This window comes from Microcoleus sp. CAWBG27, assembly GCF_020883145.1.
Classification (GTDB): domain Bacteria; phylum Cyanobacteriota; class Cyanobacteriia; order Cyanobacteriales; family Microcoleaceae; genus Microcoleus.
This window is the reverse complement of the sequence record NZ_JAHREU010000011.1, coordinates 35,028-87,460: the sequence shown is the minus strand read 5'-3', so window position 1 is coordinate 87,460 and position 52,433 is coordinate 35,028. Positions and strand designations below refer to the sequence as shown.

Below are 52,433 nucleotides of genomic sequence, written 5' to 3'. Positions count from 1 at the left end.
TCACTACGAACCAAATTTGGATGCGGACTAAAGTCCTCACTACGAACCAAATTTGGATGCGGACTAAAGTCCTCACTACGAACCAAATTTGGATGCGGACTAAAGTCCTCACTACGAACCAAATTTGATGTTTCTCCCAAAATTATCAATGAGATTGCTGTTTTTCCACACTTCCCAAATTCAACTTAGCACGCAACTCATCTTTAATCCGATTTAAAATAGAATCCTCATCCAAAGAAGCCAAAATCTTGCTCACCACAGCCTTCGGCCCCTCATCTCCCCAAGAAGCACCATTAGCCAAATAAGCCTTAGTAACTTGGCCGATTCCGTAGCAAGAAACCCCAGCAATTGCAGCTTGAGTCACAGCCACAGAAACATAAGGCCCCAAAGCCAAACCCCCCGTCGCCGGCGTCGCCAAACCCAACAATCCTTTCAAAGAACTTAAACCAAAATTCGCCAGCAATTCTCCCGCAGTAATTCCCCCCATACTAATCGCAATCTTTTGCAGCAATTCCACCGCGCCTGCTTCCGTCATCGCAATGCCGTAAACTTTAGAAAGTGTTAATATCATTACCACATCAATGACCGCACCGCTGAGCAGATCGATGACAGTAAGAGGATTCAGGGCGATCGCCACAGCTTTAGTCATTACCCCATTCCAGATAATCCGGTTAGCAGCATCATCGCGAATCTCCATTTTTCGCTGCACCAACTGCTCGTTAATATCCCCCGCACAGAGCATCGTATTCAGCGCCACCAAAGATTTACCTTCCCGGTCTAAAATCTCCAAAATTTTTAACTTTAAATCCTCAACTTGTGGCAAACTGCGCGTCATTTTTACTCCCATACTTCCATCGGGACGGCGCACCGCCTGCGCTGTCAAAGGAGAAGCCGCCGCCATCACAATTTCATCGGGAGATAGCAATTCTCTCACGCGATCGTCCCGGATTTTATGATAAATTGCCAGCCTATCTGCATCGGGATACTGGTCAATTTTATTAAACACTAATAACATCGGTTTTCCGGCTTCCCGCAACTGCGAAAGTGCTGCATATTCCACCTTCGTAATATCGCCAGCCACCACAAACAAAATCAAATCTGCTTGTTGCGCGACGCGGCGGGCTAAAAGTTCGCGAGTTTCGCCGTCAACTTCATCAATTCCCGGAGTATCGATTAATTCTACTTGCGACAAACGGTAAACAACTGGCGAAAGTCGAGCGGGTAAATCATCATCCTCAACACCATCTCCGACATCCCACTGGCCAATAGTTGTGGTGCGAGTCACCCCGTGAGTCGGGCCCGTTTCAAACACATTTTGACCCAAAAGCGCGTTCAAAACCGAAGATTTTCCCCTTCCTACCATCCCAAACACAGCGATTTGCACGCAAGCGCGCTCTAGCTTGTCAAGCATGGTTTCCAAGCCACCAATTTCCGGCTCCAGTCCAGTTCGCTCTTGTGCTGTCAAATCGAGATTTTCTACTATATCTCGCAGAGCATCTTTGGCGCGGCGCAGGTTGAGTTCTGCTTGAATGTCTGCGAAGCTTAATATTGTGTCGTCTAATTCGCGATCGACATTTGAAAAATCCGATACTTCAGTCATAAAAAATATTCGGTAAGTGGGAAACGAGCGAGTCTTTAGACCTGAGAGGAAAGCTCCAAGAGCGGTTTCAACCGCCTTGAATCCCCTTTCGGGGTTAGAGGGGTATGGTTGCCCCTCTGTGGAGATATGGTTGTCTCCGAATCCCTTTCGGGTAATGTTCGCTTTGCCAATGTTATAAGGGCTTGTTAGGCTAGCAGCACTGTTTCAGTGACTTTAAAACTGTTTAACCACTAGCGACAGAGCGGAAAACTAGCGTCGCATTCTCCGGTGTCGTGACCCAAATAACGTAGTCAGTTAAGACTTAGGCTGGTCAGTATAGCTTGCAATTTCTTACAAGCTCAGTCTCTTTAGATCTGAGTTACTGACTGTTACCTGATGTTATAGCTTTGCTTAAAGTTTCTACCGATATGATGCTATTCTAGCTTTTTCTGTGGGCTTTGTACATTGGGGACGGGATAATGCTCGCGACTGTCAAATTAAATCTGACGAGCTTTGTATCTCTCGTTTATAGCCGAGTCTCGATCCCCCTAAATCCCCCTTAAGAAGGGGGACTTTGAATGTTTCCGGTTCCCCCCGATCTAAGGGGGAGTAGGGGGCAAGAATGCGGGGGGATCGGGCCTCGGCGGCAAACAGAATTCTCTGAATAAGTTTGACCTTAACTTGACACCAATGAGCAATGCTGTGTCGCTACAAATGTCAGGTAAAATCCATTTAATTTACAACAATGATTAACCCGATAAAAATTGCCAGTTATCCATTTCCCTTACGTGTAATAATTTTCCTATTAATCTTGGCAGCAGTCTGGCTACCGCTAGCCGCACCAATTTATCTCTTAGTTAAAGATAGCAACCTAGCAACCATTCTGACAATGGGATTGTTGTTTACCGAGTTTTTGTTTCTACTTCCGCGCTGGGGAAAACAGGTTTACGGACAAACGCAATTGCTCAAAAGTTACGGTTTAGTGAATACGCGACAAAATGGTTTTGAGCTTTTGACTGGATTGGCGATCGGCATTTCGATTACTTTCACCCTATTTTTGGTGCAAGGACTGTTTGGCTTTGTCGCATGGCAAAATTCTCATAATTTGCCGAGAATCATCGCAGAAGGGCTATTAAGCGCCCTGGGAGTGGGTTTTGCGGAGGAGTTGGTATTCCGGGGTTGGTTGTTCGACGAGTTGCAGCGGGATTACAGTTATCCGATGTCTGTGCGGGCGAACAGTCTGGTGTTTGCCCTATCTCATTTTATCAAATCCGTGGAGGGAATGCTGCGGACTTGGCCTCAGTTTCCGGGGCTGTTGTTGCTGGGTTTGATACTGGTTTTGGCAAAGCGAAGCCGTCAAAATCGATTGGGTTTGTCGATCGGGCTTCATGCAGGTTTAGTCTGGGGATACTATATAATTAACGTCGGAGAGTTAGTGCGATATTCTGGTTCTGTCCCGGATTGGGTGACTGGAATTAACGGCAATCCGTTGGCTGGTGCGATCGGGCTATTGTTTTTGAGCGTGTTGGCTGTGGGAATGCGACAGATGTCGGAACAGTCCAAAGGTGTGTAATATATCGATCGGGTGCGTCGCTATCAGATTGTTGGGATTAAGTTAGGAATTTTTTATGGCGACACACCCTACAACTACTTAGGCTTATGTCTCAGAATTTTCAGATAATTAGCATCTCTGGTGAAATCATGGGCGGAACACCTGTTTTTATTGGCACTAGGGTTCCTGTCCAAACACTTTTTGACTATTTAGAAGCTGGAGAATCAATTGATGATTTTTTAGATGGATTTCCCACTGTAACTAGGGAGCAAGTAATTGCTCTGTTGGAAGTTCTTAGAAAACAATTGATTGCGATGGTGGCGGGAAAAAAGCAAAAAAGCAAAAGAGTAAAGGGCTAAGAATTTCAAGTTGCAGCACACGCAACCCGAAAACCGTCGAAATTGCCGTGGAAATCTGGCGTATAGACGCCGCGAAAAGCAGAACGGCACTCGCCCGAAATGCCACTCCAAAAACCCCCGCGCAACAGCCGCTTTTTACCCTGTCCACCACTTTCCCAAGCACTACCATCAGTCGGCGCACCATCATAATTATCGTGCCAAATATCTTGACACCATTCCCAGACATTCCCGTGCATATCGTACAGTCCAAAACTATTAGGTGGAAAACTACCCACAGCAGTTGTTTTTTGACGGTAGATTCCTTTGGGTGCGCGAGCGTAAGGAGAATTCCCATTATAATTAACTAAATCCGGGGTAATAGTATCTCCAAAATAAAAAGGTGTCGTCGTTCCCGCACGACAAGCATATTCCCATTGGGCCTCACTAGGCAATTTGTAATTGCGTCCAGTAAGTTGAGATAACCTCGCACAAAACTCTGTAGCATCATGCCAGGATACTTGCTCGACAGGCAAATTAGCGCCTTTAAAATAAGAAGGATAAACCTTGAGGTCAATTTTGACTTTCGGTAAATTTGCCACAGCACGCCATTGAAGCTGAGTCACCTGATATCTGCCCATAAAAAAAGGGGCGATATTAACAGTACGCTGCGGCTCTTCATCGTTACTTCTTCCTGCTTCCAAATTTGGGGAACCCATGACAAAACTACCCTCAGGAATTGCCACCATTTCTAAAATAATAGCAGGGGCAAGCGTTTCGGAAAATACCTGTACTTGACATTGAGTGCGCTTGACAATTCGCCCCCTTGAATTCACTGTCACAGTTTCAAATTCAACTGTTTTTAGGGGAGTTGATGATACTTTTTTCGGTATTTTTTCTGGTGGCGCTGCCAATTCTGCCCCCACACAATCCGCACGCGAAGCTTTTAAAAGATCTATTCTTGTCGGATTAGTTGAAATTAAAGTAGCAGCATCAGGTGGGAATAAAGCTGGTAACGGTGCAGGCTGCGACAAAGATAAAATTGCTTGTAATGCTTCCCCTGCATTTTGATAGCGCTGACTGAAATGGTCGCGCACCATTTTATCTAAAATATTAGCTAAATAATTGCTAACACTAGCTCGCTCGCGCCAAATAATCTCTCCTGTATTCAGATCTTCTGGTAATTTAAAAGGAGGTTGGCCGGTCAATGCTTGAATCCCAATCATCCCTACTGCATGAATATCACTGGCAAGTTTAGGTCTGCGGTTCGCTTGTTCGCTTGGCATATAACCAGAAGAACCAATTGCAATAGTTGAGCTACTTTGCCCATCAACATTAACAACTATTGTGCTAACTTGCTTAACAGCACCAAAGTCAATCAGGACAATTTTACCATCGTGGCGGCGCATTATATTAGCAGGTTTAATATCGCGATGAATTACATTTTGCTGGTGAACGACAGCTAAAATTTCTAAAATATCGCACAATAATGTAATAGTATAAGATTCGCTGAATTTTTTACCCGGAGTCAGTTCTTTCGTCAGGTCTTGTCCTGCGATAAAATCTTGCACCAAATAAAATTCCCCATGTTCCTCAAAGTGGGCCCAAAGCCTCGGGATTTGGTCGTGCAGCTTACCCAGCTTGTACAGGGTTTCGGCTTCACTGTCGAACAAGCGTTTGGCAATTGGTAGAATGTCGGGATTGGAGTCTTTTGGTTTAAAATGTTTGACAACGCACTGAGGATGTCCGGGCAAGTCTAAATCTTTGGCTAGGTAAGTGTCGCCAAAAGCGCCTTGTCCCAAGAATTTGATAATTTGATAATGATTGCGGAGGGTACGACCTAGCATAGTTTTCAGGAAATGCAGTGGAAGTTAGGATATATTGTCGCACAAAAAGTAATGAGATGCTTAAACTCAGAATCGTTTCCACAATTATACTGCTAGTTAGTGCCAGTTGTTCATTTCCCGCACAGGCGCAAAATCCTGCACAAACAAAGCAAAATAATTCTTTAGTTCAAGTCCAGCCAACCCGCGAACAAATCCTCAATGCTTGCGTACAGAATCGCGCGGAAACTCTGCCAAATCCTTTTACCGATGTGCCGCGCAATCACTGGGCTTACAAAGCAGTTTTGACGATGTATTATTGCGGTGCTTACCGAGAAGCAACTGCGCCTGCTTTAATTCAAGAATTGCTGGAATCAACACAAACAAATTGACTATTCCGCATTTCATCAGGGGCCCGAAACCTGGTTTTTTAGGCACAGTCCAGGACGCAATTCTCATATTAAATCAAGGTATGTTGTTGCGCTTCAGCGCTCTTTCATAATATAAAGAGCGCTGAAGCGCAACAACATACCTAAAATATTAGAAAAAGCAGGTTTCTGACTCAATGCGTTTCAAGGCCAAAGAAACCGAGTTTTTGATAGTTTTAGGGTGTTGCACTGCTGTCTTTCGTAAAAAACCCGGTTTCTGACTATTAAAACTGAGCCCGAACCGTAAACGAATAATCGCCCCCTGGTTCAAGCTGATAATCCCATTTTTCTAGAAAACGGTGCAGCGGTTCCTGAATCAATGCCCTACCCTGAGAGGGTTCAAGAATTAGTGTTTTTTCTTCCCGAAAACGCCATTGAAAGTGCCACTCAAAACTGCCGGCAGTCACTTCACCTTCAATCGTGCCTTTTAGCCAAGATTGACCCGTAACTCGGACATGGGCTGTAGTTTCAGGCAAACGTCTCGAACTCACCTTTTTGTTTCCGCGTTTGTTTCTATAATGGTACGATTGTTGTAGAGACTCATGCTTTTTTCTACTCCTTGCTGTAGACTTAGCTCGATCGCCTCTACAACCAATTTCAGCATCTTCTCTACTAACTGACTTTCCTCTGAGGAAAATTTTCCTAATACGAAGGAAATCGTATCTTTATCATTTTTAGCAGGATCGCTTTGAGGTTTGCCAATCCCAATCCGCAATCGGGGAAATTTGTCTGTCCCCAAATGAGAAATTGTGGATTTCATGCCGTTGTGCCCGCCCGCTGAACCGGCTAGCCGCATTCTCATTTTCCCGATCGGCAAATCCATATCGTCGTACACTACTAACACCGCAGGCGCAGGTATTTTGTACCAATCCGCCGCCGCCCGAATCGATTGGCCCGACAGATTCATGTACGTCAGGGGTTTCAGCAACCGAATTTTCTGTCCCCGCGGCCGATTTCCCTCGCCGAAGATGCCTTGAAATTTGCGATTTTCCGACAGCGAAATCTGCCAAGCTTGAGCCAAAGCATCCACTGCATTAAAGCCGATATTGTGTCGCGTGCGATCGTACTTTGGTTCTGGATTCCCCAAACCTACAATTAGCTGGGGAATCACCAACTCCGCTGGAGTTTCCGACTTCTGAGTGTTGTTCATCTAACTGTCTGTGCTATCTTCCTTAGCAGCCGCGAGTTTTTCTGGTGCCGGCTTTTTGGTTGCTACTGCTTCTTCCAACTGCTTGGCTTCCCGCGTAAATTCCGACTCAAAATCCCGCGAAGCATCCTGAAAACCCCGCAGCGCTTTGCCGAAACTACGACCAATTTCTGGTAACTTTTTCGGGCCGAATACCAACAGGGCGATAGTGAAAATTACTGCCATTTCCGGCAAGCCAATGCCAAAAATATTCATTTTGTTTCTCCTGCAATTTGTTTAATTAGTTAGAATTTAATTCCGACGCACTAACGGGAAAGGGCAAGGGGAAATGGGAAAACTTAGCTTTTACCCTTTCTCCTCTACCCTCAGCTTTTACTGTTAGTCTTAAATTTCGCTGCTCAAAGTTTAGCGGCCGAGACTCGACCAATCAACGTCCACATTCTCTAGAATCAGAGAAGAGTTGTAGATTTGCAAAATAATCAACAAGAACACGAAAAACAGTCCAATGAAAACGCTCATCAATAGGGTGGTTCCCCAACCGGGGGCTACCTTGCCGTATTCTGAGTTAAGGGGTTTGAGTCTGTCTCCCAACCAAGTCCGTTGTGCCATAAGTCACCTGCAATGAATCTCTACAGAAAAGTTTGACATATTTCCACCGCTAATTGCGATCGCAATTTCTCAGATCCCCCACTCGGACACTCTCCCCCTCTCCCTGTCCCACTCAGAGGCTGCCATACCGTACCGCGCCTCAAATTACTAGACTTTTAGACGAATTGTTATTTTTTGTAATATTATAGAGGGGATAACTCATAATCGCTCCTCAATATGGAACCAGCAGCAGTTCTCGGCATTTCTCTCGGTATGTGTCTGGTGGCAATCACCGGTTTCTCGATCTACACGGCTTTCGGCCCTCCTGCTAAGGAATTGAGAGATCCTTTTGAAGAACACGAAGATTAAAGATGAAGGAAGAAGGAAGAGGGAAGAGGGAAGAAGGAAGAGGGAAGAGGGAAGAAGGAAGAAGGGAAGAAGGAAGAAGGAAGAAGGAAGAAGGAAGAAGGAAGAAGGAAGATTTTTCCAATTCTCCCCCTCTCCCCCTCTCCCACTCTCCCCCTCTCCCAATTCTCCCCCTCTCCCCCTCTCCCAATTCTCCCCCTCTCCCCTTCCCCACAGCGATCGAACTTCTGTGTTGCCCGAACCACCGTCTCCTGCTGCTCAATGCTATATTCTTTAAAATACGCTAAATCGATATTTGAGAAATCTATCTTCCGGTTAAAGTAAAAATTATCAAGTTTCAGGGAAAAGCAGCATGGGCAATAGCTTTGGGCATCTATTTCGGATATCGACATTTGGGGAATCTCACGGCGGCGGTGTGGGAGTGGTAATTGACGGTTGCCCGCCTCTGGTGTCGATCGACCCATCGGAAATTCAAGCGGAACTCGATCGACGCCGCCCCGGCCAAAGCAAAATTACCACGCCCCGCAAAGAAGCAGATACCTGCGAAATTCTGTCGGGTGTGTTTGAAGGCAAAACTCTGGGAACGCCGATCGCCATTTTAGTCCGCAATCAAGACACTCGCCCCCAAGATTACGGCGAAATGGCCACAACTTACCGTCCTTCCCACGCTGATGCTACCTACGATGCTAAGTACGGAATTCGCAACTGGCAAGGCGGAGGTCGATCGTCGGCGAGAGAAACAATTGGTAGAGTAGCAGCAGGGGCGATTGCCAAAAAAATTCTCCAACAAGCAGCAGGCGTAGAAATAGTCGGCTACGTCAAACGCATCAAAGACTTAGAATGCGTCGCCGACCCGGACACTGTTACCTTAGAACAAGTAGAAAGCAACATCGTTCGCTGTCCCGATGCCGAATGCGCCATCAAAATGATTGAACTGATCGAAAAAGTTCGCGACAGTGGAGATTCGATCGGCGGCGTAGTCGAATGCGTCGCCCGCAACGTACCCAAAGGCCTGGGAATGCCAGTATTCGACAAACTCGAAGCCGATTTGGCCAAAGCGATTATGTCATTACCCGCCAGCAAAGGCTTTGAAATTGGTTCGGGCTTTGCGGGGACTCTGCTTTTGGGCAGCGAACATAATGATGAATACTATACTGATGAACAAGGAGAAATTCGTACAGTCACGAATCGCTCCGGTGGAATTCAGGGTGGCATTGCTAACGGTGAAAATATCATTCTGCGCGCGGCTTTCAAGCCAACTGCAACAATTCGCCAGCAACAGCGCACAGTCACCCGAGAGGGGGAAGCAACGCTGCTGGCGGCAAAAGGAAGGCACGACCCTTGCGTTTTACCAAGAGCTGTGCCAATGGTGGAAGCAATGGTAGCTTTAGTGTTGTGCGACCATCTGCTGCGCCATCACGGACAATGTGGAACCTTAAAGTCTGAATTTTAAAATGGAAATCAGCTTGTCCTCTGTAGTGGCAAATCCCGTTGATTGCCCTCAACCCTCCGAAGCAATAAAAGGTATAGATGATTTTGTAGTACAGTTCTGGGGCGTGCGGGGCAGTGTTCCGACACCCGGATCGGAAACTGTTCGCTACGGTGGCAATACTTCTTGTTTGGAAATGCGAGTCGGTGGAAAACGCTTGATTTTTGACGGCGGAACTGGCTTGCGGATGCTGGGAGACCAGTTGCTGCAAGAAATGCCCGTGCAAGCTTATATGTTTTTTACTCACTATCACTGGGATCACATTCAAGGGTTCCCGATGTTCGCCCCAGCTTTCATTCGCGGCAATAGCTTTGATATTTATGGGGCAATTCCCCCCGATGGAGATTGCCTGAAACGGCACTTCGTCGAACGGGTTTTGCACTCCAATTCGCCGGTACCGCTGATGGGTTTGCCGGCAGATCTGACTTTTCACGAGATCGATCACAACCAGACGATGATGCTGGACGATATTGAGATTAGAACTGGTTCTCTGAATCACCCGAATACTGCTATGGGATATCGGGTGACTTGGCAGGGACGTTCTGTTGTTTACTGTTCGGATACAGAACATTTTCCCGATCGGCTAGATGAAAATGTGTACAATTTAGCCCTCGATGCTGACGTGCTGATCTACGATGCGATGTACACCGACGAGGAATATCACAACCCCAAGTCTCCGAAGGTGGGTTGGGGACACTCGACTTGGCAGGAAGCGGTGAGAATGGCTAAGGAGGCACGGGTGAAACGGGTGGTGATTTTTCACCACGATCCGGCTCATACTGACGATTTTCTCGATCGCATCGCCGAAGACGTGCAAATCGCTTTTCCCAAGGCTGTTATGGCCCGCGAGGGTCTTATTTTGCCGATCGGCTTCTGAAAATTCGTCGGTACGGTCGATCGTACCTTTGTCAAATCATCGTGATGATGATGATGATGTGGAGTAGGTCTCGCGGCCTGCTCCACAACTTTTTTATGTGTAGCAAACAGTCTTGGTACGTGGTATAATTCTGACTTGGTAACTTTTTAGGAAGAATATTTAACGTTTTTTTCATTGTTTGAGTAGCAAAGAAATGGAATAAATCGGAGTTTCCGGTTTACCCCAGGGATAAAAACCCTGCTACGCCAGAATAAGATCCTTGAGATCTACGCTACCTGAGGTCAAAACCCCAATAGGATTCGCTAGTTCTAAGCGGTTTGGCAAATAGAACATTGCCTAGTTTCTGAGGGTGAAACACTATTGCCAGTGACAAGTCTCAGGAGCATTTTCAAAGCAAACATCACCCGAAAGGCGAAGCAGAAATGCAACCAACCAAACAACAGAACTGGGTATTTCAAATCAACGGAGACAAGCAACCGTTAGATATGATTCACCCCGGCAGGTGCCGAGAATTACAAAATCGTGGGAAGCTTGCCAGTTTTCGCAGATTTCCTTATGTCGTAATCCAGCAAAAAAATATCGAAAGTCTCCAAACAAAGGAATACATCCTCAAAATTGACCCAGGTAGTCAGTGGACGGGGTTTGCCATTCAATGTGGTAATGATATCTTGTTTCGAGCAGAACTAAATCACCGAGGAGAATCAATCAAGTTAGATTTAGTTAAACGGGCAGGGTTTAGACGTGGAAGACGTTCGCGCAATTTACGCTATCGTAAGAAACGCTTTAATCGTGCCAAGCCAGAGGGTTGGTTAGCTCCATCAATTCGACACAGAGTGCTAACAGTTGAAACTTGGATTAAACGCTTTATGCGGTATTGTCCAATTGCCTGCATCGAAATTGAACAAGTTCGATTCGATCTGCAAAAATTACCTAATCCAGAAATAGATGGAGTTGAATACCAGCAAGGTGAGTTACAAGGATACGAAGTGCGTGAATACTTGTTGCAAAAGTGGGGTAGAAAATGCGCTTACTGTGGCACAGAAAACGTATCGCTAGAAGTTGAGCATATTCAACCTAAGTCGAAAGGAGGGAGCAACCGCATTGGAAATCTAACTCTAGCTTGTCATGCCTGTAACATCAAGAAAGGTAACTTGGACGTTCGCGATTTCTTGGCAAAATCGCCTGACATTTTGCAGCAAGTTTTAGAGAATGCCACGAAACCGTTAAAAGATGCGGCTGCGGTCAATTCAACCAGATCCGCAATTGTGAAAATGGCTAAATCTATTTGCGAGAACGTGAAATGCTACTGTGGTGCAAGAACGAAAATGAACCGATCGCGTCAAGGTCTTGAAAAAACTCACAGCCTTGATGCCGCTTGTGTTGGCGAGTCGGGGGCAAGCATTCGAGTTCTCACCGATCGACCTCTATTGATTACCTGCAAAGGTCATGGCAGCCGCCAATCCATTCGAGTTAATGCTTCTGGATTTCCGGCAGTGAAAAACGCTAAAACTGTTTTTACTCACATTGCAGCAGGTGATGTAGTCAGGTTTACTATCGGCAAAGACCGGAAAAAAGCCAAAGCTGGAACTTATACGGCAAGAGTCAAGACACCGACTCCAAAAGGGTTTGAGGTTTTGATCGATGGCGCAAGAATAACTCTCTCAACCATGAGCAATGTAGTTTTCATACATAGGAGTGACGGCTATGGCTATGAGCTTTAATTTGCTCCCGTTGACTCGGAATTACTCCAATAAAACGATTTCTAGCGATCGGACAGGAAAAAGTATCTAGTGCAAGCAAGGTCTCAGAATTTTGCGAAGTGCCGTGACAGAACTAACGTCGCCCCTAAACCAAAGTAAAAATTTATTGCGACGTTCTCTTATATGCGATCGAGTAACGACGCATCTGCCCGATCGCTTCCGCAAAACGCACAGCAAGAAGTAAAATAACTGGAGGATTGCCACAGGCGAAAAGGTCAAGGTTTTGAGTGCCAACAAACACGGCAAAGCTCGTGAGAGCAGACTCTCGCGATGAGCTGCTGGTGGCAGCAAACTTCCCAAATCCCGATCGCCCAGTAATTTTCTGAGAATTCCTAAAGATAAGACTGAGGTTAGATTTACGAAAAAACACACCATTGCGATGCTTTTTTCCGAACATGAATATTGGCAACTCTGAAAAGCCAATTTGAGAGCTTTTCGGTACAATCTGAGGAATTTTTCAGCAGTCAATTTCACTCACAAGAAAGAGACTATCGCTCTTTGGTTTGGGACTAGCTGCAAGCAAAGTGAAAGTTATGATTTGACTATCAAAATGGGAAATTTACGTTTTAGATCTTCAGCAAATCAGTACAGATGGATTGCCTTAGGCAGTTTCGCTGTAATTATGGGTATTTCAGGGGCCCTTGCCTACCGCCTAGCTCCGCCGCCCGGATTCATGGCCCAAGGCACTCTCACTTCTAACAATCCGCCGGTTAAATTTTCGAGCACCGGCACGACAATTCTCAAGCAGGGAGAACAACTAACTCCAGATGTTCTGCTGGCAGATAATGTTGTCAAAGCAGTGGCAGATGCAGTTAAACTGTCGCCACAGCAAGTTCGACAAAATGCTAGCGTCCAGATTTCTAAGCCGGAACAACCGCTAGAGATTGCTGTTGGGTATCGATCGCTCGATCAGCAGCAAGCAATCAAAACAGCGGATATGTTGATGAAGGGCATGGTTGAAAAAAGCCGGCTGATTAACAGATATCGCTGGCAATCAGTCAATCAGACGCTCAACCAACGCTTGGCACAAGTCACTCAAGACCTGAAACAAGCTCAGCAAAAACTCGACCAATACGAAAGAGAGCGCGCTCGCCTGTTGCAGCAAATGAAGCTTCAGCAAGACGTTTACAACAAAACTCAGCTTGCGATGGCGGATACGCAAGCCTCGGAAAAAGAAATGGTGAGCAGTTTGGCCGCCGCTACAGCGCCACAAATTGTGGCGACGCCCACGAGCGATCCAACTGTGCCTCTGATTGTGGGAGTTGGCCTGCTGTTAGCGATTTTGGTAAGTCGCGGTTTGATTCCTTCAGTGGCGGATTGGAGGAACAAAGCAGCTTTTCAGCGAGAAGAGAGCGAAAGGCTCCAAAGTGCTTTGTACCGACTGATCAAGGAAGGCAGCGGCGAAATCACTCTGGTACGGTTTGCGATGGAGACGCGGCTGTCGCCGGATGTCGCCCAGCGTTTTTTGAACCAACAAGCTGAAGTCTTTAATGCCAACTGTGAAATTAAAGACGACGGCAGCATTTTGTATCATTTCCACATTTAAAGGGCTGCGGGCGCGAGCCCTCCACAGAAGAGTTTAGCCGATCGAGCAGTGGCTCGATCGGCTTGCTTTTTTGGGGCGAGCAGATGTTGCAGGAACAACGCTTCTACCATTTTTTTAAAGTTATGACAGACTTTAGCAAACAGGGAAAGTGTATAAATTACAATGTCTTGTCATCCTCGAACTCTATCGGATCTTTAGAAAAATGGTATTATAAAACTTCATTCAGTTTGTAAGCAGGGATAAGCGATTGTGGTATCCTGTAATCAGGATGTTAAAAATAAAACTATCAAACTACGCTAAAACAATAATAAGTTACACAACCGCATGGGGAGGCGTCCAAGCCCTCTGGCATTTGCCACATCCGGCATGACAGACAGAAAGTGGTTTAATTATAGTTGACTACTCCCCACAATCGCCGAGCCCAAAGAAGGAGGTTCAGAATGCAGCTAACAGAACGTCACATCATCAAATCTACCGAACACCGTTTTGCTCAGATTGACGAACTAGCTTTCAAATCGAAGAATCTTTATAATGCTGCCAATTATGCGATCCGTCAAAGCTTTGTGTATGGATGGGGCTACATCAATTACAACGAAATGAATCGCCTCATGAAATCTCACGAAGCTTACAAAGCAATGCCCGCCAAAGTAAGCCAGCAAATCTTGATGTTGCTAGATAAAAACTGGAAATCATTTTTTGAAGCTCTCAAAGCTTACAAAAAAGATACCTCTAAATTTACGGGTCGTCCAAAACTACCTAAGTACAAAGATAAAGTAAAAGGTCGAAACATCCTCGTTTATACAAAGCAAGCGATTAGTAGCAGACAGTTGAAAAGTGGAATTATTAAACTTTCGGGTACTGAGATCTCAATCAAAACCAAAGTAAATCCCGAACAAATCTGTCAAGTTAGATTGGTTCCCAAATGCGATGCTTATGTAATTGAGGTAATTTACGATGAACCGGAGTCCACCGCTAGAATTAACAACTTCGTAGCTAGTATTGATTTGGGACTGGACAATTTAGTGGCGCTAACATCAAATCAACCGGGATTTATCCCTCTTTTGGTTAACGGGCGACCACTCAAATCGATTAACCAGTTCTACAACAAACGTAAAGCCCAATTGCAGTCTCAATTAAAAGGAAATAGCCAGACATCATCACGTCTTGGACGCTTGACCCGGTGTCGCCACCAAAAAGTAGATAATTACTTGCATCACACCAGCCGATTAATCGTCGATATTTTGACGGCGCATCAAATTGGGACGCTAGTAATTGGCAAAAATGCACAGTGGAAAACCAGAATTGACCTGTCCAAACGCACTAATCAAAACTTTGTCAATATTCCTCACGCTAGACTAATTGAGATGTTGGAATACAAAACTCGATTGGTGGGAATTAAAGTGATAGTTCAAGAAGAGTCTTACACCTCTAAGTCGAGCTTTTTGAACCTAGATCCAATTCCTGTTTACGGACATATTGATGCGTCGAATGTCATATTTAGTGGCAGGCGAATCAAAAGAGGATTGTACAGAACATCAATCGGTCAATTAATTAACTCTGATGTTAACGGTTCTTACAATATCCTCAGAAAAGCAATCCCAAATGCCTTTAGCAATGGGATAGAGAGCTGCGTAGTTGGGCCGAGGCGGGTCAATCCGCTCAAAGTAAAAGCGAAGGGGGAGGGACTCGAAGCCTCTCATGTCTATAAATGACTATACTTTTACCAGCTATTCAGTTAGATGACAATACGGTTTGCTTAAGATTGTCCTTCGAGAGGAACGAAGCAATCTCCGTATCTATTTTTCAGAGGATTTTACCTCCAGGGCGCTATACCAGTAAACGGTATTGAGTTAGATGACAATAGGGTTCAGGGCCTTAACTGAACTCATTGAGCGATACGATCAAAGGGAATATCAATAACAACGAGGGTTTCAGCTTGTTTTTGCCAGCGGTAGGTCTTAGCTGAACCTGATGGCGTTGTATGAGAAAAGGGAAAACCAACACTAGCAAGGCTTTCGGCAATTAACAACTCCAGATCGGCTGGCATTTGTGTTGATTTGGTAAACTTTTTTGATTTTGTGTTCAGCTCACTTAAATATCTATATAATAAAAAATAAGTAAATGTACGGTTGATTTTACCTAAGTTCCCGGATAAAGGACTACTCGATCGTTAAATATTGTTGAGAGGGTTAACAACCTCAGTAGAAATACTGTAATCTCAAGCAATAACTTGTTGAGGGACGTTAGATAGTTTCACATAAGAGACTCGATCTAGCAAGAGCCAAGAATCAAACTCCCAGCCTGAAAGCGTGTGTTTTTACCTTCCACTTTTGCAATGACCTGTTGAGGCTAGACTTATGATGTTTGGAATAATTTGTTCTTCTTGCGTAGTATACTTTTTGCTAATGTCGATCGCCAATTACGGTGACACAGGAATGTAAATTATTGAAGGCACTCAGGCACTCTCGACAGAAGGCAGCAGACAAAAAAACAGTTTGACAACTTCGGTGAAGTCTCAGGATCTGACTTGTGTGTCGTGAATTTGCTAGGAATAAAAATAGATGGATGAGGGAGTCGTTAAGTACCGCTGCCAATGGCAAGAGGCAGATCCTTTAGCTGCCGAGAACATAGCAGATTTAATGGACTGGCGCGATCGACTCCACTCTTGGGGACTAATAGGCGTCTACGAAAATAGTATTGGTTTTGGTAACATCAGTATCAGAATTGGCAATTCTTGCCAGTTCATTATTTCAGGCACCCAGACGGCACACTTGCCAAATCTGGGGCCTGAATTTTATTGTACTGTTACCGAATTTAACTTAGAACAAAATTTCCTCGGCTGTCGCGGCCCCGTACCAGCTTCGTCGGAGTCGCTAACTCACGCTGCACTGTACCTTCGCAGAGATGATGTGCGTGCGATAATTCACGTTCACAATCCTCAACTGTGGCAGCAACTGCTGTTTAAAATTCCTACTACTAGAAAAGAGATACCCTACGGTACTCCTCAAATGGCGCTAGAAATGTTTAGACTTTTTGAGGAGGAGAATTTGGCCGATCGCAAAATTCTGGCCATGGCCGGTCACGAGGACGGAATTATCTGTTTTGGCAGTACCTTGGATGAAGCTGGGAAAGTGCTCTCGGGGGCGATCGGTTAGACTTGAGAATTCGCACTCTTGCCAGAAAAAGCTAAGAAACCAGGTTTCTTGACAAAAAACCGACGATTTTAGGTAATTTCAGTTCAGAAAAAGAATGCAACTATCAGCTCGCGCTCCAAACCCTTACCCAATCAGTAATTCCCAATCTAAAATATAAAATTGACTGACGTTGGTGCCGATCGGGGTTAAACTGGGCTTGGCCGTTGATTTGTGACCGATCGCTCTAGCGACTGCGGGTTCAAAACTTTTCAAGTACCTCTTGCCTCTGAGGTAAGGTAAAGATATTTTAAAGAAATATATAATATCGTAAAAACTGAGGGTCATTGTGAATCAGACTAAACTTGTAAGCTCAAAAGAACTGCAATCAGAGGTATCTCGTCTGACCGAAGAGCTGCAAATGCGCGACCAATTGGTGCAGCAGTTATCTCAAGAACTTTTCAGACTGGTCAAGGGAAATTCCAGTTTTGTGCCGGCGCCGGAAGTTTCCGATCGCCACCAAGCTCAAATGCAGGCGATGCGAGAACAATTGCAAGCCGTGGAAGAGCAAGTTGGTTTTTATCAAGAACAAATCGCCGAGCGCGATGCTGAGGTTTACCAACTGCGACAGTCGGTGCAAGAATTGACCGATCGCTCTAGAATGCTCGAACAGGTGGTTCAGGAATTGCCGGGAGTTTACCGCCAGAAGTTTGCCGAGCGGATCGAGCCGATTAAGGAAAAGTTGCAGCAACTACAAAAGGAAAACAACCAGTTGCACACTGAGTTACAGAGCGTGACTTACCGTCTGGCGGTACGCAACCGCAAGGCTAAGGGCCTGGATCTGCCCAGCGTCGATCCTGAGGACGATCGCGGTATTCAAATGCCGAGCTTTGGCAATGCCTAAAGTTGTGATTGTAACAGGCTACGAACAAGGCTCGGCCGATCGCCTCAAGGCTGCGATCGCTCAATCCGATCCTTTAACTGAAGTCGAGATATGTGCGGTTTCTGAACTCAATTCTGGCGCGATCGCTCTTTCGGGGGCGATCGTTTGCCCTTTGACGCTCGATGTTCCGCCCAACCTGGTTTTTCCGGGTCAAAATCTGTTTCGATTTGCTGCTAATGTGTCGGCTGCGCGCGATCGAGTCGCCGAGGAATTGCAAGTGCCCGTCGGCGATGGCAATTTTTGGCTGCCGGTGGTGTTGACGGCAAAGGGGCCGCTGTATGCTGAGGCGATCGCTGGGGAATTTGACAAGTTGTCGGGCGAGTTGACTTACTCTCAACCGCTGCATTTGTCTGATGTTTGGCGGCAGCAGTTGTACGAGTTGGCTTACCGTTTGCTCGTGGATCTTTTAAATGCGCCGCCGGCGACTTATTTGATGCAGTTCGGGTTCGTTGGAGACAGGATTTGTTTCGATCGACTTTTGCCTTTTCCGGCGGCACCTGCGATCGCTTCTGTCGGCGTTCAAGTACCGGATTTATTGGTTTGTCATTGGTATTGCTTGACAAATAAGCCTATTTACGACCTACAAATTACTTCTTAATGTTTGTAGTGAGGACTTTAGTCCTCTCTTGACTAATAAATTACGACCTACAAATTACTTCTTAATGTTTGTAGTGAGGACTTTAGTCCTCTCTTGACTAATAAATAAGGACTAAAGTCCTTACTACGAACATAATTATGGGCAATTAACCGGATATCGCTTGATTTTTATTAAGCAACTAAAGCGGGAGTTTCTGTTGAGATAATTTGCTCGAAACTGTCAAAAATTTCAAAGAGTTGGTCGAGTTGAGTAATTTCAAAAATGAGCCTGACTGTGGATGAGAGGTTGCAGATGACGAGGCGACATCCCCGGTGGCGGGCGGCGTTGAGTCCGCCGACTAGGGCGCACAAGCCGGAACTGTCGATAAAATCTACGTAGGCCATGTCTATTACCCAGAGTTGAGGGCGATCGGGCAAAATCTCGGCTAACTGTTGCTGGATGAGGTTGCCTGCTTGGGAGTCGAGGCAGTTGTGAGGTTGCAGGATGATGTGTTCGTTGAAGTTGGAAAATTCCATAGCAGTTATCCTACGATTGTAAAGTATGAATAAGTGAATTCACTTGCTGAAACGTCTCAACAGCATCAGCGGATTTTAGCTAAGGTTTGTAGGATGCGCGATCGGGACTGCTGTGAAAGCACAGGCGATCGCCGGGAGTGATAAATTTAGTAGGATGCCTTGATGGCAATGGGCGGAACGCAACCGCAACTATTCTCATATTTATCTATAATGCGTTGAAGGCTATTTTTTTGTTTGGCTGGCGATCGCAAGTGTAGTGTGTTTTTCATCACAGCGAAAGATTGCACTATTGGCCGAATCGAGCCAATATATAAAAGTATTGAGCTTTGCAAAAGTTTACGAAGGCAATATCGAAATGTCTTTTGAGTTTTTATCGTTAGAGACTATTCAGCAATTAGCGCGAGATTACGGCTACTGGGCTGTATTTTTCGGGATTTTGCTAGAAAATCTGGGAGTCCCTCTTCCAGGCGAGACAATTACGATTGCTGGCGGGTTTTTAGCCGGCAGCGGGGAACTGAATTACTGGTACGTGCTCGGAAGCGCGATCGCCGGTGCGACTGTGGGGGGAAATTTCGGTTATGCGATCGGCAGATACGGCGGCTGGCCGCTACTGCTGAAGCTGGGAAAAATTTTCCGCTTTCGGGAAGAACAACTGTTTGACTTAAAAGAACAGTTTAGCAAAAATGCGGCTAAAGCCGTATTTTTGGGCCGTTTCATCGCACTGCTGCGAATTTTTGCCAGTCCCCTAGCGGGTATTGCAGAAATGCCCTTTTTGCAATTTTCATTCTTCAATATTTTGGGTGCCGCAAGCTGGGCATCCGTAATGGTAAGTTTGTCATACTTCCTAGGACAAGTTGTGTCTTTAGAGAAGTTAGTAGGTTGGGCTGCTCAATTTGCGGTAGTTGCTTTGCTATTAACAGTTGCTTGGATTGCAATTCCTATTTGGTTGGAGTCGCGGAATTTGGACAAGACGAAGTAGGGTTGGTACTTGTAGTATCAGTATATCGTCTGACGATGAGCCACCTCGATCCCCCCTAACCCCCCTTAAAAAGGGGGGAATAAGAACACTCAAAGTCCCCCGACCTAAGGGGGATTTAGGGGGATCTAGACTCAGCTATAAACGAGAAATACAAATAGTCTTAGTCTTAAGTTTACACCAATACTCTCTAAATCGCGCCTACATTTATAATAGGTAAAAATCATGGGATACACTACAATTTTTGACGGAAAATTTCATTTAAATAAGCGGTTATTGGACAGCGAAACTATTTACTTATTAGAGTTTTCTCGGACGAGGCGAATGAAGCGAAATCCTGAAATTTTGCAAGATGTTCCCGATGCGGCGAGAACAGCCGTGGGTTTGCCTTTGGGCGAAGAAGGTTGCTATTTTGTCAACGAAAGCTGGGATGAAGAGTCGGAATTGTCGATCGTAAATTACAACCGCCCGCCAAAGACTCAGCCCGGATTGTGGTGTAAGTGGATTCCGACTGCTGACGGCGGGGGGATTAAATGGAACGGCATGGAAAAATTTTATGATTATGTGGAATGGTTGCAGTATCTGATTGACAATTTTATCGAACCTTGGGGTTATGTTTTGAGCGGCGAGGTTAATTGGCAAGGGGAAAGCGAAGAAGATGTGGGTACGATCTGGGTTGAGAATAATGCGATCGTTTCCCCAGAAGATGCTGAGGAATTGTTGAGGTATGCGGTGTCGCCGGTATCGGTGCCAAAGGTGGTTTGGGATTGTTTCAAGACAATGAAAGCGATCGAATTTTCGCTGACAGATTGCAAGATAATTGATAAAGCTGTGGAGTTAGGAAACGGGGAAGCAGCACTGTGGATCAAGGCTAATTATGACAAATATTTTGATGGTATGGAGAGGGGTTTTGAGTTTGAGGGAGAGGTAATTGAATCCATCGATGAGGAGTAGTTTCGATTTAGAGATAATGTGGCTATAATTGTGAGTATCAGCAAATGAGGATTTAGTATGACGGCATTAACAGAAATCCGCGCAGAAGTAGTTGAAGACAAAGTTGAGGATAAAGTACAAATTTATTACTCTCCTGAAGACTATTTAATGCTGGAAGAGGGGGCAAAATTTAGAAGTGAATATCAGGATGGCAGGATAATCCCTATGACAGGCGGAACACCAAATCACAATCAAATAGCTCTTAATTTGAGCGGGACTTTGAATTTTGCTACGAAAGGACAACCGTACCGAGTATATATAAACGATTTGCGTTTGTGGATACCGTCGAAGCGAGTTTATACTTATCCTGATGTGATGTTGGTGGCGGGTAAGTTGGAGTTTGCTGAGGGCAGGAAAGATACGATTACTAATGCGGTGATGGTAGCTGAGGTTTTATCGGAATCGACGGCGGACTATGACAGGGGTGGAAAATTTAAACTTTTTCGTTCTATTCCTAGTTTTCGGGAGTATGTTTTGATCGATCAATATGAAATGCACGTCGAACAGTTTGTGAAGACGGATGATAATAAGTGGATTTTGTCTGAGTATGATGGTGCTGATGCGGTGTTGAAATTGAGTTGTGTGGAGTTTGAGATGTCGTTGGGTGAAATGTACGATCGCGTGGATTTTGAGTCGGAGTCTGAGGAGTGAAGGTGATATTCAAATTACCAATTTCGGGGCGATTGGAAATCGCGTCTACACGAACAAAGTCCGCCTGCGCGGACTGGGATAAAAGATAAAATCTGATGATTTTGAGGAAAATTTCACGGTACTAACGAATAGCCAGGAGGACATTTTATATTTGTAGGGTTGGTAGCTGTTGGTTTTCCTGGAAGCTTTTTTGAAGGTTCATTACTTTGACAAAGTATGTGTTCAGTAGTTGATTGACCACTAGCTGTCTTAGCTAAAACTACTATACCTGTATAGTTTCTTATTCCCTCTATCTTAGCTAAGGCAATTGATTGAGCAAAACGATTATCGTTGCCCAAAACAATACTATATGAGTAATTTTCTGTTTCTGACTTCATACCTAGTTGCAATTTATCTATTCTAGATACAAAACGATTGGTTTCGGCGTAAGCAGCTCGTTGTGCTTGATTCATCATACCAACATACATTTTTGCTTCTGTTTGTCTGGCTTTTTTTTGTTGATCTTCGGGATTAGTTACTCTAACATTCGCAGGCAGTAGCGTTTGCTCAGATATTTTCCGAAATACCCTTGTATTGGAACTAAAAGATGTGGGTCGAGATTCTCCAATATTATCTAATTCTAAACGCAACTGACCGTCCGCCGTGAAATCAAAAATTGTCCTTGCGACAATTTTTGATCCTACTAATAGATCTAGATTCTTTGGTTGAGTATTTACGTTAATCTGATACTTCATTTCGGTAGCCGAAGTAGGCGTATCCAACATAAATAACTTTCCTTCCTGTGTGAAAATTAATATTAAAGACTGACCTGAAACTTTTGTTTGCCATTGACCTATCAATTTTTTGGCAACATAGTTTTGAGAAATAGCAGTAGCTACAGAAGTTGAAAAAATTTTAGGATTGATTAAATTCGAGAATCGAAATCCATCTAGCACTAATAATACTGTCGAGCCAGCACAAATTAATGCCCATTTCCAAGGTAGAAGATTGGATTTTTTTTGAGTGATAGTCATATTAATTGCTTTTGAGTGGCTAGAGAAAAAATTGACGAAAAAAGAGAAATTTAATGATTCACTAAGGAGCAGACATAGTAAGAGTGTAATCGGTATCTCTAAGTCTTGACCGTACAAGAACAATGTAATTACCTACTCTTAAATTGGTTTTAATTATTCCTGGTTTTGAGTTAAAAGCAGATGTATTTTCAAGTTGATATTGAATTACTCCTGTTCCATTTCTGTCTGAATACAAAACCATTTCTACTTCGCTATTAACGCCACCTAAAGACAGACTAATGCTCGAAGGATTTGCCAGTTGAAAACTGTAAAATTTCTGTCTGTGTTTTAAATTAATACTCCCGTTTTTAGGAATCGTTTTTTCCTCTAAATAACCAACATTTTCTATTTGACTTGTATTGTTAATTATTTGCAGTGAATATGGGGTCTCTCTAGCTTTCATTTTTACAACAAGAATGTAGCTTCCCACACCCAATTCTTTTTCAATTACTCCTGTTTTTGACTTAATAGCAGATATATTTTCAAGTTGATATTGAATTACTCCTGTACCATCTCTATCTGAATATAGAAACATTTCTACTTCGCTATTCACGTCATCTAAAAATAGGCTGATATTACTGGGATTATCTATCTTGAAACGATAACGATTCTCTAAATTATTAGAGCTAACATTACCAGCGAAGGGGCAAGAATGCTCCAAAGAACCAAGGTTTACGGTACTGCCATTTTGCTCTACTGTGCAGGGCTTTTTGTCAGCAGATAGTTTTACTGGAGATGGCGATGGCGAAACTGGCACTGGAGTCACCGACACAGGAGAAGGAGTTGATGTCGGTGATGGAGAAGAAATAGGCTCTTGTTTAACAGGTTCAGATGAAGGGGGAAATTTGGGGGGTAACGATGGGGTTTCAGTCGTAGCTTTAGATTCTGATGGATTATCACATTTCAGAAAGCCAACATCCACGCCTTTCAACTTACACAGCACTGTATCTCCAAAAAGAAAGGTGGCTGTGCCAATCACAATAGGTACTACTAAAAGACTAACTCCTGCTATTTTTTTCCAAGGTATGGGACTACCACCGCTACCACCAGATGACATTAATAATTTCCTCTTCTACTAATAATTGTTGTTCAGTCACATTGCTTTCTAATAACCAGCCTGATGTTATTGAGAGCGACATCAAGCTAGTACCGTTGATTTTTGCCGAGTTTCACCTAATCATCTTTTATATTGAGATCCTTAAACCAAAAGCTATCCAATATATCATTGCCAAAAAACAATCCTGTGAGCGCCCAACTTCCATCGGTATAGCGCGAGAATTTAGCTTCGCCCGGCCCCGAAAATTTTTTCTCCGTTATTGTGCCAAGAAAGTCTGTTTTAACTATTAAATTGGAAGCTTGTAAGGTAGCTACAGCAGTATTATCTGGATTTTCACGTACTCCTAATATCTGAATTGTGCCACTTCGAGAAGATTTCCATTTATTCACTATTTTTTCTGCTTTACTTGCAGACAAGGATTTATCTTGTTTTATCAAGTCACAGCCAGTAGTTAAAGTAGACAATACTCCTACACTACCAATATAAGATAAGGTAATTAAACTGAATGTTAGCAATTTTTTACTTAACATGAAGCTTCCTGTTAATTAATTATTAACAATATTTGATCGAGGCTGGAATATTCTATGAGACTCCAACACAAACACTGTTTCTGTTGATTAGATTCCATATTATCAAATCCACATCTGTCTTAAGACTCAAAAAAGTAATATAAAAGTATTTTAAAAGTAGTACAAAAGTAATAACCAGGTCTAGAGACCAAGTGGTGGGAGTATTATGCTAAAATCTGGTATGAGGTAGAAATTTTAGCTATGAAGGGACTTTAACATATGACAGTTGACGAAGCCATAGCGATCGCAGAAACAGCCCTTAACTACGATCGCCTCAACAAAGTTCAAGAGTTAGTGTTTCGTCAATCCTGGGAAGGGCGGTCTTATAAAGAAATTGCAGCCAGTGCTGAATATGAATATGATTATATCAAAGATGCTGGTGCTAAACTGTGGAAGCTACTTTCAAAAGCACTAGAAGAAAAAGTCAAAAAAGATAATCTCAAGTCAGTATTGAAACGATATTTAAGACGAGGCAAAGTGAATCTACAGCGAAATCTGACGATAGAAGTTAACCTCACTGGTGCAAATCTCAGTGGAGCAAACCTCAGTGGAGCAAGATTATTTGCAAATTTAAGTGAAGCTGACTATGTTCAAGCTGATTTAGATAAAACTATAAACGCTGACGGTGAAACTAAATTATCTGACTCTGAAAACGAAATTGACTGGAACGGTTTTTGCTTTCACTGCGACGCACAAGTGAAAATTGCCGAAATACTCGATCGCACTTCTACTCTCTTCATCCCCAACTCCCAACTCCGACTCGCAACACCGGAAGGTAGACGGAATCTAGAAGCTGACTTTCTGATTTTCCACCAAAACAAGTTAGGAATGCTGAAAATTGACAGTGAATCATCCCATCAAAACACAACAGAAGATGAAATGTGCGGGCTTTCTATAGATTCTAGCATCAGTCTTATCAAACATTACGACGCTACCCGATGCAGCGAACAACCCGATTTAGTTGTGCAGGAGTTTTTGGAAATATTGAGTCAGGCATAGACATGATACCAAATCCTGCCATAATATCCATTCTACTCTTCAGTCTCGCGTTGCGCGGACTTCGTTTGTGTAGTTGCGGTTTCAACCGCCGAATGACTTTCGTTGGTAAAGATTACATCCTCATAGATAGCATCCATGCTAGTGCGAAAATCCACACTAGCTAAGTGAATTTCACTTCCTTGCGTGTAAGAATGTAAAACCCACAACCCCTCAGCATTGCGGCGGAAACACTCTACCCGCTGCCGCTTTTGACTAATTAACACATACTCCTGAAGCGTTTCTAATTCTTGATAATCAGCAAACTTATCGCCGCGATCGAATCCTTCAGTTCCATCAGACAAAACCTCGATAATTAAACAAGGATATTTTTTAAATGATTTAAAAGCTTTGTCCCGTTCATCGCAGCTTACCATCACATCGGGATAGTAATAAATATTCCTAGATTCAATCCTAGCTTTCATGTCTCCAGTGTAGAGCTTACAGCCATTGCCCCGGACATGATCGGTTAGTGTTTTGACTAAGTTGACACATATTGTCACATGAGATTCAGTAGCACCTGCCATTGCGTAGGTTTCGCCCTGAATATACTCATGTTTGATCTGGCTGAGTTCTTCTAATTTTAGATACTCTTCCGGCGAGATGTAATTTGGGCTTTGATTTGCAACCATTGGCTTTATATGGAGTTTTTGATAATTGTAGATTCCGACCACTTTTATTATACCACGCTCACTCTGTTTTCAAGGTCGCAATCTGTTGAGCAAACCACATAGCTGCACTGCCATTTGTTTCTTCATTCAAACGTTCCAAAGTTTGATTCAATAAAGAAACTGGCAGCCCTGACAGTGCTAGAGAAGTTTCACATTCCTGATACTTGCCGTTTGACTGCAACTGAAAGGCAAAAACTCGCAAACCTTTAACGTCAATTACCCAATATTCAGGAATCCCCAAATCGGCATAGAGATATTTTTTTTCGTCTAAATCTATTGTTAAAGTTGTGTCAGAAATTTCGCCTACTAAATCCGGTACTCGCCACTGTTCTAAATTAATGTAACGCCGTTCTCCTCTTTGCCAAGTTGGGTATTCGCTACCTATATAAAGCATTAAATCTGGCGAAGCAGCTTGCTTTTTCGGTTTTTCCAGCAAGCAGCCGCCCAGGGAACTGAATATCAGTCCTGGTACTTGACTAAACCAGAAAGCAAACAACATGGTGAACAAGTTATTGATGCTGGCGTGATTGATTCCTTCTTTTCCCATATCGATGACCAAGAGCCGATCGCAATTAAAGAACAATCCGATATTATCATTTTTGCGATCGTCGCGAACAGCCAGGTAGTCTTCCCAAGTCGCGGTTGTCCAGTGGGATGAAGTTGCTGTAATATTCGTTTCGATAACTGTCGCAATTGAGGCTGTCATGGCAGTTTATAAGATTTTCAACTATTTTATCCCTACTTTAACAAATAAGGTGGGCATTGCCCACCTTATTCTTAGTCCGCGCACCATCCGGACTTTGTTTGTGTGCCCGTAAACTCCCCGAATTCTATTCGGTGGGCTGATTTTTCAGCCAATATCTAACCCCGATTTTTCTCCGACCAAACGCGAGTTGGCAGTCCCCAAACGTAGACAAATCCTTCGGCGGCTTTGTGGTCGAATTCATCCTCGGCGCCGTAGGTTGCTAAGTCGAAACTGTACAGCGAATTCTCGGATTTGCGGCCGACAATTGTGGCATTTCCTTTGAACAGTTTGAGGCGCACGGTTCCAGTTACTCGCTTTTGCGTGTCCTGAATAAATGCGTCTAAAGCAGTTTTTAACGGGTTGTACCAAAGACCGTTATAAATCATTTGGCTGTAGGTTTCTTCGATGCCGCGCTTGTATCGAGTCACATCTGCTGTCAAGGTCAAACTTTCTAAGTCTCGGTGCGCGTGCATCAAAACTAAAATCGCTGGTGTTTCGTAAATTTCCCGCGATTTAATCCCAACTAGGCGGTTTTCAATCATGTCAATCCGTCCGACGCCGTGATTTCCAACTATTTCGTTGAGTTGGGTAATTAAGGCGACTGGTGATAATTCTTTGCCGTTCAAACTGACAGGATTTCCGCTCTCAAAACCAATTTCTAGGTATTCGGGTTTGTCGGGGGTGTTTTCGATCGCCTTTGTCATCAAATAAACTTCTTCCGGCGGTTCAGCCCAAGGATCTTCGAGGATGCCGGCTTCAATTGCCATTCCTAACAAATTGCGATCGATACTGTAAGGCGAAGACTTCTTCACCGGCGACGGAATCCCGCATCTCTCACCGTAGGCGATCGTTTCTTCGCGGCTCATTTTCCATTCGCGCGCTGGTGCTAAAATCTTGATCTTGGGATTCAGCGCGCCGATCGACACATCGAACCGCACTTGGTCATTTCCCTTACCAGTACAACCGTGGGCGATCGCATCTGCACCATACTTTTCGGCAGCTTCTACTAACAGTTTAGCAATCAGCGGGCGAGCTAGAGCCGTCGAAAGCGGATAGCGGTTTTCGTAAAGCGCGTTAGCTTGAATGGCTGGGAAGGCATAATCTTTGACAAATTCCTCGGTAGCATCGATTACCAGCGATTCCGAAGCACCGGATGCTAAAGCTTTTTTGCGGATTGGTTCTAATTCGTCTCCCTGTCCCAAATCCGCCGCCAGAGTAATTACCTCTTCGACTCCCCACTCGTTTTTGAGGTAAGGAATGCAGACGGAGGTATCGACTCCGCCTGAATATGCTAGCACAACTTTTTTAGCGCGACTCATTGCTATTTAGATCCTGAATTTAACTTAATACGGTTGGGCCCGAGCCCGATCCCCCCTAGCCCCCCTTAAAAAGGGGAGTAGGGGGTGGGACAAGATTCTTCTCAAAGTCCCCCTTCTTAAGGGGGATTTAGGGGGATCTCCGGGTCATAAACAGTGTTAACCCAACCGTATTGGAATTTAACCAACTTTTTATTATGCACCTAATTGAGATCAATTCTTGTCAGAAATAGTACAGATTTAGATATTCTTTTTTTGCTCAACTTTGCTATTTCCCATGAGGACTTGCTGCGAAAAATCTGCTACCGTGGGATACGGTAACTGTGGCGATGGGGAAAAGCCGTGTTTTTTAGTGTTGTGATTCCGACGTACAATCGTAAACCGATTTTGGCAAAATGTCTACTGGCTTTGGAAAACCAGCAGTTTGGTAGCACGATCGCAGATTATGAGGTAATTGTAGTCGATGACGGCTCGACAGATGGCACGCTGGAGTGGTTGGCCGCAGATGCCGAGTTTTTGCCGCACGTGCGATCGATCTGTCAATCTCACCAAGGCCCCGCCGCCGCCAGGAATTTGGGCGTTGAAGATGCTAAAGGCGAGACAATTATTTTTATTGATAGCGATTTAGTCGTCACAAAGGATTTCTTGCAAGCACACGCAGATGCTTTGTTACAGGCTTACAAAGATACTGATGCGGTTTTTACTTACGGCAGTGTGATTAATACTTGCAATTTCGACAATCCCACTGCGGAACCTTACAAAATAACTGATTTTTCGGCTGCTTATTTTGCAACGGGAAATGTCGGCATCGCCCGTCACTGGCTGCTGGAAGCTGGATTGTTTGATACTCGCTTTCAACTTTACGGATGGGAAGATTTAGAATTGGGTGTCAGGTTGAAAAAATTAGGTTTAAAATTGATTAAATGTCCGGCTGCCGTCGGCTATCACTGGCATCCACCTTTTAATTTAGAGCAAATTCCTGGGATGATTGACCGAGAAATTCAGCGCGGGAGAATGGGAGTTTTGTTTTATCAAAAACACCCGAGTTGGGAAGTGCGGCTGATGATTCAAATGACTGTTTTGCACCAAATACTCTGGGGAGTTTTATCTTTGGGCGGGATGCTGAACGAGCGCACTATGAAACCTTTTTTGCAGTGGTTGATCGACCGAGGTAAGTCGCAGTTAGCTTTAGAAATTGCTCGAATTTTTCTGAATTGGTATAATGTCAAAGCCGTGTATGCTGCTTGCGATGAATTGCACGCTCCCACAAAGATGCCATAGATCGTGCCATTTTAGATTTTAGATTTTAGATTGATATTGACTGATGAGTAAGCTGTACGGCATTTAAATTGTAGATTTCAAGGCCCTATTCCCTACTCGTCAAATCCTCTCCTCCTCTAATATCGCAGACAATCTAGATGCTGTACAGGCGATCGCCCCGATCGCGCCAACGCCTCAACAAAACTTAAGATACGGTAGCCGGTTGTCAGGCTCGATTTGCTTGCCGTGCAGAGCCGGTAGATATACTTAAAAACAAACATTGAGCAACTAGCCCAATAGTAGCGAAACCGCGTTCTAATCACTGTTTGAATTTTATATTTAATGAAATTTGCCGGATTTATGCGTTATTTGAGGAATATCGGCTGTTTTCTCGATCGCCTGCAATAATTTGCTGAAACAAAAAATTAAAGATGCAGACATTTTTGATAGACTGAATAGAAATTAAGGGGTGCGTTATGTTGGCAGGCGATCGGACAGTGCCACTGGCATAGCACAAAAGGGAAGCTGTGTGTCTGATTTATGCTGCCATAGCTAATAAAAGCATCGCATACAGCCACTCAATGACTCCTGTCCAAAAACGGATACCGTCTCACATTCTTCTGTCACCAGAAAGAATTGGTTGAAAGCCCCAAGTCTTTGAGGGAGAAATTAAAATCAGACTATTCATTACTCCAATCCTCTGACCTATAGGTAGAGGTCGCTCTCAAACTGTCAACTGTCAACTGTCAACTGTTGAAGAGCATCCCAAAATTTTAGATAAAAGTTCAATCTCCCAGATTCATCTACCCTTGTAAATCTAAAATCGTTGGACGATCGCCCTAGCCGAACGTCTGACCCCGAAATCTCCAATCTAAAATAGAATGACCAGCGATTGACAAACAGGATGCGGAGCTGATAGAAACTTATACTGCTCAAATTCGCGCCATAAATCAACATCTACCCAATTTTATTGTTGCCGCAAGCTCATAGTTCCACCTATAAGCACTTGCGCTTTAATGATTCTTACAATTTGATTAATACACACTATATTACGCAGCAAAATTATCATATGAAAACAAAATAGTAAACGCTATAGATAGAAAAGCTGCGTAGATATTCCTAAGACTCTGAGGGGTTATCGTGAATAAATTTGACCAAAAATACGCCAAAATAACAACAAAACAATCTGAAATATCTGGCTTAAAACAAAACATTTTAATTGTTGACGACCACCCAGAAAGCTTGCGTCTTTTATCCAAGTTGTTGTCCGACCGGGGATATCAAGTGCGGCCAACACAGGATGGAAAATTAGCCCTTAAGTTTGCGCGATCGACTCCACCAGATTTAATTTTGCTGGACATTATGATGCCCGGTCTAGATGGCTATCAAGTCTGCCAACAGCTAAAAGCTGCTCCTGAAACCAAAGATATTCCTGTAATTTTTATCAGCTCTTTAAATGAAACTTTTGATAAAGTTAAAGCTTTTTCGCTGGGAGCTATAGACTACATTACTAAACCATTTCAAATAGAAGAATTGGTCGCTCGCGTCGAAAGTCAAATGCATCTGAGCAGGCTTTCTCGGCAAGTAGTAGCACAAAATGCGCGCCTGGAAGCAGAAATAGAAGAACGCAAGCGGGTCGAAGCACAACTGCGAGAAAGTCAGCAATGGCTGTCGGCAGTAATTAAAATGAATCCTAATGTTTTGTACGTTTACGATGTGATAGAACAGCGAATTCTGTATCTCAATCGCGAACTATATATCGATCTTGGCTACTCGCTGGAAGAAATACAGCAAATGCCAGCAGCATTTCTTCCTAACTTAATACACCCTGACGATTTGCCAGCATTCTCAGAACACATGAGGAGGATTCAGACATCAAAAGATGGTGAAAGCTTTGAGTTTGAATACCAAATAGAACACAAAAATGGTGAATTTCGCTGGTTTTTTAGCCGGGATACGGTGTTTTCAAGGACGGTGGAGGGCAAACCTTGGAAAATTCTGGGAACTGCTACTGAAATTAGCGATCGCAAGCAAGCAGAATTCGAGCTTAAAACAGCTTTGGCTGCTTTGGAGCGGCAAATCAAGCAAAGATTTCTGCTAGAAACAATTAGTCTGGAGATTCGTTATAGTTTAAAGCAGGATCAAGTTTTTGAAACAGCGGTTGCCCAAATAGGTCGGATTTTTAATGCCGATTATTGCTCAATTCATACCTACAAAGAAGACCCAATTCCTCGCCTTTCTTGTGTAGGTCAGTACAAAAAGTCTGAAATTAAATCGCTTTTAGATTTGGGAATTACCTTGATAGACAATCCTCATGCTGAGTTTGTATTGTCCCAAGACAAAGTTGTAGTTTCTGACGATGTTTTTGCAGAACCGCTGCTAGAAAAATACCGAGATTTGTGCTGTCAAATAGGTTTGAATTCGATGATGTGCATCCGGACTTCATACCAAGGAAAAGCTAACGGCATGATTTGCTTGCATCAGTACGATCTCCCCCGCCACTGGACGCAAAATGAGATCAGATTATTGAAAGCTGTCGCCGCACAAATGGGAATTGCGATCGCTCAAGCCAATCTTCTGGAACAAGATAAAGAGCAGCGACTTAAATTGCAAAAAAGCGAAGCTAGTCTAGCAGCAGCCCAGAAAATTGCCCATATCGGCAATTGGGAATTCGATATCGTCACCAATAAAAATATTTGGTCGGAAGAAGTATTTCGCATTTTTGGTCTGGACTCAGCCGCACCTGAACCGACATATATCGAACTTTTACAGATGTATCATCCAGAGGACAGAGAGTTGTTTCAACAAACTGTCAGCCTTGGTATCTCACAGGGAACTTCCTACAAAAAAGAGTTGCGAATTTTGCATCCCAGCGGTCAAATCAGATACCTCGAAACAAGGGGAGAAGCTATTTTTAACAAATCCCTAGAAGTAATTAAACTGTTTGGAACAGTAATGGATATCACCGATCGCAAAGAAGCGGAAGCAGCGCTGCAAATTAGCGAAGAACGTTTTTACCTGGCATTTGAAGCCAGTGCGACGGGATTGTGGGATTGGAATCTTGCCACGGGAGAAGTCTATTTTAATTCACGGTGGAAGACGATGCTGGGATATGAAGTAGAGGAAATAGAAAATAGTTATGCAGCCTGGGAAAGACTTGTACATCCAGATGATTTGCCTCTGGCTACAGCAGCGATAAATGCTCACCTGGTAGGCAAAAAACCGACCTACGAAGCAGAATTTCGGATGCTGACAAAATTCGGCGAATGGAAGTGGATTTTGGCTCAAGCTAAGGTGATGGAACGTGATGATTCGGGAAATCCTTTGCGGATGACGGGCACGCATATCGATATTAGCGATCGCAAACAAGCCGAAGCAAGTTTGCGAAGTAGCGAACAGCGAGAACGAGAAAAAGCCCAACAGTTAGAACAAACTCTGGAATACTTAAAAAATGCTCAATCACAACTGATTCAAGCCGCAAAAATGTCAAGTATTGGGCAAATGGTGGCGGGAGTTGCCCATGAAATCAATAACCCCGTCAGCTTCATCTACGGCAATATTATTCCCGCCGCACAGTACGCTAAAGATTTGGTAAAATTGATCCAGCTTTACCAGCAAAATTATCCCGAACCAGTGCCAGAAATTGCCGAAGAATTGGCAGAAATAGAAGTGGATTTTATCGCTGAGGATTTCCCCAGAGTGCTGGCTTCAATGCAAGCAGGTGCTAACAGAATTAAGCAGATCGTGTTGTCCTTGCGAAACTTTTCGAGACTCGATGAAAAAGAGCGCAAAGTCACCGACATTCATGAAGGGATAGAGAGCACTTTGGTGATTTTGCAGCATCGATTGCAGTCACAGCTAGAAGGTCGGGAAATTCAAGTTGTCAAAAATTATGGCAAACTGCCAAATGTCGAGTGTTATCCGGCGCAATTAAACCAAGTTTTTATGAATTTGCTGTCAAATGCGATCGATGCTGTGGAAGAGTCATCAGCAACCTGTAATGACAAAGTTAGTCAGATTCGCATTATTACGGAAGTCAGCAGCGAAAATCAAGTGTGCGTGCGGATTGCTGACAGCGGGCCCGGTATCTGTCCCGAGGTTCAGTCAAGGATGTTTGACCCATTTTTTAGTACAAAGCCGATCGGCAGTGGCACTGGTTTGGGATTGTCGATTAGTTACCAAATTGTGAAAGACCGCCACGGCGGTAATTTGTGGTGTCATTCAGAAGTTGACCGAGGTACAGAATTTGCGATCGAACTACCGATTTCGCAAAAAGTCAAAAGTAAAATAGGTTTGTAGTGAGGACTTTAGTCCTCAGAAAGAAGGACTAAAGTCCTCACTACGAACCTTTTATGAAAGGTAATTGACCGAAAATAATGTCAAAACCTGAAATTTTCTCCGATATTTTAAGCAAACGGTTTAGCGTTTAGTTTGATTTTAACCTAACTGTGATATAATTAAAAGCTACTTTTTTCGCTGCCAGACGTTTCACTCTTTCTCTTGGGAGTGAATTTGAGAGTTGATTTAATACATACTATCTCAACTTAAGTCTGTAGCATCTACCACATTTTAACTGAATTATGACTGACTCAATTCGCTTCCTGATGTGCGCTCCCGACCACTACGATGTAGATTACGTGATTAACCCTTGGATGGAGGGAAATGTCCACAAATCATCGCGCGATCGCGCCGTCGAACAGTGGGAGAAACTTTACCACGTGTTGAAAGACAACGCCGTTGTAGACTTGGTACCGCCCGAAAAAGGCTGGCCGGATATGGTGTTCACCGCCAACGCTGGCTTACTTTTAGGCAATACTTTTGTCCTCAGCCGCTTCTATCACAAGGAACGCCAAGGCGAAGAACCCTATTTCAAAGCATGGTTTGAAAACAAAGGTTTCACCGTGCACGAACTCCCGAAAGACTTGCCGTTTGAGGGTGCGGGCGATGCTTTGCTCGATCGCGAAGGACGCTGGTTGTGGGCAGGATACGGCTTCCGTTCCGAACTCGACTCGCACCCATTGCTAGCAAACTGGCTGAATATTGAAGTGCTATCGCTGCGTTTAGTAGACGAACGTTTCTATCACCTAGATACCTGTTTTTGTCCGCTCACAGGCGGCTATTTGCTGTACTATCCCGCAGCATTTGACTCTTACTCGAACCGCCTCATTGAAATGCGAGTAGCGCCGGAAAAACGGATTGCGATCGAAGAAGCAGATGCCGCTAATTTTGCTTGCAATGCTGTCAATATTGACAAAGTTGTGGTAATGAACAAGGTGAGCGAAGGCTTGAAAACGCGCATCACTCAAGCCGGCTTCCAAGTCATTGAAACCCCGATGAGCGAATTTTTGAAAGCGGGCGGTGCCTGTAAGTGTTTGACGCTGCGGGTGAATGAACCTGTGCAAGAAGATCGATCGGCAAACGTGATGGTAGAAAGCCGCACCATTCGCATGGCAGGCCACTTGCTCGATGCTGGTTTAATCAGTCGTGCTTTAGACTTAATTATCGAAAACGGCGGCAGTTTCCAAGTGCTCAATTTCAATTTAGGAGAACAGCGTCAAAGCACATCATCTGCGGATGTGAAAGTTTCGGCACCTTCCCACGATGTGATGGAAGAAATCATGGGATTGCTGATTGACTTGGGTGCAGTGCCACCGCCGCAAGAGATTTGCGACGCTATTTTAGAAGATGTCGTGCAAGATGGTGTCGGCCCAGACGACTTTTACGTTAGTACAATTTATCCTACAGAAGTGCGGGTAAACGGTCAGTGGGTGAAAGCACGAAATCAGCGGATGGATGGTGCAGTTGCGATTACTGAAACCGCAGAAGGCCCGGTGGCTACGTGCAAATTGTTGCGCGATTTAAAAATAGGTGAAAAAGTCGTTGTCGATGTCGTCGGTATCCGCACTATCCGCAAAACAGAATCGCGGGAACAGCGCAATTCTCAAGAATTTAGCTTCATGTCCGGTAGCGTTTCTAGCGAGCGCCGGGTAGAATTGGTAGTGGAACAAGTAGCGTGGGAATTGCGCCAAATTCGCGATCGGGGCGGTAAAGTTGTAGTGACGGCGGGGCCTGTTGTGATCCACACCGGCGGTGGCGAACATTTAGCGCATTTGATTCGCGAAGGTTACGTGCAAGCATTGTTAGGTGGAAATGCGATCGCAGTTCACGACATGGAACAATCGAGCATGGGAACTTCTTTGGGAGTTGACATGAAACGTGGCGTAGCTGTGCGCGGCGGACACCGACACCACTTGAAAATGATTAACACTGTGCGCCGTTATGGCAGTATTGCTAAAACCGTGGAAGCAGGCGTGATTACTAGCGGTGTGATGTACGAGTGCGTGAAGCACAATATACCGTATTCTCTGGCTGGTTCGATCCGCGATGACGGGCCGCTTCCCGACACGCAAATGGATTTGGTGAAGGCTCAAGAAGAGTATACTGAGCTGTTACGGGGCGCGGATATGGTGTTAATGCTGTCGTCTATGCTGCATTCCATTGGTGTGGGAAATATGACTCCGGCGGGTGTAAAGATGGTCTGTGTGGACATTAATCCGGCTGTGGTGACGAAATTGAGCGATCGGGGGTCGATCGAATCTACTGGAGTTGTCACCGATGTGGGATTGTTCCTGAGTTTGTTGGTGAATCAATTGGATAAGTTGACTAGCCGCCATCATGTAACTCAATCTGTTTAGATTTAGCTAGTAGACATCTCCCATAATTATTGTGGAACAGGCATCCTGCCTGTTCAAGACAGGCAATTCTTGGGATGTCTAGTAGGGTGCGTCAGATTTGAGATTTTCAAGTTGTACGGAAAGCATATTTCTGACGCACCGTTTGGCTTTATAAAGTTTGCCAAAGTTCCATTCTCAACTTAATGCTCTAATTACAAGAAGCAGAAGTGCAACTACTAGCAAGCCACCATAAAATATGAAATAGCGATCGCCTCAACATTCATCTTCTCAAGTTTGTAAGGGGCGATCGCTATTTCACCCAACAACAAATATTCTCAAATGATTTGATGTGTTTTAGAGGGCGATTTCCTGCATCGCCTGCATCATCTGCCTCTCCAAAAACTACGTTGACCGATCTAATATTTAGCATATTTTAAAAAATTGTTAAAAGCGATAAGGTTCAGCAAAAATAAATTCAGAATAATTTTGCGCCGTTTCAGCGATCGCTCAAACTATCAAGAATTTAAAAATCTTCTTGGCGTAAGGCTTTCAACAGTAGCAGATTTGGAATTTGGAATTGCTGCTGAGAAACAAACAAGGTGCGTTACATTTCATTAACACACTCTACAAGATCGGCGATCGCACTAATAATATTTAAATTACGGTTTAAGGGTTATTTAATCTTTTGGTTAAATACCAAGCAATATATTGGCAGTACGGACTATACTTGCCTTCTGCATCCTTGCTACTCAGTTCTTCTACTTTCTTTTTGATAGCTTCCTTTGACCAAGTTTTATTGGAAAACTTTTTATTTAATACGTGAATAATAACATCTAAAGCTATTTTACGATTATCTATAAGATTTTGGTGATTCAGATTTAAAATTTCATTTAGTTCACGATTAATAGTTTCATCATCAGATGCAGATAATAATTTTCCAGTTGAACTATATTTGATGTAATGTTCACAATTTTTATTACTATCTGCTGGATTAAGAGTTATTGTATAATTGATATTCTTTCCTTCGTAATATCCCTTTCTTGCATTACAATGAAAATTTTTTAATCCTTTACCTCTATTACCAGTGCAAGAAGCTAGTAAATTTTTGTAGTCTAGTTGTAACTCTGGATAGCAATTCTCGTTTTGAGCTTTGTTATGTTCAATTTCCATATCATCTATAGATATTCGTTGCATACAATAACAACAAATATAACCTTGTTCTTCCAATAATGCCTTTTTTAAAGGTTCTTTTGGACGATAATTATCATATTTTGCGTCGTTTGTTTGACGATATTGTAAAAGACATGGAGGTTCAGAACCTTTGATAATACGTTTCATTCTACCCTGTTTAAAAAATCTATAAGTGTATAAGCTCTTACTAATTCTGGATCGTTATTTCCCAATAATTCAGATAACTTTTGTAGTTCTAGTTTAGCTTCCTCTAAGTTATCATTATCTATCATTTCAAAACATTTGTCTATTCTTTCCTGCATTTTTACAGGTCTTTTTTCTACACCCATAACTTCAAACAGAATTGAATTACTGTCTCTCCCAAAAGTGTGGGGTGTAAATTCTAGTATTTTTGAATCTTCTAAAATAAATACGTTTTCTCGGTTGACTCCACTCAAGACTTGGGGTGAATGAGTTGTAACAATAAACTGACAATTTGGGAAGGTTTTTCTAAAACTGGGAATGACAATTCTTTGCCATTGAGGATGTAAGTGTAAATCTATTTCATCAATTAATATTATTCCTGTTCCTTTTTCTAGTAATTCTGAAGGATTTGTAATACTAGGATTCAATATTGCTAACCGTCGCGCAATGTCAACTACTATCATTAGTAAAGTTTTTTCACCGTCAGAAAGTTGATCTATTTTAAAGTTTTCACCATTTTTTTTAATAACTAATGAAGGTTTACTTAAATGACGAATACCACCTTCTCTACTAGAACTTACACGTACTATATGTAAATCTGAAAACTCGGTATCAGGAAAGCCTTCTAAAAATGTTTCTAATGCTTTTCTCACAATTTCTAGGTTATTATTTCTAAAATCAATATTTTCTCTTAATCTAATTTCATTCTCATATTCTTCTTCTTCTTTAAACCACTCGAAGAAATCTCTAAAATCAGTTATAGTACTTGTGGAAGCTCTATAAGCATCAAATTGATTTGTGGCTATATATTTGCCAGATGAAGAGTTTATTACTATACGTTGAGTTTGATAATAAACAAATATTGGTATACTTAAATCAGGTTTATCTTCAAGGTCTTGAAGAATCTGAACAGCATACTCTTTAATTGCTTCTGTGTTATTTGAATGTTCTCCGTATTTAAAACGTATGATATTCCATGATAGCGTATTATTGGAGTCAATAACAACACAAATATTATTGAAGGTCATATCTGAGTTGATATTAATATCATCATCCCTTAATCCTTTTCCTTTGAATCCTTGTGAATCTTTTCGTCTAAATGCAGATACAAATTGAGATAAAAGTATAGCAATACTATCTAAAATAGATGATTTACCTGAACCGTTAGATCCAATGAACACAGCCAAATCAGAGGGAAGTGTTAATTTAAGTTCTCGAAAACCTCGAAAGTTTTGTAAATGTAGTTCTTCAATACGCATAATTATAATTATAATTATAAAATAATTGTAAATTTACAATACCAAGAAGATGTTACTTATTCTTCCACCTTTAGATAATTTAATAATTACCTCATCCGTTCTCTGTAATCACCGTTTTTAATGGTTTGTCCCAAGTATCTACCGGGAGTTGAGATAAATAAGTCAAGCCGTAGGGTGTGTCGCCATCGACAATCCTTCATCAACAGCGACAATCTCATGGCGACGCACCTGTTTTTTTCCAGAGATGAGGAAACAAACCCAAAATTTTGGTAAGGTGCGTCGCTACTCGAAAAGTCAATTTTTATTGACAGATTTTTGCAAGGCCACGCACCCTACGGCTACAGCTTTGAGGTTAAGATGGCAGTCTTTCCTCGATCGCAATATAAGGAGCACCGTGAGTCCCCGTATAGATTTGAGTCGGGCGGTAAATGCGGTTTGTCTCTAGCTGTTCCTTCCAGTGGGCAAGCCAACCGGCAACTCGGGCGATCGCAAAAACTGGTGTAAACAAGTCCGTCGGAATTCCCATTTTCCGGTAAACCAGACCAGAATAGAAATCTACATTAGCATAAATTCCTTTGTGAGCCAATTTCTCTTCAACCACTTCTTCCAACTTGACAGCAATGTCGTAATAATCGTCGCGGCCGAAGTTTTCAAATAACTGTTCTGCTAACCCTTGGAGAATAGTTGCTCTCGGATCTTTCACCTTGTAAACGCGGTGGCCGAACCCCGTGATTTTGTCCTTATTTTCAATGCACTTCTCGACAAAAGCCCGCACGTTTTCTACCGAACCAATTTGCTCCAACATCTCAATCACTTCTTCATTCGCCCCCCCGTGCAGCGGCCCCGCCAAAGTGCCAACTGCTGAAGCAATCACCCCGTAAGGATCTGTGAGCGTCGAAGCTGTTACCATTGCCGAAAATGTAGAGGCATTGATTGTATGTTCGGCGTGGAGAGTCAGACAAGTGTCAAAAATGCTAGCTAACAGCGGATCGGGTTCTTGTTCGTTGAGCATATACAGAAAGTTAGCCGAGTAGTTCAAGTCATCCCTCGGCCGCACCGGGTCATTACCCCGCCGCATTTGCTGGAAGGCTGCTACCATTGTGGGAATCTTAGCTAGCAGCCGCACTACAGCTTCTCGAATATATGCTGGATTAGCCAGAGCTCGGCGCGAGTAAAATAAACCTAAAGCCGCTGCTGAAGCTTGCAGGGCATCCATGGGATGTCCTCTTTCGGGAAAGCATTTCATCATGTCGCGGATGCGATATTTGATCCGGCGGTGATAGCGAATTTCATGCTCGAAAGCTTCTAGTTCTTCCTTTGTTGGAAGTACACCCCAGATTAATAAATATGACGTTTCCACAAAGGAACTTTTGAGTGCTAGTTCCTCGATGCTAATCCCGCGATATTCCAGCACCCCATTTTGTCCATCTACGTAACTAATACTGGACAAGGTGGCGGGAACACCTTCTAAGCCTGGTTTGAATTCGCCGACGACCATTGCGATACCGTGTTGTGTGAGTTGAATCTAATCAAATTACATTAGCAGAAAGCAAGATCGTGTCACCGTCTCGACCAAGAATAATTCGATCGCGACTCAGGCACTCCGCCGCTCAGAAACGGGATTTTTCAACCCAGTTATCAATCGCACCGCTAGATATTTTCGCCCCTCCCACCCGCTTTCTGCGCCCGAAAATCTGGGTTTAAGAGGGCGATTCGCCGTTTCTAGGAGAGCAAAAACTTGGGCCCAGTCAGCCAGAACATTTGGCTGCGGCCGACTGGGGAGCCAGTTTCGGGGAGAATTAAGCCGATGATACCTGCTTTTTTGACAATCAGCGCGTCGTGCGATCGACCCCAAAGTAAAGTTTCAGCCCAATTGCCCAAATCTGGTTGGTGGCCCACTAGGGCCAAGCTGCGGTTCCCTGTTTCCTGCCACTGCTTGTACCACCTCAGCCAGTCCCCGATGTCTCCTGAAGGTGCGAGGGGGATGGATTCTTCTATTTTGGAACTCAGACCCGCTGACAGCAGGATTTGGGCGGTTTGTGTGGCGCGCAGTAGGGGACTGGTAAGAATCAGATCGAACTGAATTTCGATCTCGTACAGCCGCTGGGCGATTTTTCGGGTTTTACGATCGCCCTCTTTAGTTAGGGGCCGTTCCTCGTCTGTATCATATTCTTCGGGTTCCGCTGCGATGCCGTGACGGACTAGGTAGAGATGCACTGTCGCTGTCCTTTTTGATAGTTTTGCGATCGCACTTTTTTTGAGATTTGGTGCGATCGCATTTTCGCCCTATTCATTGTACAACTGCCTTACAATCCTGCGCTGTCGTCAGGTTTACTTCAAAAGTACGTTAAAGGTACGTTGTTGCGCTTTAGCGCTCTATTAGTCTAAAATAGAGCGCTAAAGCGCAACAACGTACTTTTTTTGTATAAAAAATATGAATAAACCGAATTCTTTAGCGATAATCCGACAAAAACTTTCGAGGGATATCTTATATAACTATTTGTTCATTTAGTGAATATCGATTAGCAATTAGCAATCACCCATGATTAGACATACTTCTTCTTTTTGAGAAGGGCTATAAACTTTTTCAAAAAGATGAAGTATGAGTATTATTGAACTTTTTGCTGCGTCGGCGAGCTGAGTGTACCATCACCACAAGGAGGCTCAAGCCCAACAACGTACCTTCTCAAAAAGATGAAGTATAACTGTTATTGGAGTTTTTGGTGCGTCGGCGAGCTGAGTGTAGCATCACCACCAGAGGGCTGAAGCCCAACAACGTACCTTAGTCTTGGAGAGAAAGGCTATACAAACTTTAACGATCGTAAACTGGATTATCGGTAGGACTAATTAAACTCATTAATTTTTGCTTAATTTGAGAATCGAATACTTCCCATTTGTGCCTTGCATAATCGCTATTCTCATTTCCACCCGAAAGAAATCCTACCGGAATTTCAAAACCGCCCGCTTGACTTCTTCCACCGCCAAAAAAGCGTCCTTGAGCATCTTGACCGAAGGCTTCTTTAATAAATTCATCGGGGTCAAGAGTCAGTTTGTTCGTTCGCAGCGATCCGATTACTACTTCGATTTCTTCGTCTTTGTCGTGCACAATTGCGTAGACAACGGCTGTATGTACGTTCTCTTCTGTTACCAAAAAGTCCGCTGCTTGGGGAATGGAATCTCGATCGTCATAGCGGAGGTAGCCGATGCCCGCGATCGAGAAATTGTTCTTGACGATGCGGTGTTTGAGCGATCGCTCGATCGCATCCATCACCCATTTAGAACGAGACGACTGTAACACCGCATTCAGCAACTGCGGGTCATAAAATCGGCTCAAATAAGCCGCAGCTAAAAAGTCCTCCTCCTGTGCTTGTCTGAGGGCATTGGTATCCGATCGCAAACCGTGCATCAAAGCCGTAGCACACTTGACGTGCTGGCTGACACTACCGTCAAAAGCCACCATTCCAGCCTGCAAATACTCGGTAAAAATCGTGGCTGTAGCGCGGATATCCGGACGCAAATCCGTAAATTCTGCGTTCATTTCCCCCTGCAAACTGTGGTGGTCGATTACTGCTGCGATCGGGACTCCAGCCCCTAAAATAAACTCAGTTAAGTTACAAGTCGTACCTTGGTTGTCGATAAAAACGCAGCCCTGATACGCCGACAAATCCTTCGTTTTTGTTGTTTCCAGCGTCCACCGCTGCAACGGTAAGCCTGTCAATTTAACTAAGGCAATATTTTCTTGGTGGCTGAGGGCGCCGGCGTAGATAATCTCGCATTGAATATCGTACTGTTCGGCGATTAATTTGTAAGCCCAAGCGCTCGAAAGTGCGTCGGGGTCGGGAAAATCTTGCAATAATATTAACTGGCGATCGCCTCTGTGCCGATCGAACATTTGGCGCAATTGCTCGATTTTGCGATCGAGTAATTCCCCGCGCAGACTGGCGCGATCGTCTTCCGAAGCAACTTCGGCTTTGCTGCGCCGTTTCCCAGGTACACTCGCGGATGGTACAACCTCAGCTTCGTGGTTGTCAGATACTTCATCTGAATTGGTAGGCTGGTGGTCTTTCATTGTTAAAAATACACAATTTAATTCTTTCAGGATTTGCGCGCCAAAACCAATTAAACCCGGTTTCTTTGTAGATGCCGCGCTGTCAAACCCAATATTCCTTAACAGAAACCGGAGTTAAGAGTCTTTACTATTTAACTTTTCAACTCAAAACTATTGGCCCGACGCACTCATGGCGCCACGCCTGCAACTCAAAACTTCCGCAAAAAACCCCCGCGCTTTCTTGCGACAGGGGTTTCAAAGGCCGATTACATATTTTTGCCATTCTTGGTGCATACCACTCTTAACGTGCCTAGTCACTTCAAAATAAAGACCGCTGTGAGGTTTCCTGGGCGGATACCGCAGCAGCATTCCTGCTTCTTTCGGGGTGCGACTGCCTTTATTGACATTGCAGCGCACGCAGGCGGTAGCGAGGTTTTCCCAACTTTCGCCTCCCCCGCGCGATCGGGGAATGACGTGATCCAGGGTCAAATCGTCCCCGGTGTAGCCACAGTATTGACAAGAGTGGGCGTCACGGTGCAAGATGTTCCGGCGGGTAAGCGGAATATCCTTATAGGGAACTCGGACGTAATGCCGCAGTCGAATCACAGTTGGTAGCGGGAAGTTTGGCGCAATAAATTTCCCGTTATGTTCTACCTGTTCTGCTTTTCCTTTCAGCAACAAAACTACCGCTCTTCGCCAATTGGTGATGTTGAGCGGTTCGTAGGAGGCATTCAGCACCAGAACATTGCCCATTGTTGATTATTAAAGAGAAGATTTTTATTGATGCTAACACAGGTTCCAGTTTAGGGGGGCGGACTGAGGAAGGACGGGGCGATCGCCAAAAACGGCTAAGAACCTTACCTTTACCCTATACCTTCGCGATCGAGCCCCTGCGATCGCACCTATTTTTTGCCACAGCCTTTGTCAGCGAGGGATTTTGGGTGGGTTTTGGTCTGGATAATGGCAGTATGGGCGATCGTCTCGCCCGGGCAACGCTTACGGCAAAACTTGACAGAATAATTTTTATTTTTTTCCCTAAATGCCTAATCTTCCCGGCAAGCAGCAGTCTAACTTTTTAGAGTATTAGTAACCATAAATGAAAAAGCTTATTACCGCCCATGAAATTTCGGCTTTTAAAGTCAGCTTTTAGTGTGTCAATTATTGCCATTGCAGCTCCGATTTTAGCAAACAGTCAGGCTTTTGCCCAAACTCCGTCATTTTTCTGTGGCGCTGCTGGTGGCCGCCCGGCCACAATTGCTGTCCAACAAGGCAAAAATATTCCCGTTATTCTGTGGGTAGCTGATAACTATTTCAATGAATCAGGAGAAGACGCCATTACTCGCTGCACCCGAGTCTCGGGAATTCTCAACAACTCGCAAGGCCAAGGAAGCTGGGACAATATTCTCACAGCAGGTGCATCTGGCAGCGGTCAACTAATTATTTGTGCAGCTAATCCTCAAGACGGTTCCTGTAGATTATTATATCAAGTCCCAAAAGGGCAAAATCCCGAACAAGCCAGACAAGAACTTTTAAGAAGAGTTAAAAATCCTAATGTAAGTGTTTCGCCTGTCAAGGTAAATTGATATTTATCAGTTACCCAACCCGTAATTCAGGTTTGTAGTAAGGACTTTAGTCCTCCGATTTTAAAGAGGAAGGACTAAAGTCCTCACTACGAACTAATTGGCAGGTTTGTAGTGAGGACTTTAGTCCTCCGATTTTAAAGAGGAAGGACTAAAGTCCTCACTACGAACTAATTGGCAGGTTTGTAGTGAGGACTTTAGTCCTCCGATTTTAAAGAGGAAGGACTAAAGTCCTCACTACGAACTAATTGGCAGGTTTGTAGTGAGGACTTTAGTCCTCTGATTTTGAAAGGGAAGGACTAAAGTCCTCACTACGAACTAATTGGCAGGTTTGTAGTAAGGACTTTAGTCCTCCGATTTTAAAGAGGAAGGACTAAAGTCCTCACTACGAACTAATTGGCAGGTTTGTAGTAAGGACTTTAGTCCTCTGATTTTGAAAGGGAAGGACTAAAGTCCTCACTACGAACTAATTGGCAGGTTTGTAGTAAGGACTTTAGTCCTCCGATTTTAAAGAGGAAGGACTAAAGTCCTCACTACGAACTAATTGGCAGGTTTGTAGTAAGGACTTTAGTCCTCTGATTTTGAAAGGGAAGGACTAAAGTCCTCACTACGAACTAATTGGCAGGTTTGTAGTGAGGACTTTAGTCCTCCGATTTTAAAGAGGAAGGACTAAAGTCCTCACTACGAACTAATTGGCAGGTTTGTAGTGAGGACTTTAGTCCTCTGATTTTAAAGAGGAAGGACTAAAGTCCTCACTACGAACTAATTGGCAGGTTTGTAGTAAGGACTTTAGTCCTCCGATTTTAAAGAGGAAGGACTAAAGTCCTCACTACGAACTAATTGGCAGGTTTGTAGTGAGGACTTTAGTCCTCTGATTTTGAAAGGGAAGGACTAAAGTCCTCACTACAAACCAATTGGCGCATTGTACACCTTACTTGCAGATAGTAGAAACCCTTCTCAAATACTCCGGTTGACTGCTGAGAAAATCGCAGCTTTGCTTCAACAATTCTTCCAACCCTTCAACCTGCCTCAACCAGACAGTACCATTACTTCCAGCTACAGCAATTTGCTTGCCATCTCCACTCCAACCAACACTAACAACATTCTCCTCAAAGGTAAATTGAGCAACCGGGCGCCCCGCTAAATTCCACAGCCGCACAGTCTTATCAATTCCCACAGTAGCCAGCCTTTCTCCGTCGGGACTAAAACTAATTAATTTCGCATCTAAATGCAAGGTTTCAAATTCACTAACTAATTCTTTGGTTGACAGATTCCACAACCCGACTTTGCCGTTTAATGTTACTGTAGCAAAGCGATACTGCTGTTCATCTGGACTGAAACTGATACCAATTGCCTGCACCGGCAGCGTTTTTTTTAGTTGTCCCGACAAATCCCAAACTCGCACTGTAGATTTGCCGTCTAAAGTCGTCAAAAAATCGCCACTAGGGCTAAAATTCACGCTTCTCACTAAACCATTGTGACCGGGAAGCTTCACGCTAGATGAGATTGATTGTGATAGTTTTGACAAGTTCCAAATTGCCGAACTGCTATCGATTCCTGCTGCCGCAAATAACTTTTCTGTCGGACTAAAACTAATACTGTTAACAGAGCCTTCAATTCCTTTCAACTGAGAAATCTTTTTCCCTGACAAATTCCAGAACTTAACTGTGCTATCGCTTCCGGCAGTCGCTAAAGATTTACCATCTGGGCTAAAGCTTACCATATTCACTGACTGCTGTAAAGCTTTCCATTCAGCAACTTTCTGCCCGTAAAAGTTCCAAATTCTCACTCTATCGTCTATTCCTGCGGTTGCCAAAATCTTACCATCGGGGCTGAAACAGATGCTGGTAACAGCACCTGTATGAGCTTGCCAATTCATCTTTCTTGGTGGAAGTGATGGTGCTTTAATCTGCTGTTTTTTGCTAATTTCGTCAAGAATAACTTGTAAGGCTAACAGCGGTCTAGTTGCAGGATATTGTTCGAGATGTTGTTTGTTTTCAACAAATGTTCTTAATTTTTTCCCAGAGGCGATCGCCCTCAGTAAAGCTTCCGATAAAGCTTCGCTGCTCTCATTTTTTTGAGATACTGCCAACAGTAAAGCATCGCTGCCATTTTGTTCGATTTCAATACTTGCTTGTGCTAGTTTAAACCGCTGGTAAGCGAGAGTTGAAAAGCCGATCGCCCCAATCAACGATCCAACCAGTACCGCCGAACCGATTCCGATCCACAGTTGGGCTTTTTGCTTGGCTGCACCAGCTTCACTCAAAGCTGTTTCGGCATCGCGCGCCGCTTTTTGCGTTTCTAGTTTAGCTGCCAGCAGCAGTTGATTTTGGTCGCTCAAAATCAGTTTTTGGCTGGCTGTCAAAAATTGAAAGTCTTCGTTTCTCAAACTTTTGTCTGCCGCCCAAACCAATGCTGATTGCAAATCTTCGCCTCGCAACAGTTGGGAGTCATCTTGAGAGTTAGAATTCAGCCAGACTTTGATGGCTTCGGAGTAAGGTAAGAGTTTTTCTAAGTTTTTGGCGATTAAGTCTTGGTTAAAGACAGCTTGATAAATAGGATTAGAAATAGTTAATTTTTCCCGGCGCTTGACGATTAATCCGCTTAATCGCAATTCCATTTGTTCCGCACTACCATCGGGGACGATTTCAACTTGCTGTAAAATTTGCTGATACAATCCGAGTCTTCTGACAATCCGCTGGTTTTCTCGAAAAAGCCGATCGCGAATTGTGGACAAATGTTCGGGAACATCCTGAGATTCCCAATTCTCCACAATCTTCAACCGTACCACTTCCTCAACCCACTCTTTGGGATTATTGACTCGCTCTTGCTCCCCCCCTTGACAAGGGGGGGCTGGGGGGGGTGCATTTTCAAAGGGATTTTGAATGCGCTCTTGCTCCCCCCCTTGACAAGGGGGGGCTGGGGGGGGTGCATTTTCAAACAGCAGTTTGCACAACTTTTGAGTCAAAAACGGTTGCCCGCCCGTCCAATACAAAACCTCTCTCAAAACTTCAGCAGAGCGGTCTGTCAGCTCTGCCAACCCCGCTGCTAGCGGTTGAGCTTCTGTTTCATCAAAACCAGTTAATTCGATCGCCCTACCGATATTAAAAGGCGTGTTGCTGCCCAGATTCTTGTCGCGGCACAAATCCGTCGGCGATGCTACACCTAGGAGAGCCCACGTTAGGCGATCGAACTCCGAGTTATTGGCGCGCTTGTTGTAGCACGATCGAATTAGGGCTAGGAAATCATCGGCGGGAAAATCCAGGGCGAGAATGCTGTCGATTTCGTCGATAAAAATCACAATATTGGTGGAAATATTGGCTAACAGTACGGTTTCGATGAATTCGCTCAATCTTTGCACCGGAGTTAAAAAATTGCGATCGCGCCACCAAGTCCGCACGTTGACAATATCCGACAGATTAAAGTTATTTTCGAGAATGCGTAGCAACCCAGCATACCACTGTTCGGGAGTCACGCCGCGGTTGCCAATTTCCGAAATGTCGATCGCAGCACAAGCAATTCCCTCATTTCTCAGTCGCTGAATTGTCCGCACCTGCAAGCTAGATTTGCCCATTTGGCGGGAATTCAAAACATAGCAAAACTCCCCCGCCTTCAATCCGTTATAAAAGTCGTCGTCTGCTTGACGCTTCACATAATTCGGAGCATTATTTGTCAGACTGCCACCGACTTGATAGTAACTGGGTTTTGCGGTAAAATTCATATAATTCATTTAATTCATTCGGCGGTTGAAACCGCGTCTACACGAACGAAGTCGGCCTTCGCCGACTGAGGAATGTAATTAAAATTTTGGATGATATATTGTACCATAATATAGCATGAAAACAGATTGGATTGGATATCACCACGACAAAGATAAGTTAAGGACGGAAATTTGGTCTTTACTGAAAGATCAAACCGCATCTGTTGGCGATTCTTTTGGTCATATTCCCAATTTTGTCGGTGCCGAGTTGGCGGCTGAAAAATTGGCGAGTTTACCGATTTGGCAACAGGCGAAAACGATTAAATGCAATCCCGATGCGGCGCAAATTCCAGTGCGGATGCGGGCTTTGCAAGACGGAAAACGCCTGTATATGGCTGTACCGCGCTTAACAGACGATCGCTGTTTTGTGGAGTTAACAGCCGAGGATTTGCAGAGACAAAGTGTATCTATTGCCGAAAGTGCGATCGCTCGTAAAGCCCTCACTTGCGGAAAATTGGTCAGTTTTGCAGAAATGGAGGCGATCGACTTAGCAATAGTCGGCTGTGTAGCGGTGGCGCGCAACGGGGGAAGAACCGGCAAAGGTGCAGGATTTGCCGATTTGGAGTTGGCGATGCTGACAGAATTCGGGTTAGTAGAAATCGATACGCCGATTGTGACAACAGTGCATCCTTTGCAAATTGTAGAAGATTCGCGTTTGCCGATGCAGGCTCACGATTGGGCGCTGAATTGGATTGTGACTGCCCAGGAGGTAATTGAGACTAATACAACTTATCCGCGTCCAACTGGGTTAAACTGGGATAGTTTGCGATCGGAACAGTTGGAACAAATTCCGATTTTGCGAAAGTTAAACGAACCGCGAAGGCGCGAAGGACGCGAAGAAGGAAGAAGAAGGTAATTTTATAATATATCTACTTTGCAGCCAAAATGCGCCACATAACGAAAACAGTAAAACCTAGATAACCAAACACAGTTATCCAATCTAGCCAATTGTCGGAAGTTATCAAAAAAATGTCGTCCATGGGATGTTTTAAGCTGAAAAGATGTAAATTGTGATTTTTCGTTGGGTGGGGGCGGGTTTATGAGATTGTCGGTTTTAGGCCATTATTGTCGGTGAATCCGCCCCTACAATATCTGGAATTATATGATACCTAATTGCTCAATATTTTACCCGATCTAGCCAATTATCGGAAGTTATCAAAAAAATATCGTTCATGGGATGTTTGAATCTAAAAAGATGTAGATTGTGATTTTTCGTTGGGTGGGGGCGGGTTTATGAGATTGTCGGTTTTACGCAATTATTATTGGTGAACCCGCCCGTACAATATCTGGAATTATATGATACCAGTTGGGTGGGGCGGGTTTATGAGATTGTCGCTTTTAGGCAATTATTGTCGGTGAACCCGCCCCTACAATATCTGGAATTATATGATACCTAATCGCTCAATATTTTACCCGATCGCGCTTAAGTGCGATCGAAAATATTGTCGGTACAACTCGCACCTAGGCACGCACTCGTTTCCCTGCAATTTCACCAACCCCAAACTGTCCAACTTAAACGCCTGAATCGCCTTTAATTGCACCCCAGAATCCGCCGCCGCAATCTCTCTCATCCCCGCAGCTAATTCTGGATATTCTTCTAAATTCCACAGTTGGCGGCGCAAATGGTCGCTGTAAATTCCCGCATCGGCGATCCTCTTCGAGGGCTTCGCTAACGCACTTTCTTTTAATTCATCAAGTGTCAAATCACCTCGCGAAATGTGATATAATGCAACTCGCACTAAATATGGATGACCGCCCACAATTGCCATCAGTTGCTCAACTTCGGCATCTGACCAACTTAAATTGTGCCGCGCTGCTAAATCTTGGATTTGCTGGTGGTTGAATTCGGGCAAGTCTACGGGTAAGCCGACGTTGAAGGGCGATTGATTGATATTCATGGGGATGTAAACTTCGGTGGAGTGAACCACAATTAACCGCAGTTTTTTCCAGATATCCCGCCGCTTCGATTCTTCGTGCCACGCCCGCAGCAGTCCCAAAAAGTCTTCGGCTATGTCGGGATATTGGAAAACGCGATCGATCTCGTCTAATCCTAAAATTAGAGGACTGTCGATTTGGGGTAAGATGTATTTTTCAAAGTAATCTTTGCAGTTGACTTTGCTGCCAAAAATATCGTCCCAATAATCGTCTAATTGATTGGCTAAGTGCAATTCGCGCCCGACGTAAGCGCAAAACCATTTTAAGAATTTATCTAAGTTGGCGAATACACTTTTATCTACTAACTGAAAAGTTAGCGGTACTGTGCAATAACCTTGACGGGTTCCGTGATGCAAAATTCTTGCCATCAAGGATGTTTTGCCCATTTGCCTCGGTGCTTTGATTCTAATTAAGGCGCTGGGCTGTACAATAGTTTGATAGCAGCGTTCTTCTATGGGCGGGCGTTCTACATAAAATTGAGAAGCGACATCGACTTGTCCTCCCGGTAATTCCGGTTCGGCGGCGGGTAGAGGTATTTCGTCGCTACTAATTTCTAATATTTGTTTTGCTCTAAAATCTTCCGGTTGTTCTTTGACTGGTGCGGGAGTTTCTGCTAGCAATTTCAACACTTCTTCGATCAAAATTGGAGTGTCGCCGTCCTTTTGCCATTCCCTCTGTTCGATTCGGTACAAATAGCCCCGCAAATCGTGGTTTAGAGGTACGTTCAAGGGAAAACCGACGCGAATTGGTAAAATTATTGGTTTCTTGTCAGGACGCGAGTCTTGCAGTTCTTTGGCTTGCTGAACTTGATATGTCAGCAGTTCGCTTTGGCTGACTGTTGGCGGCAATAGCAATAGCAAATAATCGCATTCTTTGAGGAAGTAGTTTATGCGATCGAACCAATTATCTCCCAATCTAATATTATTTTCTGCGGTGAAGACTGTATGCCCGATCGCACTTAAGGCTGTTTCTAGCTGTTTTCCCAACTCGCGATCGGGTTCGGCGCTGCGATAACTCACAAATACTTTAACACTTCTGTTGCTGCTGGCGGTTTCCCCGGCAACGGGTAAATTGTCCGACTCAGCGACATCTTCGGCATCGTCTAGTTTAGCCGATCGATGGTCGCCATTCGTCAGAGTCAGCTCAAACGCCGCGAACAACTGTCGCAGTTTGCTGAGATCCGCACCTTCTCTACCCTGCTTAATTTTGCTGACAGTATCCGCGCCAACGCCCGACTCGGCCTCGATTTCCGTCAGAGTACCTCTAATGTTATATCGGTCAGACCATTCTTGGAGCGCCTCATTAAGTTTCTTTAAGCCAGGGGCTGTGAGAATTCGACCGCGATCGCGTTTTGACTTGAGCACTTCTGTTGCACTGAAATGGGAAGGAATCTAGGAACTTTAACACCTTAAGTTCCTATTTTAAGCGATTTTAAGGGAGATAGTCAGCCCGCCGGAATTTAAGTAATTTTACTTGTAGAGGGTTTTTAGGCGATCGACTTTCTCAAACTCTGTCCTGATAACGGCTTCAACCTGTGAATATATTTGAAAAGAAAAAAAAATCTTAACTCCCCAATCTCCCCTGCGAGCAACCACTGATTTTTTTTAGAGTAGATACATCAAGGAAAACCCAGGAGCATCACCATGAACAAAATTCTACACCGATTGGCAATGGCCGCCTTAGGAACTGCTTCAATTGTGACAATTAATACACTTAATAATTTAACAGAAGCATCGGCCGCTGGTAAATTTGACCAACCGCAAATTCATCAGAATACGATTTTTCCAATTGCTGTCCCCCATCAGTTGCATAAATAGCATAAATCCATTTATTTCATTCAGGAGAATTTATGAAGTCTACACTTTGCTCGCCACAATCTACCGCTACAGAATCTAACTCCGTTGATGCTGATGCGATCGATGCCTGCACTGCATTAGCGTGGGTTGAATTGGTAGCCTTAGATAACAGCGCTCTCACGGGTGATGATTGGCTGGTGCTGTGCGATGATATTGATAGCGGGGAAATCTACCGCGGCTGGTTTCTGTGGCACGATCGCGAAGTTAGCGGTAATTGGGAAGCTTACGACCATTTGAACGATCGCCGATTTGTTGCCAAAAGCCAAGTTTTTGCCAAAAGTGCGATCGACTCCATCGAAGATGCCAGAAATCGCGCGATCGCACAACTAGAATTTGTACTCTAACACAAATACAACTCGCGCCGAGGAAACAATAATTCCCGACTGAATGAACTTTCCGATCTACGCAAGACGAGAATAAACAGGTTTAATATAACCGGATGCAATATAATTCCCGGCAACCAAATATTCTCAAAGAAAATAATAAAAATTACGGGTGCAGGCGTATGTAGTTGCGCTTGGGGGCTCTTTTAAAGCGCAACTACGTACCTTTTATGACTCTGGTATGTTGTTGCGCTTCAGCGCTCTTTTGAATATATAAGAGAAGAGCGCTTAAGCGCAACTACGTACCTTTTATGACTCTGGTATGTTGTTGCACTTCAGCGCTCTTTTGAATATATAAGAGAAGAGCGCTTAAGCGCAACTACGTACCTTTTATGACTCTGGTATGTTGTTGCACTTCAGCGCTCTTTTGAATATATAAGAGAAGAGCGCCCAAGCGCAACTACGTACCTTTTATGACTCTGGTATGTTGTTGCGCTTCAGCGCTCTTTTGAATATATAAGAGAAGAGCGCCCAAGCGCAACTACGTACCTTTTATGACTCTGGTATGTTGTTGCGCTTCAGCGCTCTTTTGAATATATAAGAGAAGAGCGCCCAAGCGCAA

At 43.9% G+C, this 52,433-nt stretch carries 49 protein-coding genes; 25 read left to right on the top strand and 24 right to left on the bottom strand.

The genetic code is table 11. The features are described 5' to 3' along the window. Positions 1-145: 145 nt before the first annotated feature. Positions 146-1,600, bottom strand: coding sequence for a GTP-binding protein (locus tag QZ938_RS09150; protein ID WP_293348899.1), 1,455 nt, complete (start codon positions 1,598-1,600; stop codon positions 146-148). A 724-nt stretch (positions 1,601-2,324) separates the two neighbouring features. On the opposite strand from QZ938_RS09150, the gene QZ938_RS09145 reads away from it, so the two are divergent. Both QZ938_RS09145 and QZ938_RS09140 read left to right on the top strand, forming a co-directional pair. Continuing rightward, entirely contained in the window at positions 2,325-3,152 is an 828-nt protein-coding gene (locus tag QZ938_RS09145) for a type II CAAX endopeptidase family protein (RefSeq protein WP_293151106.1), read from the top strand. An 86-nt stretch (positions 3,153-3,238) separates the two neighbouring features. Next, complete coding sequence (locus QZ938_RS09140; protein ID WP_293151104.1) at positions 3,239-3,490, top strand: DUF433 domain-containing protein; 252 nt, start codon at positions 3,239-3,241, stop codon at positions 3,488-3,490. Between the two features lie 5 nt (positions 3,491-3,495). Here the strand turns inward: QZ938_RS09140 and QZ938_RS09135 are convergent, their stop codons facing one another. Further along, positions 3,496-5,313, bottom strand: coding sequence for a bifunctional serine/threonine-protein kinase/formylglycine-generating enzyme family protein (locus QZ938_RS09135; protein WP_293151101.1), 1,818 nt, complete (start codon positions 5,311-5,313; stop codon positions 3,496-3,498). A gap of 56 nt (positions 5,314-5,369) precedes the next feature. On the opposite strand from QZ938_RS09135, the gene QZ938_RS09130 reads away from it, so the two are divergent. Beyond that, positions 5,370-5,681, top strand: a complete 312-nt coding sequence (locus tag QZ938_RS09130) for an S-layer protein (RefSeq protein WP_293151098.1) — start codon at positions 5,370-5,372, stop codon at positions 5,679-5,681. A 260-nt stretch (positions 5,682-5,941) separates the two neighbouring features. On the opposite strand, the gene QZ938_RS09125 is transcribed toward QZ938_RS09130, so the two are convergent. From QZ938_RS09125 to psbH, 4 genes are all read right to left on the bottom strand, one after another. Continuing rightward, entirely contained in the window at positions 5,942-6,208 is a 267-nt protein-coding gene (locus QZ938_RS09125; RefSeq protein WP_265234869.1) for a DUF3146 family protein, read from the bottom strand. Then, a complete protein-coding gene (pth, locus tag QZ938_RS09120) occupies positions 6,205-6,867 on the bottom strand; it encodes an aminoacyl-tRNA hydrolase (protein ID WP_293348896.1) in 663 nt (220 codons plus the stop codon). Before pth ends, QZ938_RS09125 begins: the two co-directional genes overlap by 4 nt. Continuing rightward, the gene (locus tag QZ938_RS09115) at positions 6,868-7,119 is read right to left on the bottom strand and encodes a TatA/E family twin arginine-targeting protein translocase (RefSeq protein ID WP_293348893.1); all 252 of its coding nucleotides are present in this window, start codon (positions 7,117-7,119) and stop codon (positions 6,868-6,870) included. It abuts the gene before it with no gap. 150 nt (positions 7,120-7,269) lie between these two features. Then, positions 7,270-7,473, bottom strand: a complete 204-nt coding sequence (psbH, locus tag QZ938_RS09110; RefSeq protein ID WP_293127124.1) for a photosystem II reaction center protein PsbH — start codon at positions 7,471-7,473, stop codon at positions 7,270-7,272. A 216-nt stretch (positions 7,474-7,689) separates the two neighbouring features. On the opposite strand from psbH, the gene psbN reads away from it, so the two are divergent. From psbN to iscB, 5 genes are all read left to right on the top strand, one after another. Then, the gene (gene psbN / locus QZ938_RS09105) at positions 7,690-7,821 is read left to right on the top strand and encodes a photosystem II reaction center protein PsbN (protein WP_193971847.1); all 132 of its coding nucleotides are present in this window, start codon (positions 7,690-7,692) and stop codon (positions 7,819-7,821) included. Positions 7,822-7,823: 2 nt separating this feature from the next. Beyond that, positions 7,824-8,105 (top strand): hypothetical protein, encoded by a 282-nt coding sequence (locus QZ938_RS09100; RefSeq protein ID WP_293365454.1) that lies wholly within the window; start codon positions 7,824-7,826, stop codon positions 8,103-8,105. A gap of 65 nt (positions 8,106-8,170) precedes the next feature. Further along, on the top strand, positions 8,171-9,271 hold the full coding sequence (gene aroC, locus QZ938_RS09095; RefSeq protein ID WP_293151084.1) for a chorismate synthase: 1,101 nt from the start codon (positions 8,171-8,173) through the stop codon (positions 9,269-9,271). Position 9,272: 1 nt separating this feature from the next. Continuing rightward, a complete protein-coding gene (locus QZ938_RS09090) occupies positions 9,273-10,184 on the top strand; it encodes an MBL fold metallo-hydrolase (RefSeq protein ID WP_293151081.1) in 912 nt (303 codons plus the stop codon). A 422-nt stretch (positions 10,185-10,606) separates the two neighbouring features. Beyond that, positions 10,607-11,905: an RNA-guided endonuclease IscB gene (gene iscB, locus QZ938_RS09085; RefSeq protein WP_293348887.1), complete on the top strand. Its 1,299-nt coding sequence runs from the start codon at positions 10,607-10,609 to the stop codon at positions 11,903-11,905. Positions 11,906-11,971: 66 nt separating this feature from the next. On the opposite strand, the gene QZ938_RS09080 is transcribed toward iscB, so the two are convergent. Next, positions 11,972-12,319, bottom strand: a complete 348-nt coding sequence (locus QZ938_RS09080; RefSeq protein WP_293348884.1) for a hypothetical protein — start codon at positions 12,317-12,319, stop codon at positions 11,972-11,974. A gap of 247 nt (positions 12,320-12,566) precedes the next feature. Between QZ938_RS09080 and QZ938_RS09075 the strand changes: the two genes are divergently transcribed. Together QZ938_RS09075 and QZ938_RS09070 are read left to right on the top strand one after the other, a co-directional pair. Next, positions 12,567-13,490, top strand: coding sequence for a hypothetical protein (locus QZ938_RS09075; RefSeq protein WP_293151072.1), 924 nt, complete (start codon positions 12,567-12,569; stop codon positions 13,488-13,490). Between the two features lie 440 nt (positions 13,491-13,930). Next, positions 13,931-15,202, top strand: a complete 1,272-nt coding sequence (locus tag QZ938_RS09070; RefSeq protein WP_293348881.1) for a transposase — start codon at positions 13,931-13,933, stop codon at positions 15,200-15,202. Between the two features lie 173 nt (positions 15,203-15,375). On the opposite strand, the gene QZ938_RS09065 is transcribed toward QZ938_RS09070, so the two are convergent. Further along, positions 15,376-15,537: a hypothetical protein gene (locus tag QZ938_RS09065; protein WP_293151066.1), complete on the bottom strand. Its 162-nt coding sequence runs from the start codon at positions 15,535-15,537 to the stop codon at positions 15,376-15,378. Between the two features lie 514 nt (positions 15,538-16,051). Here QZ938_RS09065 and QZ938_RS09060 point away from each other — a divergent pair. After that, the gene (locus QZ938_RS09060; RefSeq protein ID WP_293348878.1) at positions 16,052-16,645 is read left to right on the top strand and encodes a class II aldolase/adducin family protein; all 594 of its coding nucleotides are present in this window, start codon (positions 16,052-16,054) and stop codon (positions 16,643-16,645) included. 123 nt (positions 16,646-16,768) lie between these two features. On the opposite strand, the gene QZ938_RS09055 is transcribed toward QZ938_RS09060, so the two are convergent. Beyond that, positions 16,769-16,897: a hypothetical protein gene (locus QZ938_RS09055; RefSeq protein ID WP_293365452.1), complete on the bottom strand. Its 129-nt coding sequence runs from the start codon at positions 16,895-16,897 to the stop codon at positions 16,769-16,771. A 73-nt stretch (positions 16,898-16,970) separates the two neighbouring features. Between QZ938_RS09055 and QZ938_RS09050 the strand changes: the two genes are divergently transcribed. Together QZ938_RS09050 and QZ938_RS09045 are read left to right on the top strand one after the other, a co-directional pair. Next, the gene (locus tag QZ938_RS09050) at positions 16,971-17,525 is read left to right on the top strand and encodes an Npun_F5560 family protein (RefSeq protein ID WP_293151059.1); all 555 of its coding nucleotides are present in this window, start codon (positions 16,971-16,973) and stop codon (positions 17,523-17,525) included. Beyond that, the gene (locus tag QZ938_RS09045) at positions 17,518-18,162 is read left to right on the top strand and encodes a hypothetical protein (protein WP_293348872.1); all 645 of its coding nucleotides are present in this window, start codon (positions 17,518-17,520) and stop codon (positions 18,160-18,162) included. The genes QZ938_RS09050 and QZ938_RS09045 overlap by 8 nt, the downstream gene beginning before the upstream one ends. Before the next feature lie 170 nt (positions 18,163-18,332). Here the strand turns inward: QZ938_RS09045 and QZ938_RS09040 are convergent, their stop codons facing one another. Then, entirely contained in the window at positions 18,333-18,677 is a 345-nt protein-coding gene (locus QZ938_RS09040) for an STAS domain-containing protein (protein ID WP_293151057.1), read from the bottom strand. Positions 18,678-19,032: 355 nt separating this feature from the next. Here QZ938_RS09040 and QZ938_RS09035 point away from each other — a divergent pair, with 355 nt between their 5' ends. The 3 genes from QZ938_RS09035 (at position 19,033) to QZ938_RS09025 (ending at position 21,297) form a co-directional block, all read left to right on the top strand. Then, positions 19,033-19,656, top strand: a complete 624-nt coding sequence (locus QZ938_RS09035) for a DedA family protein (RefSeq protein ID WP_293348951.1) — start codon at positions 19,033-19,035, stop codon at positions 19,654-19,656. Positions 19,657-19,878: 222 nt separating this feature from the next. After that, the gene (locus QZ938_RS09030) at positions 19,879-20,607 is read left to right on the top strand and encodes a hypothetical protein (protein WP_293348869.1); all 729 of its coding nucleotides are present in this window, start codon (positions 19,879-19,881) and stop codon (positions 20,605-20,607) included. Positions 20,608-20,664: 57 nt separating this feature from the next. Next, positions 20,665-21,297, top strand: coding sequence for a Uma2 family endonuclease (locus QZ938_RS09025; protein ID WP_293348866.1), 633 nt, complete (start codon positions 20,665-20,667; stop codon positions 21,295-21,297). Positions 21,298-21,410: 113 nt separating this feature from the next. Here the strand turns inward: QZ938_RS09025 and QZ938_RS09020 are convergent, their stop codons facing one another. The 3 genes from QZ938_RS09020 to QZ938_RS09010 form a co-directional block, all read right to left on the bottom strand. Further along, entirely contained in the window at positions 21,411-22,310 is a 900-nt protein-coding gene (locus QZ938_RS09020; RefSeq protein WP_293348863.1) for a type IV pilin-like G/H family protein, read from the bottom strand. Between the two features lie 61 nt (positions 22,311-22,371). Continuing rightward, a complete protein-coding gene (locus tag QZ938_RS09015) occupies positions 22,372-23,406 on the bottom strand; it encodes a hypothetical protein (protein ID WP_293151050.1) in 1,035 nt (344 codons plus the stop codon). Between the two features lie 116 nt (positions 23,407-23,522). Then, on the bottom strand, positions 23,523-23,936 hold the full coding sequence (locus tag QZ938_RS09010) for a hypothetical protein (RefSeq protein WP_293151048.1): 414 nt from the start codon (positions 23,934-23,936) through the stop codon (positions 23,523-23,525). A gap of 258 nt (positions 23,937-24,194) precedes the next feature. Between QZ938_RS09010 and QZ938_RS09005 the strand changes: the two genes are divergently transcribed. After that, the gene (locus QZ938_RS09005) at positions 24,195-24,974 is read left to right on the top strand and encodes a pentapeptide repeat-containing protein (protein WP_293348860.1); all 780 of its coding nucleotides are present in this window, start codon (positions 24,195-24,197) and stop codon (positions 24,972-24,974) included. A gap of 32 nt (positions 24,975-25,006) precedes the next feature. Here the strand turns inward: QZ938_RS09005 and QZ938_RS09000 are convergent, their stop codons facing one another. The 3 genes from QZ938_RS09000 to QZ938_RS08990 form a co-directional block, all read right to left on the bottom strand. Next, positions 25,007-25,642 (bottom strand): Uma2 family endonuclease, encoded by a 636-nt coding sequence (locus tag QZ938_RS09000; protein ID WP_293337689.1) that lies wholly within the window; start codon positions 25,640-25,642, stop codon positions 25,007-25,009. A gap of 58 nt (positions 25,643-25,700) precedes the next feature. Further along, the gene (locus QZ938_RS08995) at positions 25,701-26,387 is read right to left on the bottom strand and encodes a Uma2 family endonuclease (RefSeq protein ID WP_293148555.1); all 687 of its coding nucleotides are present in this window, start codon (positions 26,385-26,387) and stop codon (positions 25,701-25,703) included. 155 nt (positions 26,388-26,542) lie between these two features. Beyond that, complete coding sequence (locus tag QZ938_RS08990) at positions 26,543-27,745, bottom strand: argininosuccinate synthase (protein ID WP_293148553.1); 1,203 nt, start codon at positions 27,743-27,745, stop codon at positions 26,543-26,545. A gap of 339 nt (positions 27,746-28,084) precedes the next feature. Between QZ938_RS08990 and QZ938_RS08985 the strand changes: the two genes are divergently transcribed. The 3 genes from QZ938_RS08985 to QZ938_RS08975 all read left to right on the top strand — a co-directional run bounded on the left by QZ938_RS08985 (position 28,085) and on the right by QZ938_RS08975 (position 35,697). Beyond that, on the top strand, positions 28,085-29,023 hold the full coding sequence (locus QZ938_RS08985) for a glycosyltransferase (RefSeq protein WP_293348857.1): 939 nt from the start codon (positions 28,085-28,087) through the stop codon (positions 29,021-29,023). 1,119 nt (positions 29,024-30,142) lie between these two features. Next, positions 30,143-33,301, top strand: coding sequence for a PAS domain-containing protein (locus tag QZ938_RS08980; RefSeq protein ID WP_293348854.1), 3,159 nt, complete (start codon positions 30,143-30,145; stop codon positions 33,299-33,301). Between the two features lie 281 nt (positions 33,302-33,582). Next, positions 33,583-35,697, top strand: coding sequence for a TIGR00300 family protein (locus QZ938_RS08975; protein WP_293348851.1), 2,115 nt, complete (start codon positions 33,583-33,585; stop codon positions 35,695-35,697). Between the two features lie 645 nt (positions 35,698-36,342). Here the strand turns inward: QZ938_RS08975 and QZ938_RS08970 are convergent. The 6 genes from QZ938_RS08970 to QZ938_RS08945 all read right to left on the bottom strand — a co-directional run bounded on the left by QZ938_RS08970 (position 36,343) and on the right by QZ938_RS08945 (position 43,110). Beyond that, a complete protein-coding gene (locus tag QZ938_RS08970) occupies positions 36,343-37,014 on the bottom strand; it encodes a retron system putative HNH endonuclease (protein WP_293148545.1) in 672 nt (223 codons plus the stop codon). Then, positions 37,011-38,309, bottom strand: a complete 1,299-nt coding sequence (locus QZ938_RS08965) for an AAA family ATPase (RefSeq protein ID WP_293148543.1) — start codon at positions 38,307-38,309, stop codon at positions 37,011-37,013. The genes QZ938_RS08970 and QZ938_RS08965 overlap by 4 nt, the downstream gene beginning before the upstream one ends. Before the next feature lie 352 nt (positions 38,310-38,661). Further along, on the bottom strand, positions 38,662-39,807 hold the full coding sequence (locus QZ938_RS08960) for a citrate synthase (RefSeq protein WP_293348848.1): 1,146 nt from the start codon (positions 39,805-39,807) through the stop codon (positions 38,662-38,664). Between the two features lie 224 nt (positions 39,808-40,031). Continuing rightward, positions 40,032-40,526: a phosphohistidine phosphatase SixA gene (gene sixA / locus QZ938_RS08955; protein ID WP_293337671.1), complete on the bottom strand. Its 495-nt coding sequence runs from the start codon at positions 40,524-40,526 to the stop codon at positions 40,032-40,034. A 595-nt stretch (positions 40,527-41,121) separates the two neighbouring features. Continuing rightward, positions 41,122-42,378: a bifunctional oligoribonuclease/PAP phosphatase NrnA gene (locus QZ938_RS08950; RefSeq protein WP_293148537.1), complete on the bottom strand. Its 1,257-nt coding sequence runs from the start codon at positions 42,376-42,378 to the stop codon at positions 41,122-41,124. Positions 42,379-42,612: 234 nt separating this feature from the next. Then, entirely contained in the window at positions 42,613-43,110 is a 498-nt protein-coding gene (locus QZ938_RS08945; RefSeq protein WP_293148535.1) for an HNH endonuclease, read from the bottom strand. On the opposite strand from QZ938_RS08945, the gene QZ938_RS08940 reads away from it, so the two are divergent. Continuing rightward, positions 43,110-43,436: a hypothetical protein gene (locus QZ938_RS08940; protein ID WP_293348845.1), complete on the top strand. Its 327-nt coding sequence runs from the start codon at positions 43,110-43,112 to the stop codon at positions 43,434-43,436. The two genes, QZ938_RS08945 and QZ938_RS08940, sit on opposite strands and share 1 nt — an antisense overlap. A 39-nt stretch (positions 43,437-43,475) precedes the next feature. Continuing rightward, positions 43,476-43,940, top strand: coding sequence for a COP23 domain-containing protein (locus QZ938_RS08935; RefSeq protein ID WP_293148529.1), 465 nt, complete (start codon positions 43,476-43,478; stop codon positions 43,938-43,940). A gap of 928 nt (positions 43,941-44,868) precedes the next feature. On the opposite strand, the gene QZ938_RS08930 is transcribed toward QZ938_RS08935, so the two are convergent. Then, positions 44,869-47,658: an AAA-like domain-containing protein gene (locus QZ938_RS08930; protein ID WP_293363306.1), complete on the bottom strand. Its 2,790-nt coding sequence runs from the start codon at positions 47,656-47,658 to the stop codon at positions 44,869-44,871. A gap of 115 nt (positions 47,659-47,773) precedes the next feature. Here QZ938_RS08930 and QZ938_RS08925 point away from each other — a divergent pair, with 115 nt between their 5' ends. Further along, positions 47,774-48,553, top strand: a complete 780-nt coding sequence (locus QZ938_RS08925) for a 5-formyltetrahydrofolate cyclo-ligase (RefSeq protein WP_293348839.1) — start codon at positions 47,774-47,776, stop codon at positions 48,551-48,553. Positions 48,554-49,106: 553 nt separating this feature from the next. On the opposite strand, the gene QZ938_RS08920 is transcribed toward QZ938_RS08925, so the two are convergent. Continuing rightward, complete coding sequence (locus tag QZ938_RS08920) at positions 49,107-50,996, bottom strand: AAA-like domain-containing protein (RefSeq protein ID WP_293348836.1); 1,890 nt, start codon at positions 50,994-50,996, stop codon at positions 49,107-49,109. Between the two features lie 279 nt (positions 50,997-51,275). Here QZ938_RS08920 and QZ938_RS08915 point away from each other — a divergent pair, with 279 nt between their 5' ends. Further along, on the top strand, positions 51,276-51,449 hold the full coding sequence (locus tag QZ938_RS08915; RefSeq protein WP_293148524.1) for a hypothetical protein: 174 nt from the start codon (positions 51,276-51,278) through the stop codon (positions 51,447-51,449). 32 nt (positions 51,450-51,481) lie between these two features. Continuing rightward, positions 51,482-51,832 (top strand): hypothetical protein, encoded by a 351-nt coding sequence (locus QZ938_RS08910; RefSeq protein ID WP_293148522.1) that lies wholly within the window; start codon positions 51,482-51,484, stop codon positions 51,830-51,832. Positions 51,833-52,433: the final 601 nt, after the last annotated feature.

Bases quoted from the DNA above. Each gene is read 5' to 3' on its own strand.
- QZ938_RS09045 (WP_293348872.1), top strand. From the start codon at position 17,518: ATGCCTAAAGTTGTGATTGTAACAGGCTACGAACAAGGCTCGGCCGAT.
- QZ938_RS08915 (WP_293148524.1), top strand. From the start codon at position 51,276: ATGAACAAAATTCTACACCGATTGGCAATGGCCGCCTTAGGAACTGCT.
- QZ938_RS09130 (WP_293151098.1), top strand. From the start codon at position 5,370: ATGCTTAAACTCAGAATCGTTTCCACAATTATACTGCTAGTTAGTGCC.
- QZ938_RS09065 (WP_293151066.1), bottom strand. From the start codon at position 15,537: ATGCCAGCCGATCTGGAGTTGTTAATTGCCGAAAGCCTTGCTAGTGTT.
- QZ938_RS09015 (WP_293151050.1), bottom strand. From the start codon at position 23,406: ATGTCATCTGGTGGTAGCGGTGGTAGTCCCATACCTTGGAAAAAAATA.
- QZ938_RS08990 (WP_293148553.1), bottom strand. From the start codon at position 27,745: ATGAGTCGCGCTAAAAAAGTTGTGCTAGCATATTCAGGCGGAGTCGAT.
- QZ938_RS09070 (WP_293348881.1), top strand. From the start codon at position 13,931: ATGCAGCTAACAGAACGTCACATCATCAAATCTACCGAACACCGTTTT.
- QZ938_RS08975 (WP_293348851.1), top strand. From the start codon at position 33,583: ATGACTGACTCAATTCGCTTCCTGATGTGCGCTCCCGACCACTACGAT.
- QZ938_RS09060 (WP_293348878.1), top strand. From the start codon at position 16,052: ATGGATGAGGGAGTCGTTAAGTACCGCTGCCAATGGCAAGAGGCAGAT.
- QZ938_RS09145 (WP_293151106.1), top strand. From the start codon at position 2,325: ATGATTAACCCGATAAAAATTGCCAGTTATCCATTTCCCTTACGTGTA.
- QZ938_RS08925 (WP_293348839.1), top strand. From the start codon at position 47,774: ATGAAAACAGATTGGATTGGATATCACCACGACAAAGATAAGTTAAGG.
- QZ938_RS09040 (WP_293151057.1), bottom strand. From the start codon at position 18,677: ATGGAATTTTCCAACTTCAACGAACACATCATCCTGCAACCTCACAAC.
- QZ938_RS09135 (WP_293151101.1), bottom strand. From the start codon at position 5,313: ATGCTAGGTCGTACCCTCCGCAATCATTATCAAATTATCAAATTCTTG.
- QZ938_RS09115 (WP_293348893.1), bottom strand. From the start codon at position 7,119: ATGAATATTTTTGGCATTGGCTTGCCGGAAATGGCAGTAATTTTCACT.
- QZ938_RS09080 (WP_293348884.1), bottom strand. From the start codon at position 12,319: ATGGTGTGTTTTTTCGTAAATCTAACCTCAGTCTTATCTTTAGGAATT.
- QZ938_RS09090 (WP_293151081.1), top strand. From the start codon at position 9,273: ATGGAAATCAGCTTGTCCTCTGTAGTGGCAAATCCCGTTGATTGCCCT.
- QZ938_RS08935 (WP_293148529.1), top strand. From the start codon at position 43,476: ATGAAATTTCGGCTTTTAAAGTCAGCTTTTAGTGTGTCAATTATTGCC.
- QZ938_RS09020 (WP_293348863.1), bottom strand. From the start codon at position 22,310: ATGACTATCACTCAAAAAAAATCCAATCTTCTACCTTGGAAATGGGCA.
- QZ938_RS08930 (WP_293363306.1), bottom strand. From the start codon at position 47,658: ATGAATTTTACCGCAAAACCCAGTTACTATCAAGTCGGTGGCAGTCTG.
- pth (WP_293348896.1), bottom strand. From the start codon at position 6,867: ATGAACAACACTCAGAAGTCGGAAACTCCAGCGGAGTTGGTGATTCCC.
- QZ938_RS09025 (WP_293348866.1), top strand. From the start codon at position 20,665: ATGACGGCATTAACAGAAATCCGCGCAGAAGTAGTTGAAGACAAAGTT.
- psbN (WP_193971847.1), top strand. From the start codon at position 7,690: ATGGAACCAGCAGCAGTTCTCGGCATTTCTCTCGGTATGTGTCTGGTG.
- QZ938_RS09005 (WP_293348860.1), top strand. From the start codon at position 24,195: ATGACAGTTGACGAAGCCATAGCGATCGCAGAAACAGCCCTTAACTAC.
- aroC (WP_293151084.1), top strand. From the start codon at position 8,171: ATGGGCAATAGCTTTGGGCATCTATTTCGGATATCGACATTTGGGGAA.
- iscB (WP_293348887.1), top strand. From the start codon at position 10,607: ATGCAACCAACCAAACAACAGAACTGGGTATTTCAAATCAACGGAGAC.
- QZ938_RS08945 (WP_293148535.1), bottom strand. From the start codon at position 43,110: ATGGGCAATGTTCTGGTGCTGAATGCCTCCTACGAACCGCTCAACATC.
- QZ938_RS08965 (WP_293148543.1), bottom strand. From the start codon at position 38,309: ATGCGTATTGAAGAACTACATTTACAAAACTTTCGAGGTTTTCGAGAA.
- QZ938_RS09010 (WP_293151048.1), bottom strand. From the start codon at position 23,936: ATGTTAAGTAAAAAATTGCTAACATTCAGTTTAATTACCTTATCTTAT.
- QZ938_RS09150 (WP_293348899.1), bottom strand. From the start codon at position 1,600: ATGACTGAAGTATCGGATTTTTCAAATGTCGATCGCGAATTAGACGAC.
- QZ938_RS09030 (WP_293348869.1), top strand. From the start codon at position 19,879: ATGGGATACACTACAATTTTTGACGGAAAATTTCATTTAAATAAGCGG.
- QZ938_RS09100 (WP_293365454.1), top strand. From the start codon at position 7,824: ATGAAGGAAGAAGGAAGAGGGAAGAGGGAAGAAGGAAGAGGGAAGAGG.
- QZ938_RS09140 (WP_293151104.1), top strand. From the start codon at position 3,239: ATGTCTCAGAATTTTCAGATAATTAGCATCTCTGGTGAAATCATGGGC.
- QZ938_RS08970 (WP_293148545.1), bottom strand. From the start codon at position 37,014: ATGAAACGTATTATCAAAGGTTCTGAACCTCCATGTCTTTTACAATAT.
- QZ938_RS09000 (WP_293337689.1), bottom strand. From the start codon at position 25,642: ATGGTTGCAAATCAAAGCCCAAATTACATCTCGCCGGAAGAGTATCTA.
- psbH (WP_293127124.1), bottom strand. From the start codon at position 7,473: ATGGCACAACGGACTTGGTTGGGAGACAGACTCAAACCCCTTAACTCA.
- QZ938_RS08960 (WP_293348848.1), bottom strand. From the start codon at position 39,807: ATGGTCGTCGGCGAATTCAAACCAGGCTTAGAAGGTGTTCCCGCCACC.
- QZ938_RS09075 (WP_293151072.1), top strand. From the start codon at position 12,567: ATGGGTATTTCAGGGGCCCTTGCCTACCGCCTAGCTCCGCCGCCCGGA.
- QZ938_RS08950 (WP_293148537.1), bottom strand. From the start codon at position 42,378: ATGAAAGACCACCAGCCTACCAATTCAGATGAAGTATCTGACAACCAC.
- QZ938_RS08910 (WP_293148522.1), top strand. From the start codon at position 51,482: ATGAAGTCTACACTTTGCTCGCCACAATCTACCGCTACAGAATCTAAC.
- QZ938_RS09035 (WP_293348951.1), top strand. From the start codon at position 19,033: ATGTCTTTTGAGTTTTTATCGTTAGAGACTATTCAGCAATTAGCGCGA.
- QZ938_RS08995 (WP_293148555.1), bottom strand. From the start codon at position 26,387: ATGACAGCCTCAATTGCGACAGTTATCGAAACGAATATTACAGCAACT.